This is a genomic window from Verminephrobacter eiseniae EF01-2 (assembly GCF_000015565.1).
In the GTDB taxonomy this organism is placed as follows: Bacteria; Pseudomonadota; Gammaproteobacteria; order Burkholderiales; family Burkholderiaceae_C; genus Acidovorax; species Acidovorax eiseniae.
In genome coordinates this window covers 4713251-4769313 of record NC_008786.1, presented here as the reverse complement: position 1 = coordinate 4769313, position 56063 = coordinate 4713251, and the positions used below count along the sequence as shown (strand labels likewise).

General features: G+C 67.2%; 53 protein-coding genes and 5 pseudogenes (2 of these 58 running past the window's edge). 29 read left to right on the top strand and 29 right to left on the bottom strand.

Annotation, left to right across the window (positions count from 1 at the left end):
- The 3 genes from VEIS_RS20920 to VEIS_RS20910 all read right to left on the bottom strand — a co-directional run.
- Positions 1–911, bottom strand: partial view of a substrate-binding domain-containing protein gene (locus VEIS_RS20920; RefSeq protein WP_011812017.1) — the 5' portion only. 79 nt of this gene lie to the left of the window's left edge; only the first 911 of its 990 coding nucleotides appear in the window; the start codon lies at positions 909–911; its stop codon lies off the left edge, out of view.
- Positions 912–1108: 197 nt separating this feature from the next.
- Entirely contained in the window at positions 1109–2098 is a 990-nt protein-coding gene (locus tag VEIS_RS20915; RefSeq protein ID WP_011812016.1) for a substrate-binding domain-containing protein, read from the bottom strand.
- A complete protein-coding gene (locus tag VEIS_RS20910) occupies positions 2095–3168 on the bottom strand; it encodes an ABC transporter permease (RefSeq protein ID WP_011812015.1) in 1074 nt (357 codons plus the stop codon). Before VEIS_RS20910 ends, VEIS_RS20915 begins: the two co-directional genes overlap by 4 nt.
- A 567-nt stretch (positions 3169–3735) precedes the next feature.
- Here VEIS_RS20910 and VEIS_RS20905 point away from each other — a divergent pair.
- From VEIS_RS20905 to VEIS_RS20865, 10 genes are all read left to right on the top strand, one after another.
- Positions 3736–4776 carry an extracellular solute-binding protein gene (locus tag VEIS_RS20905; protein WP_011812014.1) on the top strand — a complete coding sequence of 347 codons (1041 nt, stop codon included), beginning with the start codon at positions 3736–3738 and terminating at the stop codon, positions 4774–4776.
- Positions 4773–5879, top strand: a complete 1107-nt coding sequence (locus tag VEIS_RS20900) for an ABC transporter ATP-binding protein (RefSeq protein WP_011812013.1) — start codon at positions 4773–4775, stop codon at positions 5877–5879. The genes VEIS_RS20905 and VEIS_RS20900 overlap by 4 nt, the downstream gene beginning before the upstream one ends.
- Complete coding sequence (locus VEIS_RS20895) at positions 5876–6847, top strand: ABC transporter permease (RefSeq protein WP_198137908.1); 972 nt, start codon at positions 5876–5878, stop codon at positions 6845–6847. Before VEIS_RS20900 ends, VEIS_RS20895 begins: the two co-directional genes overlap by 4 nt.
- On the top strand, positions 6844–7641 hold the full coding sequence (locus VEIS_RS20890; protein ID WP_011812011.1) for an ABC transporter permease: 798 nt from the start codon (positions 6844–6846) through the stop codon (positions 7639–7641). The genes VEIS_RS20895 and VEIS_RS20890 overlap by 4 nt, the downstream gene beginning before the upstream one ends.
- Positions 7642–7652: 11 nt before the next feature.
- Positions 7653–8594 carry a polysaccharide deacetylase family protein gene (locus VEIS_RS20885; RefSeq protein ID WP_011812010.1) on the top strand — a complete coding sequence of 314 codons (942 nt, stop codon included), beginning with the start codon at positions 7653–7655 and terminating at the stop codon, positions 8592–8594.
- Positions 8591–9334: a GntR family transcriptional regulator gene (locus VEIS_RS20880; RefSeq protein ID WP_011812009.1), complete on the top strand. Its 744-nt coding sequence runs from the start codon at positions 8591–8593 to the stop codon at positions 9332–9334. Before VEIS_RS20885 ends, VEIS_RS20880 begins: the two co-directional genes overlap by 4 nt.
- Positions 9231–9806: a HipA N-terminal domain-containing protein gene (locus tag VEIS_RS20875; RefSeq protein ID WP_157048620.1), complete on the top strand. Its 576-nt coding sequence runs from the start codon at positions 9231–9233 to the stop codon at positions 9804–9806. Before VEIS_RS20880 ends, VEIS_RS20875 begins: the two co-directional genes overlap by 104 nt.
- Before the next feature lie 20 nt (positions 9807–9826).
- Positions 9827–10234, top strand: coding sequence for a hypothetical protein (locus VEIS_RS30820; RefSeq protein WP_232287768.1), 408 nt, complete (start codon positions 9827–9829; stop codon positions 10232–10234).
- Between the two features lie 105 nt (positions 10235–10339).
- Entirely contained in the window at positions 10340–10669 is a 330-nt protein-coding gene (gene fdxA / locus VEIS_RS20870; RefSeq protein ID WP_011812006.1) for a ferredoxin FdxA, read from the top strand.
- 18 nt (positions 10670–10687) lie between these two features.
- Positions 10688–11749, top strand: a complete 1062-nt coding sequence (locus VEIS_RS20865; protein WP_011812005.1) for an NAD(P)/FAD-dependent oxidoreductase — start codon at positions 10688–10690, stop codon at positions 11747–11749.
- Positions 11750–11858: 109 nt separating this feature from the next.
- Here VEIS_RS20865 and thiD read toward each other — a convergent pair whose 3' ends face one another.
- A complete protein-coding gene (gene thiD, locus VEIS_RS20860) occupies positions 11859–12752 on the bottom strand; it encodes a bifunctional hydroxymethylpyrimidine kinase/phosphomethylpyrimidine kinase (protein WP_011812004.1) in 894 nt (297 codons plus the stop codon).
- A 111-nt stretch (positions 12753–12863) separates the two neighbouring features.
- On the opposite strand from thiD, the gene thiO reads away from it, so the two are divergent.
- The 8 genes from thiO (at position 12864) to VEIS_RS20825 (ending at position 20036) form a co-directional block, all read left to right on the top strand.
- The gene (gene thiO, locus VEIS_RS20855) at positions 12864–14000 is read left to right on the top strand and encodes a glycine oxidase ThiO (protein ID WP_011812003.1); all 1137 of its coding nucleotides are present in this window, start codon (positions 12864–12866) and stop codon (positions 13998–14000) included.
- 8 nt (positions 14001–14008) lie between these two features.
- Positions 14009–14206, top strand: coding sequence for a sulfur carrier protein ThiS (gene thiS, locus VEIS_RS20850; RefSeq protein WP_041951130.1), 198 nt, complete (start codon positions 14009–14011; stop codon positions 14204–14206).
- A gap of 11 nt (positions 14207–14217) precedes the next feature.
- Positions 14218–15033: a thiazole synthase gene (locus VEIS_RS20845; protein ID WP_011812001.1), complete on the top strand. Its 816-nt coding sequence runs from the start codon at positions 14218–14220 to the stop codon at positions 15031–15033.
- On the top strand, positions 15026–15970 hold the full coding sequence (locus tag VEIS_RS20840) for a thiamine phosphate synthase (RefSeq protein ID WP_011812000.1): 945 nt from the start codon (positions 15026–15028) through the stop codon (positions 15968–15970). Before VEIS_RS20845 ends, VEIS_RS20840 begins: the two co-directional genes overlap by 8 nt.
- A gap of 4 nt (positions 15971–15974) precedes the next feature.
- Positions 15975–16256, top strand: a complete 282-nt coding sequence (locus VEIS_RS29215; protein ID WP_157048619.1) for a hypothetical protein — start codon at positions 15975–15977, stop codon at positions 16254–16256.
- 618 nt (positions 16257–16874) lie between these two features.
- The gene (locus VEIS_RS20835) at positions 16875–17594 is read left to right on the top strand and encodes a Crp/Fnr family transcriptional regulator (RefSeq protein WP_011811997.1); all 720 of its coding nucleotides are present in this window, start codon (positions 16875–16877) and stop codon (positions 17592–17594) included.
- A 13-nt stretch (positions 17595–17607) separates the two neighbouring features.
- Positions 17608–18696, top strand: a complete 1089-nt coding sequence (locus VEIS_RS20830; RefSeq protein ID WP_011811996.1) for a phosphotransferase — start codon at positions 17608–17610, stop codon at positions 18694–18696.
- Between the two features lie 65 nt (positions 18697–18761).
- Positions 18762–20036, top strand: a complete 1275-nt coding sequence (locus tag VEIS_RS20825) for an acyl-CoA dehydrogenase family protein (RefSeq protein WP_011811995.1) — start codon at positions 18762–18764, stop codon at positions 20034–20036.
- Between the two features lie 141 nt (positions 20037–20177).
- Here the strand turns inward: VEIS_RS20825 and VEIS_RS20820 are convergent.
- Both VEIS_RS20820 and VEIS_RS20815 read right to left on the bottom strand, forming a co-directional pair.
- A pseudogene (locus VEIS_RS20820) lies at positions 20178–22747 on the bottom strand (penicillin acylase family protein).
- A 36-nt stretch (positions 22748–22783) separates the two neighbouring features.
- On the bottom strand, positions 22784–23764 hold the full coding sequence (locus VEIS_RS20815; RefSeq protein ID WP_011811993.1) for an LD-carboxypeptidase: 981 nt from the start codon (positions 23762–23764) through the stop codon (positions 22784–22786).
- Positions 23765–23872: 108 nt separating this feature from the next.
- On the opposite strand from VEIS_RS20815, the gene VEIS_RS27060 reads away from it, so the two are divergent.
- A complete protein-coding gene (locus VEIS_RS27060; RefSeq protein ID WP_157048618.1) occupies positions 23873–24067 on the top strand; it encodes a hypothetical protein in 195 nt (64 codons plus the stop codon).
- On the opposite strand, the gene VEIS_RS27055 is transcribed toward VEIS_RS27060, so the two are convergent.
- Positions 24049–24806 (bottom strand): IS5 family transposase gene (locus VEIS_RS27055; protein WP_232287766.1). Its coding sequence is split into 2 segments (ribosomal slippage): positions 24049–24479 and positions 24479–24806, totalling 759 coding nucleotides; the frame shifts between segments, so codons are not numbered across the junction. The genes VEIS_RS27060 and VEIS_RS27055 overlap by 19 nt on opposite strands.
- Before the next feature lie 68 nt (positions 24807–24874).
- Here VEIS_RS27055 and VEIS_RS20805 point away from each other — a divergent pair.
- Positions 24875–25642 (top strand): annotated as a pseudogene (locus VEIS_RS20805) (fumarylacetoacetate hydrolase family protein); the annotation flags it as partial.
- Positions 25643–25696: 54 nt separating this feature from the next.
- On the top strand, positions 25697–26743 hold the full coding sequence (locus tag VEIS_RS20800; protein ID WP_011811990.1) for a LacI family DNA-binding transcriptional regulator: 1047 nt from the start codon (positions 25697–25699) through the stop codon (positions 26741–26743).
- A gap of 10 nt (positions 26744–26753) precedes the next feature.
- Here the strand turns inward: VEIS_RS20800 and VEIS_RS20795 are convergent.
- Positions 26754–26957 (bottom strand): annotated as a pseudogene (locus VEIS_RS20795) (LysR substrate-binding domain-containing protein); the annotation flags it as partial.
- On the opposite strand from VEIS_RS20795, the pseudogene VEIS_RS31730 reads away from it, so the two are divergent.
- Positions 26935–27123 (top strand): annotated as a pseudogene (locus tag VEIS_RS31730) (transposase family protein); the annotation flags it as partial. The pseudogenes VEIS_RS20795 and VEIS_RS31730 overlap by 23 nt on opposite strands.
- 73 nt (positions 27124–27196) lie before the next feature.
- Positions 27197–27937: pseudogene (locus VEIS_RS20790) on the top strand (ISAs1 family transposase); the annotation flags it as partial.
- Positions 27938–28146: 209 nt separating this feature from the next.
- Here the strand turns inward: VEIS_RS20790 and VEIS_RS20785 are convergent.
- The 10 genes from VEIS_RS20785 to VEIS_RS20745 all read right to left on the bottom strand — a co-directional run bounded on the left by VEIS_RS20785 (position 28147) and on the right by VEIS_RS20745 (position 38902).
- On the bottom strand, positions 28147–29247 hold the full coding sequence (locus tag VEIS_RS20785) for a CobW family GTP-binding protein (protein WP_011811987.1): 1101 nt from the start codon (positions 29245–29247) through the stop codon (positions 28147–28149).
- The gene (locus tag VEIS_RS20780) at positions 29247–30920 is read right to left on the bottom strand and encodes an amidohydrolase (RefSeq protein WP_011811986.1); all 1674 of its coding nucleotides are present in this window, start codon (positions 30918–30920) and stop codon (positions 29247–29249) included. Before VEIS_RS20780 ends, VEIS_RS20785 begins: the two co-directional genes overlap by 1 nt.
- A gap of 5 nt (positions 30921–30925) precedes the next feature.
- Entirely contained in the window at positions 30926–31981 is a 1056-nt protein-coding gene (locus VEIS_RS20775) for an ABC transporter ATP-binding protein (protein WP_041950238.1), read from the bottom strand.
- Between the two features lie 5 nt (positions 31982–31986).
- Complete coding sequence (locus VEIS_RS20770; RefSeq protein WP_011811984.1) at positions 31987–33075, bottom strand: ABC transporter ATP-binding protein; 1089 nt, start codon at positions 33073–33075, stop codon at positions 31987–31989.
- The gene (locus VEIS_RS20765; protein ID WP_011811983.1) at positions 33075–33980 is read right to left on the bottom strand and encodes an ABC transporter permease; all 906 of its coding nucleotides are present in this window, start codon (positions 33978–33980) and stop codon (positions 33075–33077) included. Before VEIS_RS20765 ends, VEIS_RS20770 begins: the two co-directional genes overlap by 1 nt.
- Positions 33977–34945 carry an ABC transporter permease gene (locus VEIS_RS20760; RefSeq protein WP_041951127.1) on the bottom strand — a complete coding sequence of 323 codons (969 nt, stop codon included), beginning with the start codon at positions 34943–34945 and terminating at the stop codon, positions 33977–33979. The genes VEIS_RS20765 and VEIS_RS20760 overlap by 4 nt, the downstream gene beginning before the upstream one ends.
- A 44-nt stretch (positions 34946–34989) precedes the next feature.
- Positions 34990–36582, bottom strand: a complete 1593-nt coding sequence (locus VEIS_RS20755) for an ABC transporter substrate-binding protein (RefSeq protein ID WP_011811981.1) — start codon at positions 36580–36582, stop codon at positions 34990–34992.
- Between the two features lie 257 nt (positions 36583–36839).
- Positions 36840–36992 carry a hypothetical protein gene (locus VEIS_RS27045; RefSeq protein ID WP_157048417.1) on the bottom strand — a complete coding sequence of 51 codons (153 nt, stop codon included), beginning with the start codon at positions 36990–36992 and terminating at the stop codon, positions 36840–36842.
- A 12-nt stretch (positions 36993–37004) separates the two neighbouring features.
- The gene (locus VEIS_RS20750; RefSeq protein WP_049774098.1) at positions 37005–38453 is read right to left on the bottom strand and encodes an NAD(P)/FAD-dependent oxidoreductase; all 1449 of its coding nucleotides are present in this window, start codon (positions 38451–38453) and stop codon (positions 37005–37007) included.
- A gap of 56 nt (positions 38454–38509) precedes the next feature.
- Positions 38510–38902 carry a nuclear transport factor 2 family protein gene (locus tag VEIS_RS20745; protein WP_041951126.1) on the bottom strand — a complete coding sequence of 131 codons (393 nt, stop codon included), beginning with the start codon at positions 38900–38902 and terminating at the stop codon, positions 38510–38512.
- Positions 38903–39185: 283 nt separating this feature from the next.
- Between VEIS_RS20745 and pdxR the strand changes: the two genes are divergently transcribed.
- On the top strand, positions 39186–40724 hold the full coding sequence (gene pdxR, locus VEIS_RS20740) for a MocR-like pyridoxine biosynthesis transcription factor PdxR (protein WP_011811979.1): 1539 nt from the start codon (positions 39186–39188) through the stop codon (positions 40722–40724).
- 25 nt (positions 40725–40749) lie between these two features.
- On the opposite strand, the gene VEIS_RS29960 is transcribed toward pdxR, so the two are convergent.
- Positions 40750–40896: a hypothetical protein gene (locus VEIS_RS29960; RefSeq protein ID WP_198138087.1), complete on the bottom strand. Its 147-nt coding sequence runs from the start codon at positions 40894–40896 to the stop codon at positions 40750–40752.
- Between the two features lie 199 nt (positions 40897–41095).
- On the opposite strand from VEIS_RS29960, the gene tauA reads away from it, so the two are divergent.
- The 3 genes from tauA to VEIS_RS20725 are packed head-to-tail and all read left to right on the top strand — an operon-like array spanning position 41096 to position 43715.
- Positions 41096–42061 (top strand): taurine ABC transporter substrate-binding protein, encoded by a 966-nt coding sequence (gene tauA, locus VEIS_RS20735; RefSeq protein WP_011811978.1) that lies wholly within the window; start codon positions 41096–41098, stop codon positions 42059–42061.
- 15 nt (positions 42062–42076) lie between these two features.
- Positions 42077–42865, top strand: coding sequence for a taurine ABC transporter ATP-binding protein (locus tag VEIS_RS20730; protein ID WP_011811977.1), 789 nt, complete (start codon positions 42077–42079; stop codon positions 42863–42865).
- Between the two features lie 31 nt (positions 42866–42896).
- On the top strand, positions 42897–43715 hold the full coding sequence (locus VEIS_RS20725; RefSeq protein ID WP_011811976.1) for an ABC transporter permease subunit: 819 nt from the start codon (positions 42897–42899) through the stop codon (positions 43713–43715).
- Here the strand turns inward: VEIS_RS20725 and VEIS_RS20720 are convergent.
- The 5 genes from VEIS_RS20720 to VEIS_RS20700 form a co-directional block, all read right to left on the bottom strand.
- Complete coding sequence (locus VEIS_RS20720; protein WP_011811975.1) at positions 43633–45015, bottom strand: MFS transporter; 1383 nt, start codon at positions 45013–45015, stop codon at positions 43633–43635. The two genes, VEIS_RS20725 and VEIS_RS20720, sit on opposite strands and share 83 nt — an antisense overlap.
- A gap of 112 nt (positions 45016–45127) precedes the next feature.
- Positions 45128–46753: a GMC family oxidoreductase gene (locus VEIS_RS20715; protein ID WP_011811974.1), complete on the bottom strand. Its 1626-nt coding sequence runs from the start codon at positions 46751–46753 to the stop codon at positions 45128–45130.
- Positions 46754–46901: 148 nt separating this feature from the next.
- Positions 46902–48476 (bottom strand): AMP-binding protein, encoded by a 1575-nt coding sequence (locus tag VEIS_RS20710; RefSeq protein ID WP_011811973.1) that lies wholly within the window; start codon positions 48474–48476, stop codon positions 46902–46904.
- Complete coding sequence (sauS, locus tag VEIS_RS20705) at positions 48473–49921, bottom strand: acylating sulfoacetaldehyde dehydrogenase (protein WP_011811972.1); 1449 nt, start codon at positions 49919–49921, stop codon at positions 48473–48475. The genes VEIS_RS20710 and sauS overlap by 4 nt, the downstream gene beginning before the upstream one ends.
- Before the next feature lie 13 nt (positions 49922–49934).
- Positions 49935–50927, bottom strand: coding sequence for a tripartite tricarboxylate transporter substrate binding protein (locus tag VEIS_RS20700; protein ID WP_041950235.1), 993 nt, complete (start codon positions 50925–50927; stop codon positions 49935–49937).
- A 516-nt stretch (positions 50928–51443) separates the two neighbouring features.
- On the opposite strand from VEIS_RS20700, the gene VEIS_RS31725 reads away from it, so the two are divergent.
- Entirely contained in the window at positions 51444–51647 is a 204-nt protein-coding gene (locus VEIS_RS31725) for a hypothetical protein (RefSeq protein ID WP_157048616.1), read from the top strand.
- Positions 51648–51702: 55 nt separating this feature from the next.
- On the opposite strand, the gene VEIS_RS20695 is transcribed toward VEIS_RS31725, so the two are convergent.
- From VEIS_RS20695 to VEIS_RS20680, 4 genes are all read right to left on the bottom strand, one after another.
- Positions 51703–52941: an EamA family transporter gene (locus VEIS_RS20695; RefSeq protein ID WP_232287765.1), complete on the bottom strand. Its 1239-nt coding sequence runs from the start codon at positions 52939–52941 to the stop codon at positions 51703–51705.
- A gap of 423 nt (positions 52942–53364) precedes the next feature.
- The gene (locus VEIS_RS20690; protein ID WP_011811969.1) at positions 53365–54366 is read right to left on the bottom strand and encodes an alpha/beta hydrolase; all 1002 of its coding nucleotides are present in this window, start codon (positions 54364–54366) and stop codon (positions 53365–53367) included.
- A complete protein-coding gene (locus tag VEIS_RS20685) occupies positions 54363–54584 on the bottom strand; it encodes a hypothetical protein (protein ID WP_011811968.1) in 222 nt (73 codons plus the stop codon). The genes VEIS_RS20690 and VEIS_RS20685 overlap by 4 nt, the downstream gene beginning before the upstream one ends.
- 33 nt (positions 54585–54617) lie before the next feature.
- Positions 54618–55679: an IS630 family transposase gene (locus VEIS_RS20680; protein ID WP_011811967.1), complete on the bottom strand. Its 1062-nt coding sequence runs from the start codon at positions 55677–55679 to the stop codon at positions 54618–54620.
- 185 nt (positions 55680–55864) lie between these two features.
- On the opposite strand from VEIS_RS20680, the gene VEIS_RS29955 reads away from it, so the two are divergent.
- Entirely contained in the window at positions 55865–56041 is a 177-nt protein-coding gene (locus VEIS_RS29955) for a hypothetical protein (protein ID WP_198137907.1), read from the top strand.
- On the opposite strand, the gene VEIS_RS20675 is transcribed toward VEIS_RS29955, so the two are convergent.
- Positions 56016–56063, bottom strand: the 3' portion of a protein-coding gene (locus tag VEIS_RS20675) for a putative toxin-antitoxin system toxin component, PIN family (protein ID WP_041951122.1). 372 nt of this gene lie beyond the right edge of the window; only the last 48 of its 420 coding nucleotides appear in the window; its start codon lies off the right edge, out of view — the gene reads right to left on this strand; the stop codon is at positions 56016–56018. The genes VEIS_RS29955 and VEIS_RS20675 overlap by 26 nt on opposite strands.

The window sequence follows — 56063 nt, the reverse complement described above, 5'->3', positions numbered from 1 at the left end:
CCTTTCTTGACGCTGACCTTGTCGTAGCCGCGCGTGCCCAGGTTCATGCCGTCGGTGATCGGCTTGCCGTCGAGCAGCAGCTTGGCCACCTGGTTCATCACCAGGCCGGCGTCTTTCGGGTCCCAGAAACTGATGCCGTCGATGGCACCGGTCTCCAGGTATTTGCCCGCGTCTTGCGGCAGGCCGACGCCGAACACGCAGGTCTTGTGTTGCAGCCCGGCTTCTTCCACCGCGCGGCCGATGCCGATCGCGTCGATCGCCGAACTGCCCTGGAAACCCTCGATGTCGGGGTGCTTGCGCAGGATTTCCTTGGCCTTTTCGTAGGCTTTGTTGGCGTTGTCGAAGGTCTCGTTGTGCGCGTCCACCAGCGCCATCTTCGGGTACTTGGCCGCGTTGCCCGCGCCGCCGCTGGCCCACTGCATGTGCGTGCGGCTGCCGAGCGAGCCGACGAAGGTCGTCCACTTGCCGCTCTCGCCCATGCACTTGGCGAGCCGGTCGTTCAGGCGCGCGCCGAAGGCCGTGTTGTCGAAGGCTTCGATATCGGCCTGCGTGTTCCTGGCGGTGTCGGCCTCGTGTGTGACGACGACGATGCCACGCTCCATCGCGCGCTTGAGCACGCCTTCGATCGTGCTCGGGTCCATCGGCACCACGGCGATGGCGCTCGACTTTTTGGCCACCAGGTCTTCGATCACGCGCAGTTGCTGCGCCGGGTCGCCTTGCGCCGGGCCGACCATGCTGGTGGCGACGCTGGCGTTGGCGGCGCCGAACTCCTTGACGCCCTCACCCATGCGGGTGAACCAGTTCACGCCGATGACTTTGACCACGGTCACGATGCTCTGCTTGTCCTGCGCCCACGCGGCGCCGGTGATGCAGGCCACGGCGGTGAGCGCACATACGGTTTGACGAATCATGGTGTTGTCTCCAGGTCTGGTTGCGAAAAACCCCTTCGGAACGGAACCGCGCTGCAGGAGGGGACTGCCCGGCAGCGGGGGAACGCGGGTGCGCGGGTGCGCAGATATGCCGTGGCAGCAGCGGGCAGAAAGAGGGCCGCAGGAGGGCGCTGCCGTAGCCGCGTCCGGTGCAACGGGGGTGGTCGCCATCGCAGGGGTCAGAACGGGTACTGCTTGTAGGTGGACTTGTCCACGTCCACCCAGGCCTGGCCGGTGATGATCACGCCCTTGCCCGGGCCTTTCTTGACGCTGACCTTGTCGTAGCCCTGGATGCCCAGGTCCATGCCGCCGGTGATCGGTTTGCCGTCGAGCAGCAGCTTGGCCACCTTGTTCATCACCAAGCCGGCGTTCTTCGGGTCCCAGAAACTGATGCCGTCGATGGCGCCGGTCTCCAGGTACTTGCCCGAGTCCTGCGGCAGGCCGAGACCGAACACGCAGGTCTTGTGTTGCAGGCCGGCTTCTTCCACCGCGCGGCCGATGCCGATCACGTCGATCGCCGAGCCGCCCTGGAAGCCCTCGATGTCGGGGTGCTTGCGCAGGATTTCCTTGGCCTTTTCGTAGGCTTTGTTGGCGTCGTTGAAGGATTCGTTGTGGGCGTCCACCAGCGTCATCTTCGGGTATCTGGCCGCGTTGCCCGCGCCGCCGCCGGCCCATTGCATGTGCGTGAGGCTGCCGAGCGAGCCGACGAAGCTCGTCCACTTGCCGCTCTCGCCCATGCACTTGGCGAGCCGGTCGTTCAGGCGCGCGCCGAAAGCCGCGTTGTCGAAGGCTTCGATGTCGGCCTGCGTGTTCCTGGCGGTGTCGGCCTCGTGCGTGACGATGACGATGCCACGCTCCATGGCGCGCTTGAGCACGCCTTCGAGCATGCTCGGGTCCATCGGCACCACCGTGATGGCGCTCGGCTTCTTGGCCACCAGGTCTTCGATCACGCGCAGTTGCTGCGCCGAGTCGCCGCGCGCCGGGCCGGCCATGCTGGTGGCAACGCCGGCGTTGGTCTGGCCGAACTCCTTGACGCCTGCGCCCATGCGGGTGAACCAGTTCTCGCCGATGACCTTGACCACGGTCACGATGCTCTGCTTGTCCTGCGCCCACGCGGCGCCGGCGATACAGGCCACGGCGGCGAGCGTGCATGCGGTGTGACGGATCATGGTGCGGTTTCCTCCTGCCTTGCTGGCGCAAGCCCCCCGGAATTGAACCGCGCCGCAGGAGGGGACTGCGCGGCAACGGCATGACGCAGGCGCAGCGGCAGCAGCGAGCGCGCGTCGAAGCGGGACGATGCGACGAACAGCAAGAGCATCAGCCCCCATGCGCAGTCGCGAAAGAAGCTCGACACCTCCAGGAAGTTGAAGGTGCTCGACAGGAACTGCAACGCCGTGGCCGACAGCAGCAGGCACAGCATCCGGCCGTGGCCACCCTCGGGCCGCACGCCGGCCATCACCGCGATCAGGATGGCGATCAGCACATAGGAACTGCCGTAGTCCCACTTCACGCTGGAACTGCGCGCCGCGATCACGATGCCGGACACCGAGGCCAGCAGGCCGCACAGCGTGTACACCGACAGCAGCATGCGCCGCTGCGGCACGCCGGCGTAGCGCGCCGCCTTGGGGTTGGTGCCCATCAGGAACAGTCGCATGCCGAAGGGGCTGTGGCGCAGCCACACGCCGATGGCCAGCGCGATGCCGACGAACAGCATGAAGCACAGCGGCAGGCCCAGCACCAGTCCGTTGCCGATGAAGTCCAGCGGCTCGATGAGGCCGATGCGCACCGCCGAGCCGCCGGACAGCACCACCGCCAGCCCGGCGAACACCAACTGCGTGCCCAGCGTGCAGAGAGTGGGCGTCAGCCCGGCGCAGGCGATCAGCAGGCCGTTGAGCAGCCCGCCCAGCAGCCCGACCGCCAGCGCCACGCCCACCAATGCCAGGGTGAACAGCAGCGGCGTCTGCCCGGCGTCGACCCAGTGCGGCAGCAGCACGCCGGCGCACACGCCGGCCAGGTTGGCCAGCGCGATGCCCGACAGGTCGATGCCGCCGTTGCCGGCGATCATGGCCAGCATCACGCCAATGGCCAGCAGCCCCAATTCGGGCACCTGGCCCGCCATCGATTGCAGGTTGTAGGGATCGATGAAACCGCCGCCGGTGAGCGCAATGGCGCACAGCACCACCGCCGCGTTGATGGCCGCCAGAACGTTGAGCTGGGCGTCGCCCGGAAGCCGTTTCATTGGCGCCCCGTCTTCAACTGGCGCGCTGCGTGCCGGGCCGCGAAATGCGCGGCGTCGGCAGCGTTCCACGGTCTGTCCATGCTGGTTCTGCCAGAGTGGGGGTCACCATACGCTTTATGTCTTATGTTGCATGACCAATTAATTCTTCATATGTCAATTCATATGTCGATTGGTCATTGTGCATGACATCGGTCGGATTGGATTGTCCGGGTTTTCCCCGGGTGGGGCGGCATGGCCGTTGAAGGCAACGGTGCGCCGGCAGGGGCAACGCCCGCCAGTCCGCTGCAACGGCGGGCGGACGATCGGGCAAGGCGGGCAGGGGGCACAGCGCCAGGCGTTACGCCACCCAAGGGCCAAGACGCCGCAGTATTTGAGCACTCCGGCTCGTGCCGATCGAGCCGACAACGGGGCCGGCACGAGCGTCCAAGGACAGGCATGCGCATGATTTTTGCTTAAATCAAAATCGTGCACTTTGACCGATGTATCGTGCACTTTTCTGGTGCAAACACCCCTGCACGAGGTCGCACCGCTCACCACCTGCGGGCCTGGCCCGAAAGGAAGCGCTCGATGACACCAGCCAAGCCCAACCTCACGCGCCGCAGGTTCAGCCAAGACCTGCTGGCCGCATCCTCTGTGGCCTTTCCCGGCTGGCTGCACGCTCAGGGCAAAGGCAAGGAAATCGTGGTCGGTGGTGCTGGCAGCCACAAGATTTTTCTCGACCCGTTGATTCCGGTGTTCGAAAAGCAGACCGGCTGCAAAGTGTTGTTCGAAGGCACGCGCTCGCTGGTCAATCTGGAAAAAATGCTCAGCAACAAAAGCAGCCCCTACATGTCTGTCGTGCTGATGGACGACCCGGTGATGATTGCGGCGGTCAAGGAAGGGGTGCTCGACAAGCTCAGCGCCGGCGCCATCCCCAGCCTGGCGAAACTCAAGCCCGGCACCGTGCACATGGATGGCATGTGGGCCAACTACATGCAATCGACCACCGGCGTGGCGATCAATACCGGCAAACTCAGGCAACTGCCTTCGTATGCCACGCTGTGGGAGCCGGCCTTCAAGAACAAGCTCATCATCCCGTCGCTGCAAAACACCGAAGGCTTGGCCATGATCGCGGCCGCCGCGATGCTGGAGACCGGCAAGCCCATGAAGGAGGCGCAGTACCTGCCCGATGCCGCATTCAAGAAGCTCAAGGCACTCAAGCCCAACTTGCTGACGGTCTACACCCAGGTGCCGCAGGCCCTGAACCTGCTGGAGCAAGGCGAAGCCAGCGCCATCGCCGCCATGATCGGTTCCAACGCCTTTGACCGCAAGGCCAAGGGCGCGCCGATCGACTTCCTGCTGCCCAAGGAAGGCGGCATGGCCATGCCCACGGGCGTAGCCAAGGTCAAGGGCGCGCCCGAACAGGCGCTGGCCGACGCCTTCATCGAATGCATGTTGGGCGCCTGGCAGCAGCGGATTTGCGACATTTCGCTGGCCTGGCCGACCAACACCTCTGTGGCAGCGCCGGCCGGCGTGCCCAAGGGCACGGTGTTCGTTCCCGACTGGGCCTACATCAGCGAACGGCGCAAGGGCTGGGTCGAGCGCTGGGACCGTGAGATGGCGATATGAGCGCATTGCGTCTGTCCGGCATCACCAAGCGCTATGGCAGCCAGACCGTGGTCAACGGTCTGGACCTCGCGGTCGGTGCGGGTGAATTCGTCTCGCTGCTCGGGCCGTCCGGCTGCGGCAAGACCACGCTGCTGCGCATCATTGCGGGCCTGACGGCCTGCGATGGCGGCCGCATCGTGCTGGCAGACAGCGACGTTACTGCGCTGCCGGCGCACCAGCGCAACATCGGCGTGGTGTTCCAGAGCTATGCGCTGTTTGCGCACCTGAGCGTCGGGGAAAACATTGCTTTCGGCCTCAAGGCGCGTGGTGTGCCCAAGGCCGAGATCGCCAAAGGCGTGGCGGCGGCCCTGAAGTCTGTGCAACTGTCAGCGCTGGCGGACCGGCCCATCTCGGCGCTGTCGGGCGGGCAACAGCAGCGGGTGGCGGTGGCCCGGGCGATTGCGACCCGGCCGCGGCTGCTCCTGCTGGACGAGCCGCTGTCAGCGCTGGACCGCAAGCTGCGCGAGGCCATGCAGATCGAACTGCGCCAGATGCTGCGCGACGCCGGCATGACGGCCATCTTCGTGACGCATGATCAGCAGGAAGCGCTGGTCATGTCCGACCGCATCGCCGTCATGAACGGCGGCTGCATCGAGCAGTTCGACGTGCCCGAGCGAATCTACGCCCGGCCCCGCACCCCCTTCGCCCTGAACTTCGTTGGCCTGTCGTCGCAGTGGACGGGCCAGGTCAGTCGCATCGAAGGCGACACGCTGACGGTGCGCACCGCGTGCGGCGACATCACCGCCCCCGCGCCGCCCGGCCTTCGCTCCGGCACGAAGGTGCTGGTCGGCGTTCGGCCTGAGCGCATGACCGCGAGGCCCGAAACCACTGCATTGCACGGCGCCAGCGACAACCGCTTGACACTGCCGGTCAGCGAAATCGTCTACCGTGGCGCGACCCGGCTGGTGTATTTCGGTGCGCCGGAATGTGCGCCGGGAAGCCTGATGGCCGAATTGCCTGCCCACTTGGGCGCAGCGCCGGCGCATGGCGATCTGCTCTCGCTCAGTTGGCCGGTGGCAGACACGCTGGTCTTCGCGCTGGGCGCACAGGTGCAGGTGCCGTGAGCGCCGCCCGGCCGCCCGAAGGCGCTCACACCGCAGCCGAAGGCGAAGGTTCTCCAGCGAGCGCCGCGCGGCCGCCCGAAGGCGCTGCGGCGAGCGCCCTCGCTTGCCGCAGCGTGGCCTGGCTGGCGCTGCCCGGCGCCGGTTACCTGATGCTGGTGTTCGCGCTGCCGCTGGCCGTGCTGCTGGCCAGCAGTTTTCATGCGCCAGGCGGTGCCTTGAGCTTGGCCGGCTACGCCCGGTTTTTCTCCGACGGCTACAACGCCACCGTCGTCTGGAATACGCTGAAGATCGCGGTGCTGGTCACCAGTGTGTGCCTGCTGATCGGCTACCCGGTTGCCTTCGCCATGGCCCGCGCCCGGCCGGCGGTGCAGGCCCTGATGTTCCTCGCGCTCATCTTGCCGCTATCGGTCGGTGTGATCGTCAAGAGCTTCGCCTGGACCATCCTGCTGCGCAGCAACGGCCTGGTCAACAGCACATCGATGGCGCTGGGGCTGGCCGACGAACCCGTCAAACTGCTGTTCAATGAACGCGGGCTGGTCATCGCCGCCGTGCATGTCTTCCTGCCGTTCATGGTGCTGCCCATCTTCACCGTCGCGCGGCAGATCGATTCGTGCCTGAAGGAGGCCGCCGCTACGCTGGGCGCCACCCCCTGGTACGCCTTTGCGCGAGTCACCGGGCCGCTGTCGCTGCCGGGTGTGGTCGCCGGCTGCGCGTTTGTATTTTCGATGGCCGTTTCGATGTATGTCATCCCGGCGCTGCTGATTGGTGACCGCTACCAGACCTTGCCCGCGCTGGTGGCCCGCGCCTATCTCTTCATGCGCGACCGGCAGGCCGGCTCGACCCTGGCGGTGGTGCTGTTGCTGATCGCCGTCGCCATCGTCGTCGGCAGCACGCTGCTGACCCGCCATCTGCAAGCCAAGACCAGCACCTCCAGCACCACCACCACCGCCGCCGGAGCCGCGAGGTGACAGCCAAACCCTGGAAAATATGGGGCGATGCGTTGCTGCTCTCATCGACCGCCGCTTTCATGCTGGCGCCGCTGGTGGTGATAGCGCTGGTGTCTTTCAGCGACAGTCCGGTCTTCGACCTGCTGACGGGCCACTGGTCCTGGCGCTGGTATGAGGCCATGTGGCGCAAGGACGGCCTCGGCGCCGCGCTGGGCCTGTCCGTCGGCGTGGCGCTGGCCTCGACCGCCGTTGCGCTGGTGCTTGGCACCTTGTGCGCCATCGCCATCGAACAGGGGCATTTTCGCGGGCGCCAGGCGCTGCTGGCCTTCCTGGTGTCACCACTGCTGATGCCGGGCTTGGTGATCGGCGTGGCGTTGCTGCAGGTGCTGCGCGAAATGGGTCTGCGCAATGTGTTTTGCTCCCTGCTGATCGGGCACATCGTCATCACCTTGCCTTACGTGACACGCACGGTGCACGCCAACCTGGCGCTCTTCGATCTGCGGCTCGTGGAGGCGGCGCAAACGCTGGGCCTGTCGCGCGGCCGCGCCGTGGCGCAAGTGATGGTGCCCGCTCTGGCGCCGGCCTTCCTGACTTCAGGGCTGTTCGCGTTTCTCGCGTCGATGGACAACTACCCGATCTCCATTTTCCTGACGGACGCGCGCAACAAAACGCTGCCCATCGAAATCTTGCGCTACCTCGAAGAATCCCCCGATCCGAGCATCGCGGCCATTTCGTCCTGCCTCATCCTGTTGGCCGTCGTCGTGCTGTTCGCCGCCGGGCGGCTGGTCGGCATGCGGCGCCTGGCCCGGTTCTGACACCATGAACCATGACATCACCCAAGCCATCCCCCGATCCTCCCGACCCGATACCTACGGCGTCGCCGCGCGACTTCATCGGCTACGGCCGGCAATGGCCCCCGGTGCGCTGGCCCGGCTCGGCGCGCGTTGCGGTGTCCTTCGTCGTCAACTTCGAGGAGGGCGCGGAATTTTCCATGGCCGACGGCGACGACCGCAACGAAGCGATCTACGAAGTCATCGACCGGCAGACCGTGCCCGATCGCTGCATCGACAGCCATTTCGAGTACGGCACACGGGTAGCCTATTGGCGCATCGCCGAGCTGTTTGCGCAGCATGGCCGCCACTACACGCTGAGCGCCTGCGGCCGGGCCGTCGAGCGCTCACCCTGGCTGGCCCGCCACGCAGCATCCGAAGGGCATGAAATCTCGGCCCATGGCTGGCGCTGGGAAAAAGGCATGCACCTGACGCCCGCGCAGGAGCGCGCGGCCATCGCCCGCACCCGCGCCGCCATCGCCCGCGCCGCAGGCAAGGCGCCCGTCGGCTGGCACACCCGCTCGAACGCCACGGCGGCCACCCGGGCGCTTCTGGTGGAACACGGCTTCCTCTACGACAGCGATGCGTACAACGACGACACGCCATACTTGCTGGACGTGGGCGGCCAGCGCCATGTCGTGCTCCCTTATGCGTTCGACACCAACGACATGCAGTTTCAGAACACCCAGCGCTTCGGCACCGGCGAAGACTTCGCCCAATACGTGTGCGCCGCCTACGACTGGCTCTGGCGCGAGGGCGCAGACCGGCCGCGCATGCTGTCGGTGGGCCTGCATCTGCGCATGATCGGCCGGCCAGGCCGCATCGCAGCGCTGGAGCGCATCCTGCTGCACATCCAGACCAAGGGCGGCGGCTGGGTCACGACACGCGAACGAATCGCCCGCCACTGGCTGGCCAGCCTGCCCGGAGACATGGCATGAAAGACAACGAACAAGCCATCTACGACACATTGTCCCGCGCGCTGCTGGCGGGCATGCTGACACCGGGCGCGCCGCTGCGCGAACCGGCTCTGGCCAAGGTGTTTGGCATCAGCAGGGAACGCATCCGCAAGATCCTGCAGCGCCTTGGGACCAACCGGTTGATCGAACTGGTGCCCAACCGTGGCGCCTTTGTCGCCTCCCCCGCGCAGGAGCAGGCGCACGGCATCTACGAGGCCAGGCGCATCCTGGAAGGCGGCATCGTCGGCCACTTGGCTGCCAGTCCGGGGGCAGATACCGTCGAGCGGCTGCGGGAACATATGGACAGGGAAAGCGCCGCACTGAAGAGCGGCGATCGTGCCGAGTCGGTGCGGCTGTCGATGCAGTTCCACATGATCCTGGCCGAAGCCACCGGCAACTTCTTCATCGTCCGGCAGGTGCAGGAACTCGTCAGCCGCACATCCATGCTGGTGGCGGTCTACGAGGCGGCGAACGCCAGCCAGTGCGCCTGCGAGGAACACCGGGACATATTCACGGCGCTGGTCGGCGGTGACGGCGCCGGCGCGGCCCGCGCCATGCGCGCCCACCTCTCGCTGATCGAAACCCGGTTGCGCCCCGGCGTGATGGCCCCTGCGCGGGATGCCGTCGAACTACTGGCGCAGCTATGGACTGCGTCATCGCACACAGCGCACACCGGCACCCCCGACGCACGGCACGCCAACTCCGTCGGCAGGGGCGCGTGAAGTTCAGCCAGAGGGGAGCGTGCGCGACTTCATTGCCCAGGCCGAACACATCTCTGCTGGCAATGTGTTCGGCCTGCTGGAGCGCTTCGGTGGCGACACCGCCGGAGCGCTGTCGCTGCTGCCACAGGGGCAAACTCCCTCGGCCGAACCGCACTATCTGCCTGTGCCGCCAGAGTTGATTCGGGCGTGGTTCGTCAACTCACGGGGGATTCCGCTCGACCTGACAGGCGAGCAAGCGCGGATGTCGCTGTCCGGGGTGCAGGACAAGATGGCAGTGTTCATCGACCCGGACGGCAGCATGGCAATCCCGCTGGGTGCCGCGCCGTCGAGCCACATCATCGAGCCCTCGATGGGCTACCACGCCCATGTCGCGCAAACGGCAATCGACGAAGGGCTGGTGATGACAGCCAGTGTGGAGGCTGAGGTACGCCGTTCTACCGGGCGGTTGCGAGCGCGTGCGGCTGTTCGGTGACCGGGCATGTCACCTCGGGCATGTCGAAGCCCCGGCGGGCCTCGACCAGGCACGTCTGGCGCAGGCCGCTGGCAGACGGCGCAATGCCCGGGCGGCGCATCGGTGATGACGGCATTGGGCTGGCCACTGGGCGCCGGGTGCTAGTGTCGCGTCACCGATCATCTGTCGGTCTGCGCTGGCCATCGAAGCGCATCGCGGCGTTGCATCGCTTGCCAATACAGCTCGGTATGGGCAAGCGATGCGCCTTGCGCTGCGCTCCGATGGCTGCGCGCAGCCTACGACATCTGATCCGTGACGCGACACTAGCCTGTGGCCCTGATGGCCGTTGCGTCCACCGATCGGCCGCAGCCCGGCCTTGCGCAATGAATTGCCAATCGCTGAGCGGCCATCGGGTGGCAGCACCACCGGCGGCTCAGGTAGAGCGATGACCTTTGCGTGCCGGGGCCTGCGCGCCGCGCCCGGCTCCGAGCCGGTGAAAGCTCTTAAAATCCAAGGGTTTTCACCAGACCCAACCCATCCACACAGCGCCTGTCATGACCCATGTCGTCTCCGAAAACTGCATCAAGTGCAAGTACACCGATTGTGTGGACGTGTGCCCCGTGGACTGCTTCCGCGAAGGCCCGAACATGCTCGTCATCGATCCCGATGAGTGCATCGACTGCGCCGTCTGCATCCCCGAATGCCCGGCCAACGCCATTTTTGCCGAGGAAGACCTGCCGGCCGATCAACTGGCCTTCATCAAGCTCAACGCCGACCTGGCCTTTGCCGCTGGCTGGAAGAGCATCACCAAGCGCAAGGGCGCGTTGCCCGATGCCGACGAGTGGAATGGCAAGCCGGGCAAGGTCGATCAGCTGATCCGCTGACCCTGGCTGGCGCATGCCGTGATCGAGACCGATGCCGTCGTCATTGGCGCAGGCCCGGTGGGCCTGTTCCAGGCTTTCCAACTGGGGCTGCAGGGCATCGGCGCGCACCTGATCGATGCCTTGCCGCAGGCGGGCGGCCAGTGCGTGACGCTGTATGGCGACAAGCCCATCTACGACATTGCCGGCATTCCGGTCTGTACCGGGCGCGAACTGATCGATCGGCTGCTTGCGCAACTGGCGCCGTTCAAACCGCACTGGCACCTGAACACCCTGGTGGCCGCCCTGGCCCCCCAGCCCGATGCCCGCCTGCTGCTGGAAACCGACACCGGCGCGCGCTTGCTGGCGCGCTCGGTGTTCATCGCCGCGGGCGTGGGCGCCTTTGTGCCCCGCACCCTGAAGATGGCGGGCATGGAGCGTTTTGTCGGCACGCAGCTTTTCTACCAGGTGCTGCCGGCGGGCATGGATGTCACCGGGCGCCAGGTCATCGTGCATGGCGGCGATGAAGGCGCCGTGGCCTGCGCCGTGGAACTGGCCGAGCAAGGCCGGGCGGCCCGCGTCAGCCTGCTGTATCGCCGTGATCTGTTCCAGGCGCCCGAGGCCCTGCTGCAGCGCCTGCAACGGTTGCGCGCTGCCGGGCGCATCGCCGTCGAGGTCGGGCAAATCACCGGCATCGCCAGTTCGGGCATGCCGCAGTGCAGCACATTGCGGGCTTTGCAGGTGGTCGATGCGCAAGGGGCCAGCCATGCGCTGCCGGTCGATGTGCTGGTGGCCGTTCTGGGCATCTCCCCCCGGCTCGGGCCGTTGACCGACTGGGGCATGGCCATGGCACGCAAGCAATTGCAGGTGGACACCGAGGCGTTTCGCACCAGCGTGCCGGGCATCTACGCCGTGGGCGACATCAACACCTATCCCGGCAAGCGCCGGCTGATCCTGTGCGGCTTTCATGAGGCCACGCTGGCCGCCTTTGCCGCCGCCGAAGCCCTCAAGGGCGACAAGGTGGCGCTGCAATACACCACCACCAGCGCCCATCTGCACCGGCTGCTGGGCGTGGCGCCGGCCAGCGGGGCCACCGGGCCGTAGGGCCCGTTGGGTTGGGATGGCCGCAGGGCCTGTTTGATCGGAATGGCCGTAGAGGCCCCGCGCGATCGATGGCCACCGGGCCGGCCTTCCACAGCGCTGCCGGTCCCGCCTAACCGTTGCCCGCACCAGCGATGACGGCAAAGCTCTGCTGCACCAGGGGGGCGTAGCCATGGTTCAGCGGCCCATGGCCATGCCCGGTGGTCACCTGCGCGCCCGCCGCCATGGCCTGCAGAATGTAGCTGCGGGCCTGTTCCACCGCCTGCGGCAGCGGCCGGCCCAGCGCCAGATGCGCGGCAATGGCGGACGACAGCGTGCAGCCCGTGCCATGGCCGTTGTGCGTGGCAATGCGCGGGGACTGCATGCACAGGAGCGGCGCGCCCTGCACGGCCAGCACATCCACGACCTGCGCGCCCGGCAAATGCCCGCCTTTGAGCAGCACGGCGCGGGCGCCCAAGCGCAGCAGATCCTGCGCCGCCTGTTCCAGCGCAGGCACGCCGTCGATGCTGCGGCCCAGCAGCCAGCCGGCCTCGTCCAGATTGGGGGTGATCAGCACGGCCAGCGGAAACAGTTCCTGCACCAGCACGCCCACCGTCTCCTGGGCCATCAGGCGGTCGCCGCTGCTGGTCACCATCACCGGATCGAGCACCACCTGCGGCAGCCGATGGCTGCGGATGGCATCGGCCGCCACGCGCACCACGGCGGGCGAATGCAGCATGCCGATCTTGACCGCATCGACACCAATGTCCTGCACCACTGCGTCGATCTGGGCTTTGAGCATCTCCGGGGGAATGCCGTGGATGCCCGTCACCGCGCAGGTGTTTTGCGCCGTGATCGCCGTGATCGCCGTCATGCCATAACAGCCCAAAGCGCTGAAGGTCTTGAGGTCGGCCTGTATCCCCGCCCCGCCACCGCTGTCGGAGCCGGCAATCGAGAGCACACGGGCATAGCGGCGTATTGCGTCCGATGCGCCCGGCGCGCCCGGCAGCGGAGTCGATGAAGTCATGGCCAAAATTATGGCCCATGCGCCAAATCGACCGCCGCCCGCAGAGGGTATGCTGTACTGCCTGTAAGCACACAGACAGACACAGACACAGACACACCGCGCGACCGATCCATGTCACTACGCCCCTCATCTTTTGCCATTCTGGGCGCCGGCCTGATGGGCCGATTGCTGGCGGTGGAATTGGCCCGCCAGGGGCAGCAGGTCGACATTTTCGATGCCGGCAGCGCTGCCGCCGAACAGGCCGCCGCCACGACCGCCGCCGCCATGCTGGCCCCATTGGCCGAGTCGGCGATCACCGAGCCCGGCGTGGTGCGCATGGGGCAGTACGCCCTGACGCGCTGGCCCCAACTGCTGGCGGCGCTGGACCAGCCCGTTTTCTTTCAGCAGGCCGGCACCCTGATCGTCTGGCACCGCCAGGATGCGGCCGAAGCCCAGCGCCTGACCCGCCAGCTTCAGGCCACGCAGCGCATCCTGCCCACATTGCCCGCGCTGCAAAAGCTCGACCGCCAAGCCCTGGCGCAGACCGAGCCGGCATTGGCCCAGCGCTTCGCGCAGGGTCTGTACCTGCCCGGTGAAGGGCAGTTGGACAACCGCCAACTGCTGGCAGCGCTGCTGCTGCAAATGCAGCGGCTCGCGGTGCGCATGCACTGGCACGCCGCGCGCTCGCCCGAGGACTTTGCCCCCGGCACCGCCGGCCAGCCCGACCGGGTGATCGACTGCCGCGGCCTGGGCGCCAAGCCCCAGTGGCCGGCACTGCGCGGCGTGCGCGGCGAAGTGGCGCGCGTCCATGCCCCCGATGTCACGCTGCAGCGCCCGACCCGGCTGGTCCACCCCCGCTACCCGATCTACATTGCGCCCAAGCAAGACCATCTGTTCGTGATTGGCGCCACCGAAATCGAATCGGACGAACTCGCGCCCGTCAGCGTGCGCTCGACGCTGGAACTGCTGAGCGCGGCCTATGCCGTGCATCCGGGTTTTGCCGAGGGCCGCATCCTCGAACTGGCCGCGCAATGCCGCCCCACGCTGGCAGACAATCTGCCGGCCATCCGCCAGCCGCGCAAAGGGCTGCTGCAAATCAACGGCCTGTACCGCCACGGCTTCATGATCGCACCGGCCTTGCTGGATGTGACGCTGCAACTGCTGCACACCGGACAATCGGCGCTGGCGCAAGATTTCGATCTGGCGCTGGAAATGCAACCACAACCCCCCGACCCCTTGGCCCGGCCCGGCGCCCATGTATTGGCATGAACATCGGCATGAACATCTCGATCAACCAGACCCCGCACGAATTACCCGAAGGCGCCACCGTGGCCGACGCCGTGGCCGCCATTGCCGCGCGCGCGCCCTTTGCCGTGGCCGTGAACACCGCCTTCGTGCCCCATACCCGCTATGCCACGCAGGCACTCCAGCCGGGCGACCGCGTCGAAATCATCTCCCCCGTGACGGGCGGCTGAGCCGGATTGCCATGACACCGCATGCCAGCCCCCATCCCGATCCCCTGGTGCTCTACGGCCAAGCCTTCGACAGCCGCCTGCTGCTGGGCAGCGCGCGCTACCCATCGCCCGCAGTGCTGGAGGCCGCAGTACGGCGCGCCCGGCCGGCCATGGTCACGGCCTCGCTGCGCCGCCAGGGCAGCAACCCCGCCGAGAGCGGCAGCGGCTTTTGGGAACTGCTGCGCCGGCTCGAAGTACCCGTGCTGCCCAACACCGCCGGCTGCCACAGCGTGCAAGAGGCCGTCGCCACCGCACAGATGGCGCGCGAGCTGTTCGACACCCCGTGGATCAAGCTGGAACTGATAGGCGACGACTACACCCTGCAACCCGACACGCTGAACCTGGTGGCCGCCGCCGAGCAACTCATCCGGGACGGCTTTCAGGTCCTGCCCTACTGCACCGAAGACCTGGTGCTGTGCCAGCGGCTGGTCGACGTGGGCTGCCAGGCCGTGATGCCCTGGGCCGCCCCCATAGGCACCGGGCGCGGCCCGGCCAACCCCTATGCGATGCAAATGCTGCGCGAACGGCTGGACGTGACGATGCTGGTCGATGCCGGGCTGGGCCGGCCCTCGCACGCCTGCCAGGTGATGGAATGGGGCTACGACGGCGTGCTGCTGAACACCGCCGTCGCCCTGGCCCAAGACCCGGTGGCAATGGCTGCGGCTTTTGCCGGCGCGGTGAGCGCCGGACGCGCCGCACACCAGGCCGGCGCCATGAGCGCACAAGATGCCGCCCAGCCAAGCACACCGGTGCTCGGCACCCCTTTTTGGCACCATGCCCATGCGTAGCACCGACAGCATGGCGCAAGCCATCGTGGCGCAGCACCGCGCCGCCTTCACGGGCTTTGCCCCGGCGCCCATGCCCGAATCGACAGCGCAAGACCCGGTCTACCTGGCCGCATTGCAGGCATGCAGCGCGCTGGGCTTCATTGCGCCGGATGCGCAATGCCTGGCCCGCGCCTGGCAAGCACGCACGCAGCGCACCGGCTCGTTCCAGGCCGAACCCTGGCCGGATGACCCCCGGGACTTCGGCCTGCAACCCGAACCACGCGCCCACCGGTTCGCGCCCTGCCCGGAGCGCCTGGGCCTGTACGCCGTATTGCCCGACGCCGGCTGGGTCGCCCGCATGGCGCGCGCAGGGGTGCCGACGGTGCAACTGCGCTACAAATCCTGCGACACCAGAGCCATCGAACAGGAAGTAGCGGCCGCCGTCCAGGCCGTGCAAGGCACGGGCGCGCTGCTGTTCATCAACGACCATTGGCAAGCCGCCATCACTGCCGGCGCCTATGGCATCCACCTGGGCCAGGAAGACCTGGATGCGCTCACCCCCCAAGACCTGCAAACGCTGCGCCACTGCGGCCTGCGCCTGGGCCTGAGCACCCATGGCTACGCCGAAATGCTGCGCGCAGACGCCGTAGGCCCGAGCTACATTGCGCTGGGCGCCGTGTTCCCCACCACCCTCAAGACAATGGCCACGGCCCCACAGGGCATCGGCCGGCTGGGCCGGTACGCGCGCTTGCTGCGCCACTACCCCCAGGTCGCCATTGGCGGCATCGGAGCCGAGCAATTCCCGCAGGTGCTGGCCACCGGTGTCGGCTCCATTGCCGTGGTGCGGGCACTGGTCAACGCCCCCGACCCTGACGAAGCTGCGCGGCAATTGATGGGACGCATCGCACTGAGCGCAAACGAGCGATTGGCCCACTCGAACGACGAGTTGGCGCCGTAACCTAGTGTCGCGTCACCGATCATCTGTCGGTCTGCGCTGGCCATCGAAGCGCATCGCGGCGTTGCATCGCTTGCCAATACGCTCGGTATGGGCTGCGCGCTGCGCCTTGCGCTGCGCTCCGATGGCTGCGCGCAGCCTACGACATCTGATCCGTGACGCGACACTAGCGTGGCGCAGGCCACTGCCTGCTGTCAATGCGTTGGCAGAAAGCCCGCATCGAGCGGGTGGGGCCGCGATGAAACCTGAGCCCATTCGGGAAAGCGACGCCTGCATCGTGCATGAATAGCGGCTCTGGCCACGAAGACCACGCAAGCCGCGCCACGCCAACACAGGCAACAATGAAAAGTACCCGAATCAACGGCCTGCGCATCACGGTTCAGCCTTGATCTGATCATCAGATTGCAAGATGTCATGAACAGGCCCGGAGGGAGAAATCCCGGGCCGGCTTCGGGTTCCGGCGCTGGCCACGGCCATGATGCCGCGATGAAAAGCATTCGGTTTCCCGACATTGCCGGCGCTGGCGCCATGTGCTGCGCCGTGGCGCGCGGGGCCTGCGTCTCATGCATGTCGAAGACGACGGGGCGCGCAACCAATCCCACCACTGATCGCACGCAAGCCCCCATGCCCGCAGAAATCCAAAGCACCCGCCGGGGCTACGGCCCTGATCCACGAGTAGCCAGACCGGGGCTGCGGCCCTCATTTTCGTTCATTGCCCAGCCCCGGGATGCTGCACCGCAGCATCCCGGGGGTTTTGGGTCTGCGCAAACGGGTCAATGCCGATTTTTGCTAATTTAGAACTAGACAACTGGATACAAAAAATACGGGCCAAGTCGGCCTCTGCGGCGTTGTACAGCGGGCCTGAAACATGACAATGGAGTTGTTTCAGTCATGTAAGAGATAGGCCATGGACAATCCGATCCTTACTCTTGAAGAGCGTGCAGCAATCAATGCAGGTCGATGGTTTTCATCCCTTTCACCCTCGCTGCGCCACGATATCCTGCGTTGTGCGTATGTCAAACGCTTCAAGAATGGCAGCGTGATTGCCACACGCGGAAACCCGCCCCTGGAATGGATTGCCTGCGCGCGCGGGTCGGTGCGGGTGGGGTCGATCGCAGCCACGGGCAAGCAGATCACGCTGACCTATGTGGAGCCGGGAGTCTGGTTCGGCGATGTGGCGTTCTTCGACGGCAACCGGCGCACGCATGACGCCTATGCGCGTGGCGACACCACCATCGTGTGCGTGTCCAAGGAGAACTTCCACAAGATTCTGTCCGGGCATGTCGAGTTCTACGAGGCCATGCTGCGCCTGCATGCCAAGCGCATCCGCAGGCTGTTCGACTTGGTGGAAGACCTGAGCACGCTGCCGTTGCGGGCAAGGCTGGCCAAGCAGTTGATGCAACTGACGCACCGTTTTGGCATTCCGAACCGGGCCGGCGACAGCGAGATCCGCATCGGCTTGCAACTGGCGCAAGAAGATCTTGCACAATTGCTGGGTGCATCGCGCCAGCGGGTGAACCAAGAGCTCAAGACCATGGAACGCGAGGCAACCATCCGTATCGAGTCGAGCAGCCTGGTAGTACGTGATCGTAACGCGCTGCTGCGTATCGTTACAGTGTGCAACTGAACTGGCCCCCGCCATGAATGACAATTTCGACCACTTCGTCGGCACCCGCCCGGTTTCTGCTCAACATGCCTTCGACATCGGTGCGCTGAGCGCTTGGCTGGCGCAGAACATGGAGGGCTTTTGCGGCCCCCTGACGGTGGAGATGTTCAAGGGCGGGCAGTCGAACCCCACCTACAAGCTCATCACCCCCGGCATGGCCTATGTGATGCGCTCCAAGCCCGGCCCGGTGGCCCGGCTGCTGCCTTCGGCCCATGCCGTCGAGCGCGAGTTTGCCGTGATGCGCGGCCTGTATGGCACCGATGTGCCTGTGCCCCGCATGCATGTGCTGTGCGAGGACGAGTCGGTCATCGGCCGCGCCTTCTATGTGATGGAATACATGCAGGGCCGGGTGCTGTGGAACCAGTCGCTGCCCGGCATGACGCCGGCCGAGCGCGGCGCCATCTACCGCGAGATGAACCGCGTGATCGCCGCGCTGCACCGCGTGCCATTTGCCGAGCGCGGCCTGGCCAGCTACGGCAAGCCCGGCAATTACTTTGACCGCCAGATCGGCCGCTGGAGCCGGCAGTACCAGGCCTCGATCACCCAGCCGATCGAAGAGATGGACCGCCTGATGCAGTGGCTGCCTGCGCACCTGCCCGCCAGCGCCCGCGACCAGGGCCATGTCGCGATCGTGCACGGCGACTACCGGCTCGACAACCTGATGTTCCATCCCACCGAGCCGCGCGTGCTGGCCGTGCTCGACTGGGAACTGTCCACGCTCGGCCACCCGCTGGCGGACTTCAGCTACCACTGCATGAGCTGGCACATTCCGACCACGCTGGGCCGCGGGATCGGGGGGCAGGATCTGGCCGCACTCGGCATCCCTGATGAAGACAGCTACATCCGCAGCTACTGCGAGCGCACCGGCAGCAGCACGCCCGAGGCGCTGCGCGCCGACTGGAATTTCTACCTCGCCTACAACTTGTTTCGCATCGCGGCCATCCTGCAAGGCATTGCCAAGCGGGTGGAGGATGGCACTGCGTCGAACGCCCAGGCCAAGGCCTCGGGCGCGGCTGCACGGCCGATGGCGCAACTGGCCTGGTCGTTCGCGCAGCGCAGTTGACGGGGTGTGAAAGAATAGCCAGACCAAGGCGGCACCCGGCCGCCGATTTTTTTGCTGGAGACACCATGGATTTCGAATACTCCCCCAAGACCAAGGAACTGCAGGCCCGACTGCTGCGCTTCATGGACGAGCACATCTACCCGGCCGAGACCGCCTACAGCGCCGAACTGGCCGCCAACACCGCCGCAGGCAAGCGCTGGTCGGCCCTGGCCACCATCGAGAACCTCAAACCCAAGGCCCGGGCCGCCGGCCTGTGGAACCTGTTCCTGCCGGTCGATAGCGCTGCCGCATCGGGCTACGACGGCGCCGGCCTGACCAACCAGGAATACGCCCCGCTGGCTGAAATCATGGGCCGCGTGCCCTGGGCCAGCGAGGTGTTCAACTGCTCGGCCCCGGACACGGGCAATATGGAAACCATTGCGCGCTACGGCGACGAGGCCAACAAGGCGCGCTGGCTCGTGCCCCTGCTGGAAGGCCGGATCCGCTCTGCATTTGCGATGACCGAGCCCGAAGTGGCCTCCAGCGATGCCACCAATATCGCCACCCGCATCGAGCGCCAGGGCGACGAGTACGTGATCAACGGCCACAAGTGGTGGATCTCCGGCGCCGCCGACCCACGCTGCGCGGTGTTCGTGACCATGGGCAAGACCGACCCCGAAGCGCCCCGGCATTCGCAGCAGAGCATGGTGCTGGTGCCGGCCGACAGCCAGGGCATCACCATCGTGCGCCCTTTGAACGTGATGGGCTACGACGACGCCCCCCACGGCCATGTCGAGATGACCTTCGAGAACGTGCGCGTGCCCGTCTCCAGCATCCTGCTCGGCGAGGGCCGTGGCTTCGAGATCGCCCAAGGCCGCCTGGGCCCTGGCCGCATCCACCACTGCATGCGTCTGGTCGGCCTGGCCGAGCGGGCGCTGGAACTGATGTGCCGGCGCGCCACGGCGCGCACCGCCTTTGGCAAGACCGTGGCACAGCAGACCGTCACTCAGGAGCGCATTGCCGAAGCCCGCTGCAAGATCGACATGGCCCGTCTGCTCACGCTCAAGGCCGCTTGGCTGATGGATATGGCAGGCAACAAGGTCGCCAAGACCGACATCGCGATGATCAAGGTGGTGGCACCCGGCATGGCCTGCCAGGTCATCGACTGGGCCATGCAGGTGCATGGCGGCGGCGGCATGTGCGATGACTTCCCGCTGGCCCACGCCTACGCCCATGCCCGCACCCTGCGCTTTGCCGATGGCCCGGACGAGGTGCACCGCAATGCGATCGCCAAGTGGGAATTGGGCAAGTACGGCAGCTATGGCCGTGATGCCGCAGTGCCGGTGACGCGCGGCAGTTGATTGCCATCCCCCCGCACCTCCGCACCCCCGCAACGGGTGCGCTCTCGTTTTCATCGCTGTCGGCGCATCTGGGTCTTGCGGGTCTTGCGCCGGCAGCATCCGTTACTGAACGGGCTACGCAATGGGCGGCGGCCCGCAGGCTCACGGAGCAGCAGGCACCAGGGTCAGCCGATGCGCCCAATGCGCTGGCCGGCGTTGCAGGGGGCGGTAGCCGGTGGCGGCCCAGGCGGCGCTCATGTCGCGGTAGCGGGGCGAGAACACCAGCCCGCTCTGGCCGGTCTGGTAGATGAAGCGCGACTGCTCCAGGTCCGCCAAGTCATACACCGCGCGCAGCGAGGCCGCATGGCGGTTCACGAACGGCCCCCGGGTCTGGCCCGGGTTGTACTGCCCCACGTTCACGGTGTACGAGTCGCCATGCGAGGCGACGCGGACGTTGAAAAAACGGGCCAGCGCCGGCACGTTGCCAAACGGCTGGTGCTCGCTCAGCGCCGGGTGCGCAATGCCCCAGCGCCACTGTGCCGGGTCGGGGCCATAGGCCGTTTGCAGGCGCTCCAGCGCACGGGTCAGCGCGGCAGAGGATTGCTCGGCGCAGGACATGGGCTGGCACCACCAGCCGTCGTTGCGTTCCAGGATGCCTTCCAGCGCCGCCCGGTAGTCGCGCTTGCCATAGGTGGCGGCAAAGCGCGCCTGGCCGATGCGCGGCTCGATCAGGCCGCGCGTGAGCTCATCGGCCCAGGCGGCAAACACCAGGGGCGCCGCTTGGTCGGCATCCATCACGGCGTCAAAGTTCGCCAGCAGCGCTTGCACGGGCGCGGCCAGCGGATGCGGCGAGCGGGCCTGTCGCAGAGAGGGCAGCAGCCGGCGCGTGGCCAGCGATGTCACATCATGCTGCATGGCCTGCATGCTGGCGATGTCGTGCTTTTCGCGGGCCTCGATGAGCTGTTCTATGCGCTGATAGCGGTAGGGCAGAACCCAGTCTTGCGTCAGGTAATGCGGGTAGTCCGGCGCCGTCACGCGCTGGTTGGCCGTGGCCACCCAGCCCTTGGCGCCGTCGTCGCGCGGGGTCTGCGCCGCAGGCAGCCAACCCGTCCAGTCGTAGCGCGCCTGCCAGCCGGGCGCCGGGGCCACGCCCCGGATGTCGTTGGCGGGATCGCGCAGCGGCACCCGGCCCATGGCCTGGAAACGGATCCGGCCCTGGTCGTCGGCCGCCACCACGTTCTGCATCGGCGAGTGATACGGTGACATGGCCTGGAACAATTCATCGACCGTCCGGGCCTGGTTGGTTTGCAGGCCCGCCATCACGCTCTGGTTGTCGGCGTCGAGCGCACTCCAGCGTAGCGCGATCAGGTATTTGTCCAGGTCCAGCACCTCGGCATGCGACTTTTGCACATCGCTCAGCACCGGGCCATGGCGGGTGCTGCGCAGCCTGAGCACGGTATCGGCGGCCCCTTTGACGCGGATGGTTTCGGTGCGCACCGTGAACGGCGCCCAGCCCTCGGGGGTGCGGTATTGCGTGGGATCGGCGGGGTTGATCTGCTCCAGGTACAGGTCCTGCACGTCGGGGCTGGTGTTGGTAAAGCCCCAGGCCACATGGTCGGTGCGGCCCAGCACCACGAAAGGCAGGCCGGGCAAGGTGGCCCCGACTGCGGCCAACGGGGCGATCGGCGTGCCGTCCGAGGCCTGCCCCGCAGGCGCTTGCAGCGCGGCAAAGTACCAGATCGCCGGCGCCGCCAGCCCCAGGTGCGGGTCGTTGGCCAGCAGCGGTCGGCCACTGACCGTGCGCGTGCCTGCCAGCGCCCAGTTGTTGCTGCCCCGGCCTTCATTGCTGCCGGCATTGCGCGTGAGCGCTTCGGCCCAGGCCAGCAGGCCGGCGTTCAGATCGTTGGCGTGGCCAAGCCATGGGTCTTGCCGGGCCGGGGCGGCTGCTTGCGGTCCGGTGGCGGCGGAGGTGCTGGTGCTGGGGTCGGTGGCCGGAGAACGCCGGTAAACCCCCCATTGGCGATACAGCGCCGCCAGGTCCGCCGAGGCGGCGGGCTGCTCGCCGGGGTAGGGGGCATCAACTGCCACAGGCGGTCCGTGTCCAGCGTCCTGGCGAGTGCCAGACGCGCGAATTCCTGGCCCCAGTTGCCGCCCAGGTCCAGCGCCATCATCAGCGTCCAGCCCACGCAGTCCTCTGGCTCCCAGACGCTGCCGGTTGCGCCGCCAGGCTGGACGCCGAGCAGATGGAACTCGGGCGGCAATGCCTGGGGAAGGTTCTGGTGGAAGGCCCGAATGCCCTGGCTATAGGACTGCAGCGCTTGCCTGGTGTGCAGCGGCAGCCCTGCGTACTGGCGCCGGGCGCTGCCCATGATGTCCAGCGCGCGCATCAACTTGTCGGTTTCGAGCGTGGCGGCGCCGAAGACTTCGGACAGCTCGCCGTGCATCACCCGGCGTTGAAATTCCAACTGCCAGGTGCGCTCTTGCGCATGCACATAGCCCAGCGCGAACCAGGCGTCCTGCGGGGTCTGTGCCTGGATGTGGGTCAGGTCGGCGCCATCGCGCCGCACCAGGACATCTGCGCGCAGCCCCGCTACCGCCAGCCTGCCATCGAGCTGCGCAAAGCTGCGCTGCACATAAACCGCTGCGCCGCCGCCGGCCAGCAGCAGCGCCGCCACCAGAGTGATGGCTGCCCAGCGGACCCAGGTCGTGGCCCGAGTCATGCTCCAAGTCATGGCGTTGGTCTCCCGTATTTTGGCAACGGCATGGCTTTAGTGCCGGGGGCCCCAGTAGATCAGCGCATCGCGCTCTTGCACCGACAGCGACACCGTGGCGCCCACGGGCAAAAGCACCTTGGTCGCGACATGGCCGAACGGCAGATGGGTCAGCACAGGGGCCTTGATCTGCGTGCGCAGCCAGTCGACCACGGACTGCAGCCGGTAGCCCTTGTCATGGGGCGTCAGCTTGAAATCGGTGAACTGCCCGAGCAGCACCGCCTTTTGCCTGGCCAGCACCCCGGCGTGCAGCAACTGGGTGAGCAGGCGTTCGATGCGGTAGGGATGCTCATGCACATCCTCCAGAAACAGCACGCCGCCGGCGATGTCCGGAAAGTACGGCGTGCCCAGCAAGGAGGTGAGCATGGACAGATTGCCGCCCCACAGCGTGGCGCGCTTGAGGTGCATCGCGGGCTGCACAGGCCGGTCGGCGGCGGCATCGGGTCGGGGGCGCGGCAGGCGCCAGCCGGTGCCCTCGCCGTGGCCGGCCAGCAGGTCGTCGAAGCAGGCTTGCATGATCTCGTCAGGCGCGCCGGCGACACCAAAATCTGCGCTCAGCGCCGGCCCGGCCCAGGTGCTGGCACCGGTGCGGGCCAGCACGGCCAGTTGGAACGCGGTGAAGTCGCTCAGCCCGACGAAATGCGTGCCCTTGGCAATGGCCTTGGCCACCGCCTTGTAGCGTATCCCCGGCAGGATGCGCGTCAGGCCATAGCCACCGCGTGAGATCAGCGCCACATCGGCGCCACTGGCTGCGGCGCGGTGGATGGCGGCCAGGCGCGTGGCGTCGTCGCCGGCAAAACGGGTGTGCGTGGCCAGCGCAGACACATCGACCTCCACCTGATGGCCCTGGGCCTGCAAGCGCGCGATGCCGCGCCTGAAAGCGGCCTTGTCACGCACCGCGCTGGAGGGGGAATAGATGTACAGATGCTTGGCGCCATGGTCGTGGTTGCCGGGCAAGGGGTCGTGGTCGTGGTGCAAAAGCGCTCCGGCCCTTGGCAGGCCAGCTCCGTCAACAAGGGTAGACCCGGCCAGTGTACCGTCCCGCAAATAGCTGCACGAAATGGAATCGCTGCGCTGCGTGCCTTAGTGTCGCGTCGCCGATCATCTGTCGGTCTGCGCTGGCCATCGAAGCGCATCGCGGCGTTGCATCGCTTGCCAATACGCTCGGTATTGGCTGCGCGCTGCGCCTTGCGCTGCGCTCCGATGGCTGCGCGCAGCCTACGACATCTGATCGGTGACGCGACACTAGGGCGTGTTAACAATCAAGTAATCCAGATATAAATACAAACCAGATTGAGAAACGACAGGTAGTTACGCGCCAGCTTTTCATAACGAGTTGCGATTCTTCGGAATTGCTTGATCCGATTAAAAAAACGCTCGACCAAATTGCGCTCCTTATACAGATGTCGATCATAACTTCGCTGCACCACACGATTGCGCCTGGGTGGAATGACCGCCGTCGCACCAGCGACCTGAATGCTGTCAATCAGGGCATCGGCATCGTAGCCCTTGTCAGCCAGTACCGCATCGGCTTTCAAGCCTTCCAACAGCGACTTGGCTTGTGTAATATCGGCTACCTCGCCACCAGTGAGCAGCCAACGCACTGGGCTACCGAGCGCATCGACAACGACGTGAATCTTGCTCGTCCATCCACCACGCGAACGGCCTATTGCCTGTGGCCCCTCTTTTTTTTGGCACCAGCAGCGTGTTGATGTGCACGCACCACCGTACTATCGATCATCAGCATTTTCAAATCTCTGTCGCCACTGACAATTTCGCAGACCCGCTGCCATACGCCCGACTCGCCCCAGCGTTTGAACCGCGTGTATGTCGTGTGCCAGTTGCCCAATTCTGCAGGCAAGTCTCGCCATGGTGAACCCGTGCGCATGATCCACAACACCGCTTCCAAAAATAGCCGATTGTCCTGGGCGGTCGCCCCAGGATCGCTCGGCTTACCCGGTAATAACGGAGATAATTTCTCCCATTGTTCATCACATAGTAGTTTTCTGACTTCTTGCATTTTGAACCCCTATTCATTCAAAGATCAAGTATAGACATAATCCATTGATTGTTAACACGCCCTAGGGCATCCGCCCCGGCTCGCCCGAGGCCGACCGGCTCAAGGCGGTGCTGCTGGCGCAGGGCCTGTGGTCGCAGTACCTCGAGGTCGGCATCGGCCCCGACGCCGAAATCTTCACCAAGGCGGCGCCGCTGGCCTCGGTCGGCACCGGCGTGCAGGTCGGCCTGCATCCCGGCTCGGCCTGGAACAACCCCGAACCCGAGGTGGTGCTGGTGGTCGACGCGCGCGGCACCGTGGTGGGCGCCACCCTGGGCAACGACGTCAACCTGCGCGACTTCGAAGGCCGCAGCGCACTGCGGCTCGGCAAGGCCAAGGACAACAACGGCGCCTGCGCCATCGGCCCGTTCATCCGCCTGTTCGATGCGCACTTCGGCATCGACGACGTGCGCGCCACCGTGGTGTCGCTGCGCGTGGAAGGCGAGGACGACGGCTTCGTGCCCGAGGGCGCGAGCTCCATGGCGCGCATCAGCCGCGACCCGCTGGAGCTGGTGCGCCACGCCATGGGCGCGCACCACCAGTACCCCGACGGCATCCTGCTGCTCTGCGGCACGATGTTCGCGCCCATCCAGGACCGCGACGCGCCGGGCGCGGGCTTCACCCACCACGTGGGCGACCGCGTGGCGATTCATGCCGAGCAGCTGGGCACGCTGGTCAACCGGGTGGGGCGCAGCGACGCGATCCCGCCGTGGACCTTCGGCATCGGCGCGCTGATGCACGACCTGGCCGGGCGCGGCCTGCTGGCCGCCGCGGGAACGGGCACGCGCACCGGCGCATGACGCCGCCGCCTGCCGGACCATGCGCCGGTTGACGGCAGAATGCGGGGCCTGCCCATGAACGACACCGACAAACGCCAGATCCGCCGCCGCTTCGGCACCAACTCGGTCACCATGGCCGACGTGGCGCGCGTGGCCGGCGTGTCGGCACAGACGGTCTCGCGCGTGCTGCGCGAACCCGACGGCTGTTCGCCGCAGACGGTGGAGCGCGTGCGCGAGGCGATCCGCAGCACGCAGTACGTGCAGAACCACGCGGCCAGCCACCTGGCGTCCAACCGCAGCATGACGGTGGCAGCGGTGATCCCGCAGATCGCCGCCTCCATCTTCGCGGAGACGCTGCAGGGCCTGTCGAACGTGCTGCTGCAGGCGGGCTACCAGGTCATCATCGGCCACACCGACTACAGCCACGAACGCGAAGAGGCCGTGGTGCGCAACCTGCTCGGACGCCGCCCCGACGCCTTCTTTCTCGTCGGCACGCACCACACCGACGCCGTGCGCGACATGCTCGTGCGCGCCGCGATTCCGGTGGTGGAAAGCTGGGCCTGGACCGACGCGCCCATCGACCAGCTCGTGGGCTTTTCGAACCAGGCGGCACTGGCCGAAGCCGTCGCCTACGCGCGGCGACGCGGCCATGCGCGCCCGACCTTCGTGGGCTCGCTGCGCGCCGGCGACGACCGCGCACGCGAACGGATGGACGGCTATCTCGCGGGCATGGCGCAGCACTACCCGGGCTTTGCACCGCGCACCGTGGTGGCCGACGAGCTGCCCTACACCATGGCCAGCGGCAGGGCGCTGCTGGACATTGCGCGCGCACGCCATCCCGACAGCGACCTGCTGCTGTTTTCCAGTGACTTGCTGGCCGCAGGCGCGCTGCTGGCGTGCCAGCGCCAGGGCATCGCGGTGCCGCAAGCGCTGGCCGTCATGGGTTTCGGCGACTACGAGGTCGCCAGTGAACTGAACCCCGGCCTCACGACCATCGCCGTGCCGACCGTGCGCATGGGCGAGGAAGCGGCGCGCATCCTGGTGCGGCGCCTGCGCAACGAGACGCCCGACACGCGCACGCTCGACCTGGGCTTCGAACTGGTCGCACGCGGCAGCGCCTGAGCGCCCGCGCTCAGCCCGGCGCGAGTTTCCCCGGCGACTGCTGCGCGAGGGACACCGCAAGAAAGTCGACAAAAGTGCGCACCCGCGCCGCGAGCTGGTGGCGCGGCGGGTACACCGCGTAGATGTCGGCGTCGGGCGTGTGGTACGGGCGCAGCACCTGCACCAGCCGGCCGCTGCGCAGGTAGCGCGCAATGTCCCATTCCGCGCGCATCAGGCGCACCGACCACAACCTGCTCGACATACTGGTTTTGGCACTGTGCGCGGTCATGTCAGGGGCACAAGGGTGGGATGACATAGAGGACTGGGGACGCACGCGCGAAAGCTGGCTGCGTCGCTATCTGAAGCTGCGCAACGGCATTCCCGGGCACGACACCATCCGTCGGGTATTTGAGGCGCTCTCGCCAAGTCAGTTGTCGGCCTGCTTGAGTTCCTGGATGGCGCCAAGTCTGTCCTGCGGTGGGCGGCCTGGTCATTGCCATCGATGGCAAGAGTCTGCGCGGTGCGGCACGTCCGGCCTGCGGGTTGCGCGCACTGCATCAGGTATCGGCCTACGCCGCCGGATATGGCCTGACGCTGGGGCCATTGGCCTGCCAAGAAAAGTCCAACGAAATCACGGCCATTGGCGAGTTGCTGCCAACGCTGGCGCCCGAGGGAGCGGTTGTCACCATCGACGCCATCGGCTGCCAGAGCGCGATGGCCGAGCAGATCGTAGGCGGTGGTGGCGATTACGTGCTTGCCGTCAAGGACAACCAACCACATCTGGCCCACGCCTTGCGCGACTTCTTTGGCACGCTCGACGCGCCCGGCGACCCGGTCAGACAGACCTGCGTGCATGAAACGCTGGACAAGGGCCATGGCCGCATTGAAACCCGTCGCTGCACGGCGGTGGGCGATCTGGATTGGCTAGCTACCCTGGGGCTCAAGGAACACTGGAAGAAGATCACTTCGGTGGCCGGTATCGACTCCAGCCGCGTGATCGGCAGCAAGACCGAGACAGATCGGCGCTATGTGATCAGTTCATTGCCCGCCGACAGTGAGCGCATTTTGCACGCTGTGCGCATGCACTGGGGCATTGAAAATGGCTTGCACTGGTGCCTGGATGTGACCTTTGGAGAGGACGCCTGCCCCATCCGGCTACGCAATGCCGCACTCGACTTCTCATTGCTGCGCCGCCATGAACCTGTTTCGTGCTGACCACTCTCGCGCCATGGGCCTGCCAAAAAAACGCAAGGCCGCTGCCTGGAACCCGGACTACCGCGCCAATATCCTTCATCTGCGGGAAATTTGATGCTCCGGCCCTGGCAGATCCGGCGCCGGCGCCGCTGAAAAACGGCATGGGGCGCCCATGCTGGCAGCAGATTCCAGGGCCGCAGCAGCGCTGGCGCGCACCCGGTGGCGCGGGGTCAGCCCGCGAAGAACCTTGTCAGCGCGTCTTCAGGCAATTGCCCGCGCAGGCCGATGGCGACCACGCCGGCGCCTGCAGGGCCGGGCGCTGCGCTGGCCTTGCGCAGCCAGCCGTGGCGGCCGGCGTACTGGACCTCGGTCCATTGCTCGTCGGGCGCTGCGCCGCCGGTGCGCAGCAGGCCCTTGAGCCGCAGCACGCCCGGCGGCATGTCGCGCAGCCAGGCGCGCAGGGTGGCGACGGGAATCACCGCCTGCGGCCGGGCGCTCCAGGTCTGAAACAGCGCGCCATGCGCCGGCGCGTGCGGCTGCGCGTCATGGTGGCAGGCCGCGTCGGCCTGCGCGCTCGCTGGAATACCTTCGCCTTCGGCTACGGTATGAGCGCCTTCGGGCGGCCGTGCAGCGCGCACTGGGATACCTTCGCCTTCGGCTGCGGTATGAGCGCCTTCGGGCGGCCGGGCGGCACCCATGGTCGGCGCCAGGCCGGACAGCAGCGCCAGCGGTAGCGCCCCTCGTGTCGTTTCGAGGCACGGCGTTCCCGGGGCGCTGGCCTCGATCCAGGCCCGGGCACCGGCCAGCGCCGCAGCGCTGGCCAGGTCTGTCTTGTTGAGCAGCACCAGGTCGGCCGATCGCAGTTGCCGCGCCAGCGTGTCTGCCAGCAGCGGGTCGCGCGCCTGCTGCGCCGCGCTGCTGGCATCGACCAGCACGATCACGCCCTCCAGGCTCAGTTGCGGCTCTGCCATGCCGATCTGCGCGATGCGCCACGGGTCGGAGACGCCGCTGGCCTCGATCAGCACCGCGTCGAAGGGCCGGGCCGCCTCAATCACCTGCACCAGCGCGCGCCCCAGGTCGTCGCCGATCTGGCAGCACGCGCAGCCGTTGGTCAGTTCCATCAGTTCCATCAGCGCCGCCGGCGCCGGCGTGTCGTCCCGAGCGGCGGCCATCAGCCCGGCGTCGATGTTGAGCGCGCCGAAGTCGTTGACCAGCACCGCAATGCGCAGCCCCCCGGCATGGCGCAGCCAGTGGTTGAGCAGCGTGGTCTTGCCGGCGCCCAGGAAGCCGCCGACCACGGTCAGCGGCAGGCGCTGCCGAGGCCCGTGCATCACTGCGCCTCGAACACCCGGCCCGACAGCACCGTGCCCCATATGCGCAGATCCTTGAGCGCCATCGGCGCGCTCTCCAGCGGGTCGTCGTGCAGCACGCAGAAGTCGGCGCGTTTGCCCACTTCGATGCTGCCGATCTCGCCGTCGAGTTTGAGCGTCCAGGCCGCGCCGAGCGTGATCGCGCGCAATGCCTGCGCCACCGTGATGCGCTCGGCCTGGCCCAGCAGCCGGCCCTGGGGGGTGATGCGGTTGACCGCGCACCAGGCGGTGAACAGCGGCCCGAGCGGCGTGACCGGCGCGTCGCTGTGGATGGCCAGCGGCACGCCCGCTGCGAGCGCGCTGGCGCAGGCATCGATCCGGTGGGCGCGGTCCGGGCCCATGCTCATCTCGTAGTGCTGGTCGCCCCAGTACCAGATGTGGTTGGCGAACAGGTTGGCGCAGAGGTTCAACTGCGCCATGCGGCGAAACAGTGGCGCATCGATCATCTGGCCATGTTGCAGCGTGTGGCGGTGGTCGGGGCGGGGCGCGCGCGTCAGCACCCGCTCGATGGCGGCGATGGCCAGTTCGCTGGCCTCGTCGCCGTTGGTGTGCGTGTGGATCGTCAGGCCCGCCCGGTGGTAGGTCTCGAAGTCGGCTTCGTACTGCGCAGGCGCCGTCACCCAGATGCCGTTGGCCGCGCCGTTGAAGTAGCCCGGCCAGCGCAGCCGCGCCGAGAAGCCCTGTATCGAGCCGTCGAGCATCATCTTCACCAGGCCGTAGCGCAGGCGGTCGGTGTTGCGCAGCGTCAGGCCCTGCACATGCCCGGCGCCGAGCGCGGCGCCATGCGTGCCGTGAAATGCCTGGAAGGCCGGCAGGATGCGCACGCCGAAGTCCTCGTCCTGCGTCGCCCGTTCCAGCACGCCGCAGTCTTGCGGCGTCAGTTTGTTCACCAGGTCGGTCGCGGTGGTCACGCCCTGCTGGCAGGCCAGGCGGGCGAAGGAGCGGATGCCGGCCTCGGTCAGCGGCGCCAGCAGGCCGGCATGGCCGACCTTGCGCAGCACCAGGAACATCGCTGCCGGCTCTTGCAATTCGCCGGTAGGCTCTCCTGCGCAGGCGCCGCTGGCGAACCTGACCACGCCCTCAACCTCGTTGTCGCGCGTGATCCCGGCGCTGCGCAGCATCGCGCTGTTGACGTTCATCAGGTGGCCGTTGGCGTGGCTGATGACGATCGGGCGCGTGGCGCTGGCGCGGTCGACATGCTGCACCGTCATGCGCTCGCCGCCGAAGTAGATCGGGTCGAACCCCCAGGCGATCAGCGGCTCGGTGTCGGGCCGGCCGTCGGCGCCCATCTTCGCGGCCACCTCCGACAGCCGCGCCAGCACCTGCTCCATGCTGCGCAGGCCGTGCCAGAGCTTGCCATCGGGGTCGCGGCGGTCGAACCAGCCCAGGTAGGTCCAGTTCCACATGCTGCCTTCTTTGAGGTGGCAGTGGCCTTCGACAAAGCCGGGCATCAGCACCTTGGCGGCAAAGCGTTCGTCGAGCGTGAACCGGCCCCAGGCCTGCATGTCGGCGAGCGTGCCCACGGCCAGCACGCGGCCGTCGCGCACCGCCACATGGCTGGCCTGCGGCTGCATCGGGTTCATGGTGATGATCTTGCGGGCCGGGTAGACGGTAGTGTCGTGGCTGGTGTTCATGGCGTTCATGGCGCTGATGGCGCCGATGGCGCCGTGGGGATCGAAAGCGGCGGGTGCGGCAGGCCGTCGATCACGGCGACGCGCCGGCAACGCACCCAATGATCGGGCGCGACTTCGCGCAGCGCCGGCAGTTCGGCGGCGCAGGCCGGCTCGGCGACCGGGCAGCGCCCGGCAAAGCGGCAGCCTTCGGGCGGATCGATCGGGCTGGGCGGATCGCCCGTGAGCCGGATGCGGTCGGCGGCGCGCCGGCGCGCGCCGCTGACGGTCGGCACGGCCGACATCAGCGCCACGCTGTACGGGTGCAGCGGCCGGGCAAAAAAGCTGCGCCGTGGCGCGCGCTCGACGATGTGCCCCAGGTACATCACGGCGATGGCGTCGCAGATATGTTCCACCACCGCCATGTCGTGCGAGATGAACAGGTAGGTCAGGCCCCGCTCGCGTTGCAGCCGGACCAGCAGGTTCAGTATCTGCGCGCGGATCGCGATGTCCAGCGCCGACACCGGCTCGTCGCACACCACCAGTTCCGGGTTCGTGGCCAGCGCCCGCGCAATGCAGATGCGCTGGCGTTGTCCGCCCGAGAACTGGTGCGGAAACAGTTGCTGCTGCTCGGGCCGCAGGCCGACGGCCGCAAACAGCTCGGCCACGCGGCGCGGGCGCTCTTCGGGCCGGCCCACTTGCATCAGGTCCAGCGGCGCGCGCACGGCGGCGCCGGCGCGCTGGCGCGGGTTGAGCGAGGAGAACGGGTCCTGGAAGATGATTTGCATGCGCTTGCGCGCCTGGCGCAGCGCCTGGCCTTGCAGCGCGGCCAGGTCGGTGGCGCCCAACTGCATCCGGCCGGCGGTGATCGGCGTCAGCCGCATGACCGCGAGCGCGGTGCTGCTCTTGCCCGAGCCCGATTCGCCGACCAGCGCCAGCGTGCTGCCACGGCGAATGTCGAAGGACACGCCATCGACCGCCCGGACCACTTCCGGCCTGCGGCCCCAGCCGGCCTTGCCGCGCGCAAAGTGCACCTTCAGATCGTCGACCGCGAGCAGCCGGTCGGTGTCGGCCATGCCTGTCATGCCTGTCATGCGGCCTCCGGGGCGTGCAGCCAGCAGGCCGCGTGGTGCGCGTGGACTGCGCCATGCGGTGCGCCCGGGGCCTCTGGAGCGCCGGGCCTCGGGGCTGCGCAGCCACCGGGCTTCGAGGCCTTGGGGCCGCTGACCGAAAACATCGGCGGCCGCTCGGCGGCGCAGCGCCCGATGGCCTGCGGGCAGCGCTCGCGGAAGGCGCAGCCCTGGCTGAGTTCCCAGATCGACGGCACCACGCCGGCGATTTCGGCCAGCGGCGGGTGTTGCTGATCCGCGCTGGCTGCGCTGCTGCCCAACTGGGGCAGGCAGTCGATCAGGCCGCGGGTGTACGGGTGGCCAGGCGCGGACAGCAACTGCTCGCTGCGGCCTTGCTCGATCACGCGGCCGGCATACATCACCAGCACGCGATCGGCCATTTCGGCGACCACGCCCATGTCGTGGGTGATGAGCATGATGGCCGTGCCCTTGTCGCGTTGCAGCGCGCGCAGCAGGTCGAAGATTTGCGCCTGCACCGTCACGTCGAGCGCGGTGGTCGGCTCGTCGGCAATCAGGATGTCGGGCCGGCAGGCCAGCGCCATCGCGATCATCACGCGCTGGCGCATGCCGCCCGACAGTTGGTGCGGGTATTCGTCGACGCGCCGCTCGGGCGCAGGAATGCCCACCTGGTGCAGCAGCGCGATGGCCTGCCGGCGCGCCGCCGCGGCGTTCATGCCGGCATGCAGTTGCAGCGATTCGCCGATCTGCCGGCCCACGCTGAACACCGGGTTCAGCGAGCTCATCGGCTCCTGGAAGATCATCGAGATGCGGTTGCCGCGCACCTGGCGCATGCGGGCCTGGCTGGCCTGCACCAGGTCTTCGCCCTGGAACAGCACGCGGCCGCTGCGGATGCGCCCCGGCGGCGACGGAATCAGCCGCAGCAGCGCCAGCGCGGTCATGCTCTTGCCGCAGCCCGACTCGCCGACCACGCACAGCGTCTCGCCCGTGCGGATCTCGAAGTCCACGCCGCCGAGCACCAGCGCCTGGCCGCGCCGGGTGTTGAATTCGACGTGCAGGTCCTGCACGCGCAAGAGTGCGTCGGTGCTCATCAGCGCTCCCTCAGCTTGGGGTTCAGCGCATCGTTCAGGCCGTCGCCGATCAGGCTGACGGCCAGCACCGTGACGAAGATCGCAGCGCCCGGGAAGGCCACGGCCCACCAGCAAGACAGCACGTACTGCCGGCTCGAACCTATCATCAGCCCCCAACTCATCTGGTTCGGATCGCCCAGGCCCAGGAACGACAGCCCGGCCTCGAACAGGATCGCCACCCCCACGGCCAGCGTGGCCGAGACCACCAGCGGCGGCAGCGCATTGGGCAAGATCACCTGCCAGATGATGCGCGCGTCGCGCGCGCCCATGGCCCGCTCGGCGCGCACGAATTCCAGTTCCCGGTACTTCATGAACTCGGCGCGCGTCAGGCGCGCGGTGCCGGTCCAACTGACGCAGCCTATGGCCAGCGTCACCGTCACCAGCGTGGGCGAGAACAGCGTCACCACCACCATCGCAAACAGCAGCGCGGGCAGCACCTGGAAGAATTCGGTGACCTTCATCAGCGCCGCATCGAGCTTGCCGCCGTAGTAGCCCGCGCAAGCGCCGAGCGTGATGCCGGTGAGCACCGACAACGCGGCGGCCACCGCGCCCACCAGCAGCGTGGCGCGCCCGCCGTAGACCAGCGTGGTCAGCACATCGCGGCCCAGATAGTCGGTGCCGATCCAGGCCTGCCCGGTAAAGGGCGGCGTCAGCGGGGCCGCCCTGATCTCGAAGGGGTCGGCCTGCAGCAACCACGGCCCGGCGATTGCGACCAGCAGCACCACGAGCAGCAGCGCACTGCCGGCGATGGCCGAAGGGTTGCGCAGGAACATGCGCAACGCCTCGACGCCCGGGTGCTCGACATGGACGACGGGGGCAGGCAGCGCTGCGGTATGAGCGCCTTCGGGCGGCCGGGCTGCGCTCATGGTGCCTTGATCCGCGGGTCGATGAGGCGGTAGCACAGATCGGTGATCTGGTTCATCGCCACCACCACGATGGAGGAGAACAGCAGCACGCCCAGGATGGTCGGGTAGTCGCGCCGCAGCACCGACTCGAAGGCCAGCCGGCCCAGGCCCGGCCAGTTGAACACCGTCTCGACCAGAATCGCGCCGGCCAGCATGTTGCCAAATTGCAGCCCCAGCACCGTGACCACCGGCAGCAGCGCATTGCGCAATGCGTGCCTGTAGAGCACCACGCGCTCGGCCAGGCCCTTGGCGCGCGCGGTGCGGATGAAGTCCGCGCCCAGCACGTCGAGCATGGCCGAGCGCGCGAGCCGGCTGTACTGCGCCAGGTACACCAGGCTGAGCGTGAGCGTCGGCAGCACCAGGTGGTGGGCCACGTCGAGCACATCCCCGATCCCGCCGCCGCTGGCGTCGATCGAACGCATGCCGGCCACCGGCAAGATCGGCAGCACCGAGGCCAGCAGGATCACCAGCATGATCCCGAGCCAGAACACCGGCGCCGCAAAGCCCACCAGCGACAGCACGGTGATGAACTGCGACAGCCAGCCATTGGGCTTGCGCGCGGACAGCACGCCCAGCGCGGTGCCCACCCCGAAGGCCAGCGACACCGCGCTGAGCATCAGCAGCAGCGTGGCCGGCACGCGGGCGGCGATCATCTGCGCCACCGGCTGGTTGAAGAAATACGAGTGGCCCAGATCACCCTGGACCACCTTGCCCAGGTAGACCCACAACTGCACCGGCAGCGGCTGGTCGAGCCCGTACTGCTGGCGCAACTGCGCCATCAGCTCGGGCGACATGCCGCCGCTGGCGCCGGCGATGGTTTCCACCGGGTCGCCCGGCGCGGCGTGCACCAGCACGAAGTTCAGCACCACCACCGCGAGCACCAGGCCGGCGGCCTGCAGCAGCCGCGCGGCGGTGTGGCGCAACATGCCCGGCATACCGGACAGACCTGTCAGGGCCACGGCGCCGCCCCTCACTTGTAGTAGACCTCGTCCAGCGGCGACATCGGCCCCCAGATCGAGGTCGGCACCTGCGCCAGCTTCTTGCTGGTGATGGTGTGGTAGGGCACCTGGTTGATGAACAGGATCGGCAGCTCGTCGGTCACGATCTTCTGGAAGGCGGCGTAATGGGCTTTGCGCTGCGCCGGGTCGATCAGGCTGCCGGCGGTGTGGAGCAATTCGTCGACCTTGGGGTTGGCGTAGGACTGGGTGTTGGTCCAGACGATGGGTTTGATGTTGCTCGACAGGTAGGTGCGGTGCACGCCGATGACCGGGTCGCCCCAGTTGAACACCATGTCCATCGACAGGTCGAAGTCGTGCGCGGCCATCCGCCGGGCCCAGGCCGGAAAGTCGGCCGAGGCGCGCATCTCGACCGTGATGCCCACCTTCTTGAGCTGGCCGCGGATGTACTCGGCCACGTTCTTTTGCTGGTCTTCGTTGCCGGGCAGGTAGTCCAGGCCGAGCCTGAAGCGCTCGCCGTTCGCGCCGGCCTTGTAGCCCGCCGCGTCGAGCATCGCGCCGGCTTTTTTCAGATCGAACGGGTAGCGCACCAGGTCGGACGCGGCAAACGGGCTGTTGGCCACCAGCGGCCCGTCGGACACGGTGGCAAAGCCGCCCATCAGCGCCCGGGTGATGAAGTTCTTGTCGATGGCCGTGGCGATGGCCTTGCGCACCTGCAAGTGCGACAGCGGCTGCTTTGCCGTGTTGAAGGCCAGCCAGTTGAGCGGGCCCATGCCGTCATAGCCCTTGGACGTGAGCGACAGCCTCGGGTCGCTGGCCAGGCGCTTGAGGTCGGTGGACTGCGTGACGAAGGGCAGCATCTGTATGTCGCCGCGCTCGAGCCCCAGGACCAGACTGGCCCGGTCGAGCGTGATGCTGACGATCACCTTGTCCAGATAGGGCCGGCCGGGCAGGAAAAAGCGCTCGAAGCGCTCGAGCACCACGCGCTGCGCCGGCTGGAATTCGGTGACCCGGAACGGGCCCGAGCCTACCGGGTCGGTGCTGTTGCGCGGGTGGTTCTTCAGGTCCTGGCCGTCGCCGTAGATATGCCGGGGAAGAATCGGGCAAAGGGCTGGCGACATCGCCAGCACGATGGCCGGGTGCGGCACGCTCATGCGGATGATGGCGGTGTGCGGGTCGGGCGTGTCGACCTTCTCGACCGGGCCGAACATGGTGCTGAACGGGTGGTTGGCCTTGATCGCCATGATCGAAAAAGCCACATCGGCCGAGGTGACCGGCTTGCCGTCGTGAAACAGCGCGTCCTTGCGCAGCCCGAGCGTGAGCGATTTGCCGTCGTCGGCCAACCGCCACGATTGGGCCAGGTAAGGCTGCGGGTTCCACTGCCCGTCGAAGCGCAGCGGGCTGGCGAAGATCTGCGTCGAGGACAGGCCGGTGGCGACGCCCGACTGCACCGCGCCGTTCAGGTGGCGCGGCGTCTGTGTGCTGCCGATCACCAGCGTGCCGCCGCGCTTGGGTTGATCGGCCGCCAGGGCCGGCTGCGCCAGCGAGAGCAGGGCGCCGATGCCGAGCAAGGCGGCGCGGCATGTGCAACGGGCAAGAAGGGGCATGGCAAGACCTCTGAAAGTGGGGTGCGAGCAATCGCAATCCGGATCGGCTCCCGGGAATGCGGCAGGGCAAGAAGCCCTGTCGCCCGGACGAACCCGGACGATAGGCGCTCGCCGCGTGCCGGCGAAGAGCCAAACGCAGGCAACCTGCAGGGCCAGAAAGCACGGGTTTGTCCCGTTGTGCGCTGCGCCGTTGCACCATCTGCGGGAATGCGCAACGCCGGTGCGCGGCCCGCTGGCGGGCGCAGGCTAGTGTCGCGTCACCGATCAGATGTCGTAGGCTGCGCGCAGCCATCGGAGCGCAGCGCAAGGCGCATCGCGCAGCCCATACCGAGCTGTATTGGCAAGCGATGCAACGCCGCGATGCGCTTCGATGGCCAGCGCAGACCGACAGATGATCGGTGACGCGACACTAGAGGAGGCGGCTACTTCTCGTCACGCAGCCAGTACCACTGGTAGAGCATGCGCTGGCCGATGCGGCGAAAAGGCGCCAGGGCCTGCGTCTGAGCCAGGCCCATCAGGTTCGGGAAAGGCAAAGGCGAGCGATAGATCGGCAGATCGAACAGTTCCCGGCCGCCGTCCTTGCCCGCCACGCGCTCGGCCAGCCGCTTGCCGGCCCAGGTCGAGAACGACACGCCGTTGCCGCCATAGCCCAGCGCGTACCAGATTTTTTGCTGCGCATCGGGCTGGGTGATGCGCGGCATCATGTCGTGGCTCATGTCGACCCAGCCCCACCACGAGTAGTCGATGCGGATGCCGGCCAGCGGCGGGAACTTGCGCGCAATGGCGTCGGTCAGCAGCCGCAGGTGCGCCGGGTGCTCGGCATCGGCGCCGCTGACCGCGCTGCGGCTGCCGATCTGCAGCCGCTTGTCCCTGAGCAAGCGGTAGTAAAAGCGCAGCGTGCGCGTATCGGTCAGGAAGGTTTCGGTCCTGAAGTTGGTGGCGGCCAGTTCGGCCGGGCTGAGCACCCGCGTGACCACCGAGTTCGACAGGATCGGCATGACCCGGTCCTTGAGCAGCGGGTTGAGCGTCTGGCCCGTGTAGCCGCCGGTGCATACCGCCACGCGCCGCGCCCGCACCAGGCCGGCGGGTGTTTGCAGATGCTGCCAGCCGGCGGCGCTGTGCCAGCCCTGCACCGGGCTTGCGGTATGGACCGTCACGCCGAGCGCGCGCGCTTTGCGCATCAGGCCGAAACTGAACTTGAGCGGGTGGATGCCCACGCCTTCAGGCTCGAACATGGCGCCGACGGCCTCGCGCTCGTCGCAGTAGTCTTGCCGCACTTGCTCGGCGCTCAGCATGCGCGTGGCGTAGCCGAAGGTCTCGCGCATCAGCCGGGCCTCGGCGTCGAGGCCGGCGAGTTTCTCGCGCCGGTGCGCCAGGTAGAGGTGGCCGCCGTCATGGGCCTCGCAGTCGATCTGGCGGCTCAGGTGGCGAAAGTTCTCGAAGCCGCTGCGAATTTCCGCGTCGAGCTTCCTGGCCGTGTCCAGGCCCCAGCGCGCGATCCACTGCGAGCGCTTGAGCCGGCCGCCGGCGTTCTGGCCCTGGCCGCCGCTGCGGCTCGAGCAGCCCCAGGCGGTCTGGTTGGCTTCGAGCACGGTCGCGCGGATGCCATGCTCCTGCGCCAGGTACAGCGCGGTCGACAGGCCGGTGCTGCCCGACCCGATGACGGCCACATCGACATCGATGTCGCGCACCAGCGGGCCGTCGTCCCCGGGCGGCTGGCCGGCGCTGGCCACCCACCAGGTGGGCGCATAGGCGCAGCCGGTGCCGGGGTCGCGCGCGTGCAGCGGGTCGTACTGCGGGTCGTAGGGGCGCAATGGAGGCGAGGGGGGCGAGGGGGGCGAGGGGTGTGCAAGGGCTGCCGGTGGCGCCATCGGCGCGGCGCTGGCCATGCCCCGGATGTCTGCTGCGGTGCTCGTGCGCATCGCTGTCACCGGGGCGCGGGCAGGTTCGGGCGCACCTTGCGGAACACGTTCTTCAGGTGGATTTTTCCGTCCCTGAAGGTGAACACATCGATGCCGTCGGCCTCGATGCGGCTGCCGTCGGCGGCGGTGCCGGTGAAGTTCCACTGCGAAACGCCAAAGTCGCCATGCACGAAGTGCCGGCCGTCCACCCACTGCGCATCGGGCACGGCGTGCCAGACGGCGGCAAAGGCCTGGCGCACGGCCTGTGCGCCGACATGGCGGCTGCCGCAGGCGTCGGGGCCGGCGGCGCTTTGGAAGATGCAATCGGTGCTCATGAAGTCCATCAGGGCGTCGATGTCGTGGCGGTTCCAGGCAGCGCTGAAAGCGGCCAGGGTGGCGCTGGTCACGGGGCCGGTCATGGGGTGGGTCACGGAGCCGGTCACGGGGCCGGTCACGGGGAGGGAAAGGGCTTGCTGTGCAGTCACGCGGAGGCTTTCGGAAAAAGAACCTGAAAAGCGCAGCCGGGCGCGCGGTGAAACCGGTCAAACCCGCTGTCCATGCGGGTTTCGGGCTGCTTTTTTCCAGGATGACAAGGCCCCGAGGGTAGGCCAGGCGGCGACCGGCGCGATAGGGCCAGATGCCGGGATTCGAGCGCGCCAGAGCGTCACGGTTCGACATGCCTGCCCTACACTGCGGCGCACCATGCCCCGCAACCCGAGAGCCACTCAATGGACGCAGCTCTTTGCGCTGCCCGAGCAGCCGGCATTGCCGTTGCAAGCGCGTTTGCGCACGGCCGTGGTCCGGGCGATTCTGGAAGAACACCTGCGCCCCGGGGCGCTGCTGCCGTCCTCGCGCGAGCTGGCGGCGCTGCTCGGCCTGAGCCGCAACACCGTCACCTCGGCCTACCTGCAACTGATCGACGAAGGCTTTTTGCAAGCGCGTGCGCGCAGCGGCGTGTTCGTGGCGCGCGATGCGCGGCCGCTGTCGGCGGCACATGCCGAGCCGCTGCGCGGGCGCAACGGGCAGGCCAGCGCGCCGCCCGACTGGTCGCAGCGGGTGCTGCGCTCGCTGCTGGACAAGCCCACGCTGTCCAAGCCCGACCGCTGGCGCGACTATCCCTACCCTTTCGTCTACGGCAACTACGACCAGCAGCTTTTTCCGACCGAGGATTTCCGCGAGTGCTGCGCCCGCAGCCTGGCGCGCTCGCATCTGCCGCACTGGACGCCGGACCTGGAGACCAGCGACGTGCCCGACCTGATCGAGCAGATCCGCACGCGCTTGCTGCCCCAGCGCGGCGTGTTCGCGCCCAAGGAGGAGATCCTCGTCACGATGGGCGCGCAGCATGCGTACTACCTGCTGGCCGAGGCGCTGTTCGACGAGCGCACGCGCGTCGGACTGGAAGAGCCCGGGCATCCCCATGCGCGCAACAGTTTCTCGCTGCGGCAGCCCCGCTGGGTCGCGATCGATGTCGACGAGGACGGGCTGGTGGTCGATGCGCTGCCGGCGGCCGACTACCTGTTCGTGACGCCCTCGCACCAGAGTCCGACCACGGCCATCCTGAGCCTTGCGCGGCGGCAATGGCTGTTGCGCAAGGCCGAGTTGCAGGACTTCGTGATCATCGAAGACGACTACGAGGCCGAGAACCTGTACCAGGGCCGGCCCATGCCCGCGCTCAAAAGCCTGGACAAGACCGGGCGGGTGATCTACGTCGGCTCGGTGTCGAAGAACCTCTCGCCCGCATTGCGGCTGGGCTTCATCGTCGCGCCGCGCGCGCTGATCAAGGAATTGCGGGTCATCCGGCATGCGATGGTGCGGCATCCGAGCGCGTTTTTGCAGCATGCGTATGCGCTGTTTCTTTCGCTCGGGCACCACGAGTCGCATACCCGGCGGGTCAACCAGGCGTTGCAGGAACGGCTGGCTCTGGTGGCCCAGGCTTTGCGCGAGCTTTTGCCCGATTTCCGGTTCCGCCTGCCCTCGGGCGGGGCTTCGATCTGGGTGCAGGCGCCGGACTGGGTGGATGCCCCCGGGCTGTCGCTGATGGCGCGCAACCACGGGGTGCTGATCGAGGCCGGCGATGTGTTTTTCGCCAAGCCCCCCTATCCCTGTCCGTTCTTCCGGCTGCGGCTGTCTTCGATTGCGGCGGCGCAGATTCCGGCGGGAATTCGGGCGTTGGGCATGGCGGTGCAGGATCTGGCCTGGGCTTGCGGCGAGAAACGGCCCGCTGCCCACCGCGCCCACTGAAACGACGCACCGCGCCAGTGTCGCGTCACGGATCAGATGTCGTAGGCTGCGCGCAGCCATCGGAGCGCAGCGCAAGGCGCATCGCGCGGCCAATACCGAGCGTATTGGCAAGCGATGCAACGCCGCGATGCGCTTCGATGGCCAGCGCGGACCGACAGATGATCGGTGACACGACACTAGTGCCCGCCGATGCACCAGAACGGCACCGGCTGGCTCCATGCGCGCATCGGTGCTGGTACTTTCTGGCGCCAGGCAATCGGTGCAAAGTCGCGGCCAGATGCATCTGCCGGAGCCTCCCGATGACCTCATTGCGCCCATTTCCTGCCCTCTGCCGATTGCGCCTGTGGCTGCACTGGAGCCTCCTGGCCGCCATGCTGGGCGCCCTGTGCGGCAGCGCCGGCGCGCAGCAAACCAAAGCGCTGACCTTCGCCCACCAGGACATGCTGGTGCCGCTGCGCCTGGTGATGGAGTCGGGCGAGCTCGAGAGGGCCACCGGCTACAAGATCCACTGGCGCATGTTCGCCGGGGGTGGCGATGTCATCCGCGCGATGGCTTCGGGCGCCGTGCAGATGGGCGAGACCGGCTCCAGCCCGCTGACGGCGGCGGCCAGCCAGGGGCAGGGCATCCAGCTCTTTTGGATCTCGGCCGACATCGCGAATGCCGAGGCACTCGTTGCGCGCAAGGACTCGGGCATCGCCCGCATGCAGGACCTGGCGGGCAAGAAGGTGGCCACGCCGTTCGTCTCGACCGCGCATTACCAGCTCATGGCCGGCATGAAGATGGATGGCGTCGATCCCAAGGGCGTGAACGTGATGAACATGCGCCCGCCCGAAATCGCGGCCGCATGGGAGCGCGGCGACATCGACGCCGCCTTCATCTGGGACCCGGTGCTGTCCAGGATCAAGGAGCAGGGCCGGGTCATCGCCAGCTCGGGCAGCATCGGCCAGCGCGGCGCGCCGACCTTCGAGGGCATCGTGGTGAATGCCAAATGGGCTGCGGCCAACGAGGCTTTCATGATCGCCTTCGTCAAGGCGCTCAACCGCGCCAACGAGGAATACAAGGCCGGCGGCAAGCACTGGGCGCCCGATTCGCCGCAGATCAAGGCGATGGCCAAGTGGTCCCGCGCCGACCCCAGGGACGTAGGCCCGGCGATGGCGCGCTACTACTTTCCGACGCTGGCCGAGCAGGTCTCGCCGACCTGGCTGGGCGGCGGCGCGGCCAAGGCCATGGCGGGCACGGCGGCGTTCCTGAAAGAGCAGGGCCGGGTGCAGGAGGTTCGGCCCGACTACGGCGCCTACGTCACCACGGTCTATGTCGACAAGGCGATGCGCCAGTAGGCCAGGGGCGCCCGGATGCCCGAACTGGTCATTTCCGACCTGACGGTGAACTACGCGGTCAAGGGCGGCACGCTGCAAGCGCTGGCCCCGGTCGACCTGACGCTGCAGGGCGGCGATTTCGTCGTCGCGCTGGGCGCCTCCGGCTGCGGCAAGACCACGCTGCTGAACTGCATCGCGGGCTTTTTGCGGCCGTCGAGCGGCCAGATATTGCTCGACGGCACACCGGTGACCGGGCCGGGCGCCGAGCGTGGCGTGGTGTTTCAAAAGCACGCGCTGATGCCCTGGCTCAACGTGCTCGACAACGTGGCGCTGGGCCTGCGGCTGGCCGGCATGGGCCGGGCCGGGCGCGAGCGCATTGCCCAAGAAAAGCTGGCGCTGGTCGGCCTGCAGCAGTACGCCGGGCACGCGGTGCACCAACTGTCGGGCGGCATGCAGCAGCGCGTGGGCATTGCGCGCGCGCTGGCCAGCGACCCGGCCTTGCTGTTGATGGACGAGCCCATGGGGGCGCTCGACGCATTCACGCGCGAGCAGGTGCAGGAGATTGTGCTCCGGGCCTGGGCGCAGTCGAACAAGATGGTGTTTTTCATCACGCACTCGGTGGAGGAGGCGCTGTTCCTGGCCACGCGCCTGATCGTGATGAGCCCCAGCCCGGGGCGCATTGCGCATGTCTGCGAACAGTTGCCGTTCTCGCGCCAGTTCCTCGCGCACGGCGATGCGCGCATGGTCAAGTCGCAGCCGCAATTCATCCACATGCGCGAAGAAGTGCTCTCGATCATCCATCAGCGCGAGGCCCGGCATGTCTGACGCCGGGCGGCCGGGCGCGCCTGAAGGCGGCATGGCCGCGCCGGCCGGCGCCAAGCCCAAGACCAGCGCCTTCGAGATGCCGGGCGAGGGGCCCAGCCTGGCCATCAGCGTGGCCACGGTGCTGGTGCTGTTCGCGCTGTGGTTCATCGTCACGAACACGGGCCGGGTCTCGCCGCTGTTCCTGCCGACGCCGCAGGCGGTGTTTGCGCAGTTTTGCCAATACCTGACCGGCCAGGCCAACGACAAGCCGCTGTGGCAGCATTTCCTGGCCAGCATGTTGCGCGTGTTCTCGGCCTTCTTGCTGGCCTGCGCCACGGCCATACCGGTGGGCATTGCGATGGGCATGAGCCGCTGGTGGCGCGGCATCGTCGATCCGCCGCTGGAGTTTTATCGGCCGCTGCCGCCGCTGGCCTACCTGCCGCTGATCATCATCTGGTTCGGCATCGATGAACTGCCCAAGGTGCTGCTGATCTTTCTGAGCTGTTTCGCGCCGCTGGCGCTGGCCGCGCGGCAGGGCATGCGCAGCGCGTCGCAGGAGCAGATCAATGCCGCGTATTCGCTGGGCGCAAGCTACATGCAACTGATCGGCCATGTGATCTTGCCGTCGGCGCTGCCCGAGATCCTGGTGGGCATGCGCATCGCCATCGGCTTTGGCTGGACCACGCTGGTGGCTGCCGAGATGGTGGCCGCCGACATTGGCCTGGGGCAGATGGTGCTGAATGCGTCGAACTTCCTGCGCACCGACATCGTCATCATGGGCATCATCGTCATCGGGGTGGTGGCGTACCTGTTCGACCTGCTGATGCGCTGGCTCGAGCGCCGTCTGGTGCCCTGGAAAGGGCGCATGTAGCCGGCGCCGGCCCGGGTGCCGGACTGCGCCCGATGAGCCATGCGCACAGCGCCGACACCGCGCCCGCGAACAGCAGGTACAGGCAGATTTGCCAGGGCTGGCCGCCGCCCGACTTGAGCAGCGCGGTGGCGATGATCGGCGTGATGCCGGAGGCAAAAATGCCCGAGAACTGGTAGACGAAGGAGATGCCCGTGTAGCGCACCTTGGCATCGAACAGCTCGCAGAACAGGGCCGCCTCCGGTCCGTACACCGAGGCGTACAGGATGCCGAAGGGCACGATGATCGCGAGCCAGACCAAGGCCATGTTGCCGCCGCTGTGGGTCATCAGCCAAAAGCCCGGGAACGCCGACGAGGCGGTGATCAGCGAACCCCACATGAAAACCCTGCTGCGCCCGAGCTGGTCCGAGAGCCGGCCGAAAAAGGGGATGAAGAAGATCATCACCACCGCTGCGGCCATCACGCCCAGCAAGGCGTCGGTGCGGCTAACGCTGAGCGTGCCGGTCAGGTAGTTGATCGAGAACACGCCGAAGATGTTGAAGAACACGCCGTCGATGTAGCGCGCGCCCATGCCCTTGAGCACGTTGCCGGGGTAGCGGCGGAGCATGTCGATGAACGGAACGCGCAACTCGGCGTTGCGCGCCTTCACGGCCGCGAACTCGGGCGTTTCCTGCACATGCAGGCGGATGTACAGGCCCACCCCGACCATCGCGCCCGAGATCAGGAAGGCGATGCGCCAGCCCCACGAGAGGAACTGCGCGTCGCTGAGCAGGCCCGACAGCAGCGCGACCACGCCCGAGGCCAGGCACAGGCCGATGGCCAGCCCGATCTGCGGCAGCGAGGCGTACCAGCCGCGCTGCTCCTTGGGCGCGTACTCGTAGGCCATCAGCACCGCGCCGCCCCATTCGCCGCCCAGGCCTATGCCCTGCGCGATGCGCAGCAGCAGCAACAGCAGCGGCGCGGCAATGCCGATCTGCGCGTAGGTGGGCACCAGCCCGATCAGGAAGGTGGCCACGCCCATGATCATCAGCGTGATGATCAACATGCTCTTCCGGCCGATCCTGTCGCCGAAGTGGCCAAAGATCACGCCGCCCAGCGGCCGCGTGACGAAGCCCACGGCGAAGGTGGTGTAGGCCAGCAGGGTCGAGACCACCGGATCGCTGCCCGGAAAGTAGAGCTTGTTGAACACGATGCCGGCCACCACGCCGTACAGAAAAAAGTCATACCACTCGATGGTGGCGCCCACCAGGGCCGAAATCACCACCCTGCGAATCGCTTTCCGGTCGCTGGCGCTCGTGTTCATGTGTTTGTCTCCGATGATCGGTTGTCGATCGGTTGTCGTGGCCGCCGCCTCTGCGGGCGCTCGCGGTCGGGGTGAAGCGGGGCAGGAAAAACCGGCGGCCAGTGACGCGACACTAAAGTGCCCTGGCGTCTTGCCGGATCAGGTCGACGGCCTTCTCGGCCATCATCACGATGGGCGCATTGGTGTTGCCCGAGACCAGCGTCGGCATCGCCGAACCATCGATCACCCGCAGGCCCGCGATGCCGTGCACGCGCAGGCGCGCATCGACCACGGCCAGCGGGTCATTGCCCATGCGGCAGGTGCCGACGGGATGGAAGATGGTGGCGCCGTGGTGGCGGCAGAAATCGAGCAACTCGGCGGCGCTCGCGGCCTGCGGCCCGGGCTGCACTTCACGCTTGACATAGGGGGCGAGCGCGGGCGTCTCGGCAATCGCGCGCGCAGCCTGCACGCCGGCCACGGTGGTTGCGCGGTCGAGCGCGGTGGCCAGGTAGTTCGGCTGTATCGCGGGCGGCTCGGCGGCGTCGGGCGAGCGGATGCGGACATGGCCGCGCGACTCGGGCCGCAACTGGCACACCGACATCGTGAAGCCCGAATACGGATGCACCTTGCCGCCGGCCATGTCGGCCGAGAGCGTGGCGACGTGAAACTGTATGTCGGGCCTGGCCGCCGCCGGTTGGCCGTTGGCATCCTTGAGGGCGCGCATGAAGCAGCCGCCCTGGTTGATGCCGACGGCCAGCGGGCCAGCGCGTCGCAGCAGCCAGGCCAGGCCCATGCCCAACCGGCCGAACCAGCCATTGAGCTGGTCGTTGGTGGTGATGGGCTTGGTGCACTCGTAGCCGAGACGAATCTGCAGGTGATCTTGCAGGTTCTCGCCGACGCCGGGCAATTCGTGCACCACCGGGAGCCCCGAGCGCTCGAGCAGCGCGCGCGGCCCTATGCCCGATAACTGCAGCAATTGAGGCGACTGTATGGCCCCGGCCGACAGCAGCAGTTCGGCCCGGCAGCGCGCGGTCTTGATCCGGCCGCCGTGCCGATAGCTGACGCCGACGGCGCGCCGGCCCTCGAACACCAGTTGGCAGGCCAGCGCCCCGGTGAGCATGCGCAGGTTGGGGCGGCGCTTGGCCGGTGTCAGGTAGGCCGTGGCCGTGCTGCAGCGCCAGCCCTCGTGCGTCGTCAGTTGGTAGTAGCCGGCGCCTTCCTGCGTGGCGCCGTTGAAGTCCCGGGTGCGCGGCACGCCGGTCTGCTGCGCGCCGGCGATGAAGGCTTCGATGAGTTCGTGCCTGGCCGCGATGTCCGACACCCTCAGCGGCCCGGCGCCGCCGTGCCAGGCGTTTGCGCCGCGCTGGTTGCCTTCGGAGCGGATGAAGTAGGGCAGCACATCGTCGTAGCCCCAGCCCTGGTTGCCGAGCGCGGCCCAGTGGTCGTAGTCCTGGCGCTGGCCACGGATGTAGATCAGCCCGTTGATCGCGCTGGAGCCGCCCAGCGTCTTGCCGCGCGGCCAGTAGATGCGGCGGCCATGCAGGTTCGGGTCGGGGTCGGTGCTGAAGCGCCAGTTGTAGGCCGGGTTCCACATCGTCTTGCCGTAGCCGATCGGCAGGTGCAGCCACAGTGACCTGTCGGGCGGCCCGGCTTCGAGCAGCAGCACCTGCAGCGCCGGGTCTTCGCTCAACCGGCCGGCGAGCACGCAGCCGGCCGATCCGGCGCCGACGACGATGTAGTCGAACTCTTCGTCACACATGAAAGCAACCTGAAAGTGGAACCTTTCGTTCCGATAGTGTGCATCTTAGGTTGTTATTTTTTGGAACTCAATGTTCCATTTTCAGTGATTACCCGGATGCCTCCCGCAGCCGGTCAGAGCCAGCGCCAACGCCAACTGCGGCGCGGCGTCAGGTCTCGAACAGCGCCAGCAGCTTCAGGCGCTGCACTTTCCCGGAAGGCCCGCGCGGCAGATCGGTCACGAAGCGGTAATGGCCCGGGGCCTTGTAGCGGCCGAGCGCGGCAGCGCTGAAGGCGCGCAGTTCCTCTTGCGTGCAGGACATGCCGGCACGCAGCACGATGCAGACGCCGATTTCCTGGCCGTAGTGGCGGTCGGGCACGCCGACCGCTGCAACGTCGAGCACCGCAGGGTGGCGCAGCAGCGCCTCGTCGATCTCGCGCGGCGCAATGTTCTCGCCGCCCTTGATGATCAGTTCCTTGATCCGGCCGGTGACGAAGAAGAAGCCGTCTGCGTCGCGATGGCCGAGGTCGCCGGTGCGCAGCCAGCCATCGGGCGTGAAGCTGGCGCGGGTGGCCGGCTCGTTCTTGTAGTAGCCGGGCATCACGTTCGGCCCGCTGATCACGAGCTCTCCGGTCACGCCGTTGCGCACTGCGGCCAGCGCCGCATCCACCACGCCGGCCATGCAGCCCGAGGCGCGGCCCACCGAGCCGGGCTTGCGCGCGGCAGGGTTCATCGGGTTGGAGAACGACGCCGCTGCGGTCTCGGTCAGGCCCATGGTCTCGACGATGCCGATGCCGAACTTCTGCTCGAAGGCGCGGTGCTGCCCGGGCGGCAGCGCCGCCGAGGCCGAGCGGCAAAAGCGGATGGCCGCCGTCTGCGCCAGCGCTGGCCGGGGGCCTTCGAGCAGATAGGAAATCATGGTCGGCACCAGGTTGATCCAACTGCACTGCGCGCGCGCGGCCTGCTCCCAGAAGCGCCCGGCAGAGAACTTCGGCGCCAGCGCAAGGCTGCCGCCATGTGCCAGCGGTGCCAGCATGGTCACGACCAGGGCGTTGATGTGGTACAGCGGCAGCACCGCGAGCACGCGGTCGACGGGCGAGAGTTCGTGCTCGGCGCCGATGGCCTGCGCGTTGAGCGCGAGGTTGCGCTGCGTGAGCAGCACGCCCTTGGGCTGGCCCGTGGTGCCGGAGGTGTACATCAGTAGCGCGACCGCCTCGGGCGCGGGCGGCGCTGCGTCGGCGGCGTTGGATGCGCTGGCGGCGTTCGCCGGCAGCCGGTCCGGGCCTGGCAGCGTTTGCGCATCGGGGTCGACCACGATCAGCGCCACCGGGCGGTCGAGGCCTTGCAGCAACGGGCGCACCTGGGCTTGCCGGTCGGGCGCCACGCAGACCGCGCGGCAATCGGAATGCGCGAGCACGGCGCGCATCTGCTCGGGCTGCAACAGCAGGTTGACCGGGTTCACGCAGAAGCCGCCGTGCATCGCACCGAGCAGCAGGCGCAGCGTTTGCAGGCCGTTGGGCATGACCAGCGCGACCGTATCGCCCGGCCGCAGGCCATGGCTGCGCAGCAGGGCCGCGACCAGAAGGCAACTGCCCGCCAGGTCGCCGTAGGTGATCTGGTGCCCGCTTTCCGTGGCGCAGGCGTACACGGCCTGTGGCCGCTGCGCCGCCTGTCGCCCGATCAGCGCGTGGACGGTGAGGGCGGCGGGAGCGGCGGGAGCGGTGGGGACGGCCGGCCGGCTCACTGCGCACCGTGCCTTGCGAAGAAGTCGCCGAAGATCTCGTCTGCGCTCGGCATCTGCTCCGGTATCGGCCGCGACACCCGCGTGATGTTCAGGTAGTGGCGGTAGTTCAGGTTGTCCGAGAAGCTGTTCTTGCCCCAGGTGCCGCAGCCCATGGAGAGCGAGAAGGGCAGCCCGTTGTCGAAGCTGCCGCCGGTGGCGATGCTGTGCGCCTGGTCGACGATCACGCGCGCCACCGGCAGCGTCAGGCCCAGCGTGAGCGCGCGTTCGGGCAGGGCGCTGTGCAGGCCCACCGAGTGGCCGGCGCCTTCATGGGCGTAGATGCGCTCGACCATGGCTGCGGCGGCGGCGAAATTTTGCGCGCCATGAATGGCGAGCACGGGGCTGAGCTTTTCGCCCGAAAACGGATGCCCATGGCCTGCGCCGTCTTCGGCCACCATCAGGATGCGCGGACCGGTCGCGGCAAGCGCCAGCCAGCCCGCGCACTGGGCGTCGTCCAGGGCCGCCGCGCGCTCGGCAATCGAGCGCGCCGACTGGCCGATGACGGCCGCCGAGAGTTTGCCCCCGGGCCACATCAGCGCCTGCAGCGTGGCCTTCTGCGCGGCCGTGAGCATGACCGCGCCGCGCTCTGCGAGCGCCGCGAGCATCGGCGCACGCACCGCATCGACGATCACCAGGCTGTTCTCCGACGAGCAACTGGTCGCGTTGTCGAAGGTCTTGGAGCGCACGATGCGCTCAGCCGCTGCGTGCACGTCGGCCGTTTCGTCGACGATGCCGGCCACGTTGCCCGCACCCACGCCGAAGGCCGGCGTGCCGCTGGCATAAGCCGCGCGCACATTGGCCTGCGAGCCGGTGGCCACCACCAGGTCGCACAGGCGCATCAGTTCGCCCGTCGCCTGCTTGTCGATAGGCCCAGGCAGCAGTTGCACCAGGTCGCGCGGCGCGCCGATGCGATCGAACTGCGCGTGGATGAACCCGATCAGCCGCGCCGCCGTCGACCAGCCCTTGGGCGAGGGCGCGACGACGACCGCGTTGCGCCCCTTGAGCGCATTGATGATCTTGTTGGCCGGCGTCGCGCCCGGGTTGGTCGAGGGCGTGATGGCGCACACCACGCCAACGGGGCGCGCGATCTCGACGATGCCGCGCGCCGGGTCTTGGCCGATCACGCCGACCGAGCGCGCACCGTGCAGGTCGCGCAGCAGGCCGAAGGTCTTGCGGTGGTTTTTCAGCACCTTGTCCTGAACGCAGCCCATGCCGGTGTCGGCCACGGCCAACTCGGCCAGTTCGCGGTTGCGCGCCGGCTCGATGATGGCCCAGCCGGCCGCAGTCACGGCGGTGTCCGCCTGCGCCTGCGACCAGGTGGCGCAGATGCGTTGCGCGGCGCGGGCGCGCGCGACCAGTTCGGTGATGGGCGAGGGTGCGCTGGAGGGCGCAGTGGAATGTTCCATGGGGAGCCGCCAGTCAATCGGGATGGAGGTTGGCTTGCCTGGCCAGTTGCTGCCAGCGCACGAGTTCGGCGCTGACGATCTGGCCGAGTTGCTCCGGCGTGTCGCCAACGCCTTCGCTGCCCTGGGCCAGCAACTTGTCGCGCAGGTCCGGCTGCCTGAGCACCGCGTTGATGGCGCGGTTGAGCTTGTCGATGGCCGGCTGCGGCGTTTTGGCGGGCACGAACATGGCGTACCACGAGTCGACATTGAAGTCGGCAATGCCGGCCTCCTGCATCGTGGGCAAGTCGGGCAATGCCGCGCTGCGCCGGGCGGTCGACACCGCGAGCGCCTTGAGCTTGCCGGCTTTGACGAACTGCATCGCCGCAGGAATCGACACCCACAGCAGCGGCACCTGGCCGCCAATCACGTCGGTCACGGCCGGAGCGCCGCCACGGTAGGGGATATGTGTCATCCGGGTGCCGGTGCGCAGTTTGAGCAGTTCGCCGGCGAGATGCCCGGGCGAGCCGTTGCCTGCCGAGGCAAAGGAAATCGCGCCGGGCCGGGTCTTGGCCAGCGCCACCAGATCGGCCACGCTGTTGGGCGCGAACTGCGTGTGGGCCACCAGGATCTGCGGCAGCGAGGCGACCATGGCCACGGGGGCGAAGTCTTTCGCCGTGTCGAACGCGAGCTTGGCGTAGATGGCCGGGTTGATGGTGTGCGAGGACAGCGTGAACAGCACCGTGTAGCCGTCGGGCGCCGACTTGGCGACCAGTTCGGTGCCGATGGAGCCGGCAGCGCCGCCGCGGTTGTCGATCAGCACCGGCTGGCCCAGCAGCGGCTGCAAGCGCTCTTGCACGATGCGCGCGATCACGTCGGTGCCACCGCCGGGCGGGTAGGGCACGACCAGGCGGATCGGCCTGCTCGGGTAGTCGCTGCCGTTTTGCGCCAGCGCCACCGAGGGCGCGGCCAGCGCCGCAGCGGCCAGCAGCGCCGCACGCAGCCAGGGGACGAACGGATCATCACGCATGCGAGGCCCCGTGGAGTGAAGCGACGGCTTCGATGGGCTGCATTCTGGTTTATTTATTTTCGGAACGCAACGTTCCATTTTAATGATTTACCCGTATTCGCCATCGTGCCTTGCAGTGGACGGATTCACTGCATCTGTATTGCGAGCAGCGCCCGAAGTGGCACGCAAGCGCCCACGCGCCAGCCCACGGTGCGCCGGGCGAACATGTCGATCACGCAGGCCGCGCACAGCGCGGCCATGCCAGTTCGAGACCTGCGTGACATCGGTCACCCACAGCACAGATTTGGCCGCTGCGCGTTGAACGGGTGGGTGACTTCAACGGGCGGGCACGGCGCCTTGGTAGCGCCGATCGTGGCGCGCATGGGCTTGCCGCGCCGGCCCTGGCGGCGCTCACGATGCCGAAACGATCGGCCACGCTGCTACGAAATACGCTGCCATGCCGCCGGGTTGCGGCCTCGGCGCATGTTTGGCGGACCTTGCGATCGGTTGTCTGAAGTGGCTGCGCAGGAGGCGGCGGTGCCGAGGCCGGCCGCGTGGGTGCAGGACATGCGCGCCCGGTTCAGCCTAGTGTCGCGTCACCGATCATCTGTCGGTCTGCGCTGGCCATCGAAGCGCATCGCGGCGTTGCATCGCTTGCCAATACAGATCGGTATGGGCGGCGCGATGCGCCTTGCGCTGCGCTCCGATGGCTGCGCGCAGCCTACGACATCTGATCGGTGACGCGACACTAGCAGCGACATAAGGCGTTCGTGCTGCGCGGCGGTGACCGGATCACTCATCTGACGGGGATCTTGGCCGATGCCTGCACGGTCAGCCAGACGTTCGACAGCACGATGGCCACACAGGTCGCGACGATCAGTGCCGGAACCACCGGTGATGGCCAACCGGCCAATCGCTGTTCGACGACCAGTGCGAGCGCCGGTACGAACGGGGTGATGATCGAGACGCGCGACGCGCCGAGCGATCCGATCGCGTGCTGCAGCGTGAAGGCGGGAATGACGACGGAAACCATCGACAGCAGCACCAGTTTGCCGATCAGCGCGGGCGCGAATGATTCGGCGGTCGCGCCCGAGAACTGCGCATAGCCCGTCGCGCCCGTGACGACGAGCAGCAGGTAGAAGCGGTTGCTCAGGATGTCGAGCGTCGCGCACTGCGACTGCCTGACGACCTTGCCCGACCAATAAACATAGAGGCCGCCAGCCAGCCCGGCGACGGTGGCCAGCGCGATACCGGCGTAGAGCCGCGCCGGCGCGATCACGATGGCGCCGGCGGTCGTGATGCGCGCGGCAACGAGGCCAAACAGGCACAGCGAGATCAGCACGCAGCCGAGCGTGCGCAGTGACTGGAACGGCACCTGCCGGGTGTACACCACGCAGACGAGCACGGCGACCGGCACGCAGCCCTGATAGATCGCCGATTCGACAGACGCCTCGATGCGTTGCAGCGCGAGGAACATGAAGAACCATGCGGCCACGGTCAATACGTTCAGGATCACGACATCGGCCAAGTGCGTGCGCAGCAGGCGGGAGGGCCGTCCACCGGACAGCAAGTGCGCGCCGAAGAAAATCACGAACGCGGTGAGCAAAGTGATGAACGTCAGCGCCGCCCCGCTGATCTGTGAAAACGAAAATGTCACCCAGACGGCGGACAGCGCGGTGCTGACGCAATAAACGGCGATGGAAAGATAACCGGTGCGCAGTGCTTTCATGGTGGCCTCGCGTGGCTTGCAACTTTCCTGATGATGGGAAGGGCGCAGGCAATGTCCACCGGATGGTTGCAACCCGGGGCGGCGCATCAGATTATGTAGCCTTCGTTGGCTCGTCATCGCCCGCTGGTGAGCGGTGCGCGGGCCAATCGCCCTGGCTTGGGACAAGGCGCAGCCACTTGCCAGGCGACACCCTCGTGGTACGGAAACCGGATCGCCTGGGCCGCAGGCGTCATGCGACTGGCCGGTCTGGCCGGTCTGGCCGGTCTGGCCGGTCTGGCCGGTGCACTGCGCAAGCAGCGCGGCCATGCCGGCGATGCTGATGTCGCCGCGCTGCCCATCGCGCGCGCGGGCACAGTGCGCAGACGCTGGTCGAGGCTATGCCCGGCGCATTCCCCGGCGCGTTCGCTGAACGCGGGTGTTTGCGGCCGGTGTCGATACCGGGCAGGGCGCGCACGCCCGGCATCCGCTGCGGTTTGCGGTATCGGTCACAGGGGGCACAGGGGGCACAGGGGGCACAGGGGGCACAGGGGGGGGCTGCCGGAAAACCCGGGGGTCAGGCTGCATCTGGCGTGTCAGCGGCCGCAGCCCACGCCATCCAACCCAACAGCAACAGAGCCACGAACCACTGGCCCAACCGCAAGCCACGTGAACGGTTTTGAGTACGTGTGCGTAATGCCGCAGCGCCCGATGAAAACAAAGTCGTGCGAACGATGGGTGCGCGAAGATTGATCATGGTTTTACGTCTGCTTGGATCTTCGGCGCTTGCAACTTGGACACGGCGGCGACTGCCTGTTGCAAAGCATCTGGCTGCAAGATCAAACCTGCGTGGTCGATGCCGGGCAACAGCTTCACACCGATCAACCCGGGGCTGACGGAAAAAACGTCGGCAAAGTGCTCTGTGTGAAATGCCTCGTCCTTGTCTCCCGCCAACACCATCAGTGGTTGCGTAACTGCACGAATCGAAGTCTGGTAGTCGTCGCGCGGTCTGAAGTTCGCAGTGAGGTTCAAGTCGTAGCTAGGCGTCAATAGATCCCTATTGGCTTCGTCAATGGCAAATCGCGTCACCGCCAGATGGTTAAGTTGTGACAGGCCCATCCCGTTGAGCGCCTGCAACAAGATCAGGCGTGGCACGCCCACTCGAACCCAGCCCCCACTGTTTTCACGCTGAGTGGGCGCACTTTGATGCACGAAAGGCGACAGCAACAGAAAGCTCTGGAAGGCTTTGGCTTCCGTGCTGGCCGCATAGCGCAGTACGAAGCCTCCACCCGACGAAAAGCCAGCCAAAGTACTCGGCTGCGGTGGATGCATCTGCTTAACGAAATCGCTCAGATCATTCTCAAGCTGACCCACGTAGTCGATGTGTCCTTTGGCCCCTGAAGCCCCGTGACCACGAATGTCGAGCGAATACACGCTATAGCCGGCCGCTGCCAAAGCGTTGGCCAGCGGGTGCATGCTCTTGCTGGTGGCGGACGAGCCATGCACCAGCACCACCGAGCCTTGCACCGAAGGCGAACTCTGTGCAGGTGGGTAGTGGCGATAGGCCAGCTTGTCACCATTGCGGCTGGCAAATTGCATTGGCTCAGGTGCATCGCTGTAGTCGACGGCGCCAAACGCCTGGGTGATGCCCTGCATGGTCGGCGGCTCCGCAGGACCACCCAACCACAATAGCAATCCAAAGCCAACAAAAGTCAGAATAATCATGAGCACGGCAATCCAAATTAGTTGTTTCATCGGTTTCTTTCGGTAGGTTTGAGTCCCATGGCATACAGTCGCTGCGTCAAAAGATCAAATTTGGATGCCGCCTGTTCACCACGGGGCCGGTGCCACTTCAGCCGTACTTCGTTGTTGCCACTCTCGAGCGGATGTCTAACGAAGCCCTCGTACAGCGACAGGAAGGACTCTCCCATCTCGTCCAGCCTGTCGATCTCGGGTTGCAGCTCGTCGACCACCTGCAGAATCTTTTCCTGTCCTAGTCCACTGCATCATTGAATAAGCACCTGCCGAATGCGCCTTGATGGATCGTCGTACTTCCACTTGATGGGCTTGGGATTCTTGTTGTGTTCGCGGATGTAGCGCATCAGCTTTCGCCCCAAGTCCTTCACCGAGGTAAATACGCCGCGGGTTATGACATCACGCTGAATGCGCGAGAACCAGTTCTCCACCTGGTTCAGCCACGACGAGTACGTGGGTGTGAAGTGCATGCGCACGTTGCCGTGCCGTACAAGGAAGTCCCGCACGCGCTGGGTCTTGTGGCTGCTGACGTTGTCGCAGATGACATGGATCTCCTGCCGCTCGCACTGGCTGGCGACGATGTCGGTAAGGAAGGCAACGAATTGCTCGCTGGTGTGGCGCGCCGCGGTCTTGCCCAGCACCTGGCCGGTGGCGGTGTTCAGCGCCGCGAACAAGCTCAGTGTGCCGTTTCTCTTGTACTCGAATCCGTGGCTCTCGGCACGCCCTGGCGACAGCGGCAGCATCCGGTCCTTGCGATCGAGTGCCTGGATGGCGGTCTTCTCATCGACGCAGAACACCACGGCGTGCGCCGGTGGATTGAGGTACAGCCCGATCACATCGGCCGCCTTGGTCTCAAAGTCCGGGTCGTTGGACACCATGTGTCGATCCAGTCTTTGCGCTCGCACGTTGTGCTTGCGCCAGATGCGCTGAACCGCAGAAACGGATACGTCACCAAGTTCAGCCGACAGCTTGTAGCTGCTCCAGTGCGTGGAGCCATCGCTCGGCTTGCGCCTGAGCGTGTAGTTGAGCACCCGCGCCTCCAGTTTGGCCGGTGGCTGCTTGGGCGTGCGTCCCGGGTGCCGGGCGTACATGCCCGCCAGGCGCTCGCTGAGAAAGCGGCTGGACCAGCGGGAGATGAAACGCGAGTCGCATTCGAGCCTTTGCATGATGGTGTCGCGCGACTGACCCTCTTCGAGCATGAGGATCAGCTTGGCCCTGCGCACGTCCGCCACGCGCGCCGTGCGGCTACGTGTGGCAGTCAGCAATTTGTCTCGCTCGGCGTCGGTCAGATTCATTTTTCCCATGCGTTGCATTTAACCACAAATGGGGTGTTGTTTCAATGGTGCAGTGAACTAGGCGCGCCTGGACTTCGGTCGGCCGTTGTCCGTCGGTAGCCGGCCGATGATGAAATCGGCCATGGGCGGCGGCGTGCAGCCACGCAGCGGGGCGACGCCCATTTCCGGGAACAGTAGCGGCAGGCCCTGCACTTTGCTACATCGTGCGCGACCTGCTGGAGATTCCCGACCTGTGCACGGTGGCGCTCCGCGATCCGCGCGGTCTTCCGATGGCGGGCATCAGCGTATCGACCATCGCGCCCCACCCCATGGCGCTCTCGCTGGGTGGTGGACCGGAAACTGACCGGCATGGCCTCAAAGCGCTTCGGCGCAGAAAGTGACCGGGGTGATGATGCGCGTGCG

What these genes read in the sequence shown, in the direction of transcription:
- VEIS_RS20915 (WP_011812016.1), bottom strand. Translation starts at nt 2,098, where the DNA reads ATGATCCGTCACACCGCATGCACGCTCGCCGCCGTGGCCTGTATCGCC.
- VEIS_RS20910 (WP_011812015.1), bottom strand. Translation starts at nt 3,168, where the DNA reads ATGAAACGGCTTCCGGGCGACGCCCAGCTCAACGTTCTGGCGGCCATC.
- VEIS_RS20905 (WP_011812014.1), top strand. Translation starts at nt 3,736, where the DNA reads ATGACACCAGCCAAGCCCAACCTCACGCGCCGCAGGTTCAGCCAAGAC.
- VEIS_RS20900 (WP_011812013.1), top strand. Translation starts at nt 4,773, where the DNA reads ATGAGCGCATTGCGTCTGTCCGGCATCACCAAGCGCTATGGCAGCCAG.
- VEIS_RS20885 (WP_011812010.1), top strand. Translation starts at nt 7,653, where the DNA reads ATGACATCACCCAAGCCATCCCCCGATCCTCCCGACCCGATACCTACG.
- VEIS_RS20880 (WP_011812009.1), top strand. Translation starts at nt 8,591, where the DNA reads ATGAAAGACAACGAACAAGCCATCTACGACACATTGTCCCGCGCGCTG.
- VEIS_RS20875 (WP_157048620.1), top strand. Translation starts at nt 9,231, where the DNA reads ATGCCGTCGAACTACTGGCGCAGCTATGGACTGCGTCATCGCACACAG.
- VEIS_RS30820 (WP_232287768.1), top strand. Translation starts at nt 9,827, where the DNA reads ATGTCGAAGCCCCGGCGGGCCTCGACCAGGCACGTCTGGCGCAGGCCG.
- fdxA (WP_011812006.1), top strand. Translation starts at nt 10,340, where the DNA reads ATGACCCATGTCGTCTCCGAAAACTGCATCAAGTGCAAGTACACCGAT.
- thiD (WP_011812004.1), bottom strand. Translation starts at nt 12,752, where the DNA reads ATGACTTCATCGACTCCGCTGCCGGGCGCGCCGGGCGCATCGGACGCA.
- thiO (WP_011812003.1), top strand. Translation starts at nt 12,864, where the DNA reads ATGTCACTACGCCCCTCATCTTTTGCCATTCTGGGCGCCGGCCTGATG.
- thiS (WP_041951130.1), top strand. Translation starts at nt 14,009, where the DNA reads ATGAACATCTCGATCAACCAGACCCCGCACGAATTACCCGAAGGCGCC.
- VEIS_RS20845 (WP_011812001.1), top strand. Translation starts at nt 14,218, where the DNA reads ATGACACCGCATGCCAGCCCCCATCCCGATCCCCTGGTGCTCTACGGC.
- VEIS_RS20840 (WP_011812000.1), top strand. Translation starts at nt 15,026, where the DNA reads ATGCGTAGCACCGACAGCATGGCGCAAGCCATCGTGGCGCAGCACCGC.
- VEIS_RS20835 (WP_011811997.1), top strand. Translation starts at nt 16,875, where the DNA reads ATGGACAATCCGATCCTTACTCTTGAAGAGCGTGCAGCAATCAATGCA.
- VEIS_RS20830 (WP_011811996.1), top strand. Translation starts at nt 17,608, where the DNA reads ATGAATGACAATTTCGACCACTTCGTCGGCACCCGCCCGGTTTCTGCT.
- VEIS_RS20825 (WP_011811995.1), top strand. Translation starts at nt 18,762, where the DNA reads ATGGATTTCGAATACTCCCCCAAGACCAAGGAACTGCAGGCCCGACTG.
- VEIS_RS20800 (WP_011811990.1), top strand. Translation starts at nt 25,697, where the DNA reads ATGAACGACACCGACAAACGCCAGATCCGCCGCCGCTTCGGCACCAAC.
- VEIS_RS20785 (WP_011811987.1), bottom strand. Translation starts at nt 29,247, where the DNA reads ATGCACGGGCCTCGGCAGCGCCTGCCGCTGACCGTGGTCGGCGGCTTC.
- VEIS_RS20780 (WP_011811986.1), bottom strand. Translation starts at nt 30,920, where the DNA reads ATGAACACCAGCCACGACACTACCGTCTACCCGGCCCGCAAGATCATC.
- VEIS_RS20775 (WP_041950238.1), bottom strand. Translation starts at nt 31,981, where the DNA reads ATGACAGGCATGGCCGACACCGACCGGCTGCTCGCGGTCGACGATCTG.
- VEIS_RS20770 (WP_011811984.1), bottom strand. Translation starts at nt 33,075, where the DNA reads ATGAGCACCGACGCACTCTTGCGCGTGCAGGACCTGCACGTCGAATTC.
- VEIS_RS20765 (WP_011811983.1), bottom strand. Translation starts at nt 33,980, where the DNA reads ATGAGCGCAGCCCGGCCGCCCGAAGGCGCTCATACCGCAGCGCTGCCT.
- VEIS_RS20760 (WP_041951127.1), bottom strand. Translation starts at nt 34,945, where the DNA reads ATGTTGCGCCACACCGCCGCGCGGCTGCTGCAGGCCGCCGGCCTGGTG.
- VEIS_RS20755 (WP_011811981.1), bottom strand. Translation starts at nt 36,582, where the DNA reads ATGCCCCTTCTTGCCCGTTGCACATGCCGCGCCGCCTTGCTCGGCATC.
- VEIS_RS20750 (WP_049774098.1), bottom strand. Translation starts at nt 38,453, where the DNA reads ATGGCGCCACCGGCAGCCCTTGCACACCCCTCGCCCCCCTCGCCCCCC.
- VEIS_RS20745 (WP_041951126.1), bottom strand. Translation starts at nt 38,902, where the DNA reads ATGACCGGCCCCGTGACCAGCGCCACCCTGGCCGCTTTCAGCGCTGCC.
- pdxR (WP_011811979.1), top strand. Translation starts at nt 39,186, where the DNA reads ATGCCCCGCAACCCGAGAGCCACTCAATGGACGCAGCTCTTTGCGCTG.
- tauA (WP_011811978.1), top strand. Translation starts at nt 41,096, where the DNA reads ATGCTGGGCGCCCTGTGCGGCAGCGCCGGCGCGCAGCAAACCAAAGCG.
- VEIS_RS20730 (WP_011811977.1), top strand. Translation starts at nt 42,077, where the DNA reads ATGCCCGAACTGGTCATTTCCGACCTGACGGTGAACTACGCGGTCAAG.
- VEIS_RS20725 (WP_011811976.1), top strand. Translation starts at nt 42,897, where the DNA reads ATGGCCGCGCCGGCCGGCGCCAAGCCCAAGACCAGCGCCTTCGAGATG.
- VEIS_RS20720 (WP_011811975.1), bottom strand. Translation starts at nt 45,015, where the DNA reads ATGAACACGAGCGCCAGCGACCGGAAAGCGATTCGCAGGGTGGTGATT.
- VEIS_RS20715 (WP_011811974.1), bottom strand. Translation starts at nt 46,753, where the DNA reads ATGTGTGACGAAGAGTTCGACTACATCGTCGTCGGCGCCGGATCGGCC.
- sauS (WP_011811972.1), bottom strand. Translation starts at nt 49,921, where the DNA reads ATGGAACATTCCACTGCGCCCTCCAGCGCACCCTCGCCCATCACCGAA.
- VEIS_RS20700 (WP_041950235.1), bottom strand. Translation starts at nt 50,927, where the DNA reads ATGCGTGATGATCCGTTCGTCCCCTGGCTGCGTGCGGCGCTGCTGGCC.
- VEIS_RS20695 (WP_232287765.1), bottom strand. Translation starts at nt 52,941, where the DNA reads ATGGCCGCGCTGCTTGCGCAGTGCACCGGCCAGACCGGCCAGACCGGC.
- VEIS_RS20690 (WP_011811969.1), bottom strand. Translation starts at nt 54,366, where the DNA reads ATGAAACAACTAATTTGGATTGCCGTGCTCATGATTATTCTGACTTTT.
- VEIS_RS20680 (WP_011811967.1), bottom strand. Translation starts at nt 55,679, where the DNA reads ATGCAACGCATGGGAAAAATGAATCTGACCGACGCCGAGCGAGACAAA.